The sequence below is a fragment of the Cnuella takakiae genome (genome assembly GCF_001953305.1).
Classification (GTDB): Bacteria; Bacteroidota; Bacteroidia; order Chitinophagales; family Chitinophagaceae; genus Flavisolibacter; species Flavisolibacter takakiae.
On sequence record NZ_MTFE01000010.1, the window covers coordinates 115,344 to 173,014 of the forward strand.

The following is a 57,671-nucleotide window of genomic DNA, read 5'->3' on the forward strand; positions in this document are numbered from 1 at the left end:
ACCTCGAAGGCGACAAGCTAAGCAAGTTTGCAGCAGGCATCATTTACCACAAACTGGGTAACCCGAAAAGGGATGCGGTCATTTGGTTCCGGGAAGAAATGGAACAGACCATCAACTGGGCCGGCGATCCGAACGATGCCGTGAAAAAAGTAAAAGAGCACCAGCTGACGCCGCGTTCTTCGTTTGCCATCTTTAAAGAACAGGTTCGTTATTACTGCCGCGACTGGAAAATATCGGAGCTAAATGCCGCTACGCGTTTTGCCAGTGCCCTGCAAAACCAGTTTCACCTGGAGTACCTGCTGCTTGAAGAGGCACAACAGCGCCTGTTGAACGAAAAGCTTACTAAAGCAAATAAAGAACTTGCCAACATCAACTGGATCACCTCGCATGACCTCAAAGAGCCACTGCGCAAAATCCTGATCTTTACTTCTAAAGTGATGATGGAGGAAGGCAAGCAACTATCCGATACCATCATCAATTCTTTGAACCGGATTGAAAAGTCGGCCTTGCGGATGCAGATGCTGGTAAACGATATAACCACTTACACATTTGCCGACGACAAACAACACACGCTTGTTACAACAGACCTCAACACCATACTCGCTGAAGTGATTGCCGTATTTGAAGAAGAGATGGATCACTTAGGCATCAGGGTAGTTGCCGATCCGCTACCGCATGTACGGGCAATGCCCTTCCAAATGCGGCAACTGTTTAACAACCTTATAGGCAATGCCATCAAGTTTGCGCAAAAAGGCAAGCCCCTTGTCATTACCATACAAACTGAGGAAATCACGGCATCATCAGTTACACCGGCGATGCTTACGCAGGGAAAAGTTTACCACCTGATTGAAATTTCAGACAATGGCATCGGCTTCGACAGCAAGTACAGCGACAAGTTGTTTGACATCTTCTATCGTTTGCATGATCAGCAATCTTATTCCGGCACCGGTATGGGACTGGCCATTTGCAAGCGCATTGTTGAAAACCATGATGGCGCCATCATTGCCGATGGCCAAACCGGGGTAGGCGCAAGCTTTCAGATCTTCCTGCCTAAATACTGATTCGTGAATCGCTTTTCTTTACAGCTGCCAGACCTGCGCTTTGACCTGGCAGCTGTAAAGAAAATGCCTTCAAATAGCAGCTTCGCTTCCATCAAATATTCGTATAAATACGACGTTTTAACAACACCAGGCAAGGGTCATCATCTTTGGCATGACATTGTATCGAGATGTAAACGCATGGAATACAAAGCACTACCTAAACGGCAATTACATATCATTCGTCGACTGATGTGCGGCAACAACCGTTTAATATCACAGAAACTTATACTGTAACACATTTTTGTCCTGAAACTAACCTACGGTGCAGCAACCAATACCTACAAACGAAAAAGACCGATTAGCAGAGCTATATAGCCTCAACTTGCTTAACTCTCCCCAAGAGGAAGAATACGATAATATTGCCGCGCTGGTGGCATTTATTTCGGGCTGCTCTACGGGCCATGTCAGTATTATAGGCGACAACGTACAATGGCTCAAAGCCAAAGTGGGGTTTGGTGAAAAAGAAACGCCCCGCAATCATGCCTTTTGCGCACATGCAATTGTACACGACGACATTATGGTGGTAGAAGATGCCACCTTAGATGAACGCTTTGTAAACAACCCACTGGTTACGGGTCCGCAGCACCTGCGCTTTTATGCCGGCGTACCCATTTATGGTCCCAGCGGGCACCCCATCGGTACCATCTGTGCCCTCGACATCAAACCCAAAGTACTCAGTGAAGCGCAAAAGACAGCCCTGAAAACTGTTGCGCACCAGGCGTCGAAACTGCTGGAATTGCGCAAAAGAAATATTGAGCTTGCAGCAGCAGCAGCCGAACAATTGCACCTGGAACGCAAGACCCTCAACCGCCAACTGGCACAACAGGAAGCAGAAAGAGAAAAGATCGGGTACGAACTGCACGAAAATTTCTGCCAGGTACTTGCAGCTTCCCTGCATCATCTTGCAGCTATTTCCGGGTTAACAAAAGAACAGGTAGCAGCAATGCAGGGTGTAAAGGCAATGATCACCACTTTACTGCAAAACATGCGGGCTTTCTCAACCAATATCCACCCTGTTGGGCAATTGGCAGTTGGCATGAAAGATAAACTCATGCAACTATTGGGTGAGTACGAGGAGCTGTCCGGATTGACCATTGACTTTCATTGTACCGGCGAATTGGATACGGTGCAGCTCAATAATATCAACCACCTGTTCCGCATTATTCTGGAATGGCTAACTGTATACGAGCAAAACGGTCCGAAACAGCAAGCCATACAGGTTTGTCTGGAAATCGACAAAGAAGCAATCCTTGGCATCGGGCAGCCGGGTGCAGCCCTGCCGGAAACCATACAGTCTTCGGTTATCTTCAATTCCATCCGCAAACGTTGTGAAATGATCCAGGGTGCCGCTGTTTTACTTAAAACAGCAGGCAACAGTCAAATGGTGGTTTCCATACCACTGACCTGATGCTGCCTTCACCCATTGTGCGTACCCTTTACATTCTACTGCTCCCGCTTTTGATTGTTCCGTCAATAGCGGGAGCAGTACCTGTATGTTGTAAAGAAACAAAGAGCAGTAAACTTGCTTCAATACCATTCATAGGTGCTTTTAAGCATATCCTTCATTAGCCTGGAAGTTCTCCCCGCCTCCGGACGCTATCAGGCAAACCACCCGGCATACGATGGTCTAATCATTCCTTTCCCTGGCACGTCCCTTAACAGTACCTGTGCTGATCTACGCGCATATATCCTGCCCTTTCAAGTTGTTGCTCTCGGCTTAAATGATTACATTACGAAGTAAGCCCGGCGGCCTCCTTTCCTGGCCGCAAGCTACACCTGGCCACAAAAACTACACTGCATAAATAAGGCATTGCAGTACACCACCTTGCCGGCAACCAGCACTTGCTGGTGCACTGCTACCTATAATCCACGTACCTCTTTCGCCCGCTACAATGCTGCTTAGCAATTATTAAAACCATTAAACCTGGCGAAGACAAGTATGATAAACAACAAAGGAACCATACCCGGACAATCCAATGACCTGACCGTAAGTTTTGTGCCGGGAGTGCTGCGAAGAAAATATGCAGGGGGTGTGCCGCAAGAGGATAGAACCAACCAGCAGGCACAAACTGCGGTGCTGCTCTGGATCGATATCTGCAGTTTTTCGCCACTTTGCAACCGCCTGATGAAGGACAAGGTTGAAGGGGTTGAGCGAATCACCAGAATACTGAACAAACATTACGATCATGTGCTGGGAACAGTGGCTGCATACGGCGGCGAGCCCCTGTTCTTTGCCGGCGATGGCGTGATGATAGCCTGGCCCGACGACCAGGTAAAGCCTGAAGACGCAGTACCCCTTGCAGCAGCCTGCGCCCAAAACATATTAGCGCTCCGCTCCACCATCAACGACCGCAACGAACTGCTTTCGATGCATGCCGTAATTGCTGCCGGCCAATGGCAGATGCTGGAAATGGAAGGCTTGCATGGCAATCTCCTTTTTAGCTTTTTCGGAAGTGTTTTTGAAGAGATAGTTGCCGCTTCGCGTAATGAGGCCCCCAACCAGGTACTTATTTCCAACCATGCGCTGTCCCTTATGGGTCCAGGGTACCGGGCCATGCCCATGCAGCACCATACCTCCATTCTTTACGAAACACCAGCCCATTTTTTACTACCGCCAAAAAAGACGCCCAAAGTAACGAGGAAGGCCATCGGCAAACTGCGGCAGTTCCTGCCCCAGACCCTTGTATATCCTTTGAGCCTTGAGCGCCTGAAATGGATTGCAGAAATAAGGCCGGTGACGGTATTGTTTGTTCGGCTGGTCAACTATAGCAACAGCTCCGAAGCCAATATCATCCGCCTCCAAAACTCTGTAGCCCTCACCACGCCTTTGGTGCTGCACTACGGCGGGCTCATCAACCAGATCTGGATGGATGAAAAAGACTCCAACATCCTGATCTATTTCGGGCCACCGCCCTCTGCACATATGGACGATCCTGAACGGGGCGTTTACCTAGCCCTCGAACTGCACCGGGCTTTACTGCAGGCAGACTTCCACAACAGCATCGGGGTAAGCAGTGGCCAGGCATACTGCGGCATCCTGGGTAATAATATCCTGCGGCAATACACCGTCATTGGCGATGTGGTGAACCTAAGTGCCCGCATTGCAGGGCTCGGCACCAATCATATCTACTGCGACAAAGCCACCTTCCAGGCAAGCAATAAATCTGTTTTTTATAAAACACCTAGGGAAGTGGCAGTGAAAGGCTTTTCTGAGCCCGTAGCATTGTACCAGCCGGTAGCTGTTATAGAAGCCGAGCAGCCGGCGCTGGGCATCGACAATCTCGTTGGCCGGGAAAAAGAACGGGCCATCCTGATGGAAGCCTACCACAATGCCTTGTCGGGCAGTGCCGGGTGTGTGCTGGTGGCTGGCGAAAGCGGTATTGGTAAAACAAGGTTCCTGGAAGATTTCAAATCGAGGGTTTGCGAAGACCCCATAATGCTGTTGCCAACAGCAGGCGACTTCATCGGCAGGCATATCCTGTACAATGTATGGGAGCCTGTTTTCGCAGCCATTTTAGGCATCAGCCAAGCCACAACAGCAGCCGGCAGGCAGGAGGCATTGAAAGAGGTCCAGGAAAAGTTTGGAGCAGAAGCCTGTGTGCTGAATGCCGTACTGCAATGCAACTTGCCCGACAGCGAAGCCATCAAATCGCTGACCGAAAGCCAGAAAGTAGCAGCCACGCACCGCCTGATGCTGCGGATACTAAAAGAGGAAAGTGAAAAGCAGCCGCTGGTAATCGTAGTAGACGATGCGCACTGGATGGCCGACGATGTGTCGTGGAAACTGGTGGAAGCCCTCACCGCCACGCCTGGCAAGGTACTGGTAGTGCTGGCGGTACAGGAGTTGGACCACAACCTGAAAACAAGCATCAGCACCATAAAACCCACCACCATTTCACTGCAGGAATTGCCGGAGCAGGATGTGGCGCAACTAATCTGTGCACGGCTGAATGTGAACAGCGTTTCCACCGACCTGATCGGGCTGATCCGGAAAATTGCAAAGGGCAATCCTTTTCATTGCATCGAACTGCTTGGCTCACTGGTGAACCAAAACCTGCTGTCGATTGATGCAGGCCATTGTTCTTTTGTAGGCGATGTAAAGATCAGTGACCTTTCGATGCCCGATACGGTGCGGGGGGCCATCAGGGAGCGGATCGACCACCTGGCACATGGCTCGCAGCTGTCGCTGAAGGTGGCCAGTGTGGCCGGCAACCGGTTTGGAAAAAAGCTGGTGCACAATGTGTACCCCATCAAAACCGAGCGCCGCTCGGTACCCTATTTTTTGAAAGACGCCGAGATAGCAGGCTTCATCAGGGCCAGGGTAATTGACAATATGGATGGGTACTCGTTCAACAACGTAACCACTTCGGAAGTAGCCTACGAGATGACGCTGGCCGAGCAAAGAAGGTACCTGCACCAGGAGATCGCCCAGTGGTACGAAAATGAATTTCCTGACAACCTTTTTCCCTACCACCTGCGGCTTGCCCACCACTGGTATCATGCCGGTGAAAAAAACAAAGCCGTCAGCTACCACGAACGGGAAGCTATCAGGCTGTTTCGCCTGGGCTATGTAAAACAGGCCCTGGAAGTAGGGCTTGAGGGCGTGAAACTCCTCCACCAGCCCATCGAGAAAGATCCTGCCGCCATCGGCCAGAAGATAGGCGAGCACCTGGCGTTCATCAACGATTTTATGCAGCACCGGTCGGTGGAGCAACTGGCCGACCATAAAAAGCTGGAAGACGAATCAGTAGAAGTGGTCATCCGCATGCTGCTTGAATTGTGCCCTTTTGCGCACCAGTGCCAGCAGGTGGAACTCTTTGCACTGATGACCATCACCAGCCTGCGCCTCACGCTTGAAGCAGGAAACGGCCGCGCTGCTGCACAGGTGTATGGCACCTATGCGGTTGTGTACAAGGCAATCACCCAGGACAGTGTTGGGGCCCTTGCCTGGAGCAACCTGGCCCTTGTTGTTGATGGCAGGAATCATAACACTTTGCAGGCAAGGGTAAACTTCACCCATGGCTGGTTTATCGCGCACTGGCTGGTGCCCTACAAAACACTTATTCCGATTGCTGCCGCTGGTGCAGATGCCGGGCTTGACTCAAACGATATGCTCTTTGGCTGCTTCAACCTTTCGCTAACCCTGATCCTGCAGGTTGCTGCCGGCGCACCTTTGTCCACCATCGTTGCCACTTCTTTGATTTACCAGCAGCGCAACAACCGGAATGTACTGAACGCAGCATTTCACTTGGTACACGAGGCACAGATGGCCAGGGTCCTCCAGGGGCTTACCAACAGCTATACCTCGCTGAGCGATACAGCCTGCGATGAAGCAAAAGACATTGCCAATATCTGCACCACCGACCTGTACAACCAGATCGGCTATTACCTGATCTCCAAGGTCAAGCTGCATGTGCATTTTGGCAATTGGCAGGAAGCTATCGCTTTTGCAGACCAGGCCATGCCGCTTTTGCCTGCATTTGCCAACCAGCCGGGCCATACTGAATATGAATTTTATACCGCTATTGCCTCCCTTTATGCCGCTGCCGAAACAGCAGGTGCAACCGCTGTACCCCTGCATGAAAGGGCAGATACCGGCATTAAAACATGTGAAGCATGGGCACAACTGTTCCCCGGAAATTTTGCAAATAAACTGTTGCTGTTACAAGCTATCAGGGCAGGACTGGAAGCAAGGGTTGAAGTGGCCGAACAGCTGTTTATGAGGTCGGCACAGGAAGCATCAGCACAGGGCTTTATTCATGAATGCGGTCTTGCCTACGAACACCTGGCCCGCATGCAGCAAAGCGTAGGCATGGATTATACCAGCAGCCTGGATGCCGCCCTTATTGCCTACAAAGCATGGGGCGCAGCCGGTAAGGTTGATTATCTGAAAAAAACTTTTTCCCTGCCATTGTAGATATGACCTGCTGTGCAGGATAGAAAAAAGAAAACGCAGCCTTTGCATCAAAGAAAGCTGCGTTTTGCTTTTTACCAGTTGAATCTGGTAGCCACTGATGCTACTTCATCCGCTGCCTCTTTTCAGCAGCATTGCATTGGCATGCATGTCGGGGCCAAGTGCCAGCATCACCAGGTTGTCTTTTTCTATAACCACATTTTCTTCGCACCAGGCCATGCTTAGCGCATGCGTTGCCACTGTAGTATTTGCAAACTGCTCAATAGTGGAAAGCACCTGGCCAAGCTTACCTGGCATATTGTCGCACCAATATTTTATCAGGTACTCAGATGTTTCGTGCGGCATAAAGGAAATATCGCTGCCACTAAGGTTATGCTCCTGGAGCAAGGCGGTTACCGCGCTGAGCGCTGTGGCGGTACCAAAAGTTTTGAACCCCTGCATGCCCTGTGGTGTGATCTGGAAAAAATGCGGGCCGAAAACAGTACTGTAGCCGTTGATGGGTGGGTTGGCGGCCAACTGCTCGCCGCTGGTGTACATGCTGCCGTAGAAAGTGGAATCGGTAACGGTATGCTGCCCCGCAACAAACCATTTGCTTTCATCAGCGCACAGCGCCATCACCGCTGCTCCGGCACCATCGGCGGCACTGATGGATTGCTGCGTGTGATAATCTACGTTGCGGGTCCAGCTGCCGCCAATGCAGACCAGTACGTTCTTAGCGTGCCCGGCACGCAGCAAACCGTCGGCAAGCAAAAGACTGGAGGCATAGTTGGAATAATCGTTGCCAATGGGAATAACCCATGCATCTGGGGGCAATCCCAGCTCGCGGTGCAACAGGGACAACATATTGGGCTGGATATAGGTACTGACAGAACCAAGCCCCAACAGGATATCGATATCAGCCGCCTGCTTTCCGGCTTTTTGCAAAGCCATCTGTGCAGCGGGCAGCATTATGTCTATCAGGTCTTCGCCATCGCCCAGCACATGCCTTTCCTTGTATCCATCAAATAGTTTTGGATCTGGATTATGTTGTTTCAGCCAGTCGAAGATGGGGTCATCATTGTAGCGGATGCCTGCTGGCACGGCCCATCCTGTGCCAATGATTCTTGGGATAAGGTTACTCATGCTTTTGTCAGCCATTCGGGTTCAGGAATATCAAATTTTCGCAACACCAGTTCCGCCGTTTGCAGTGCGCCTTCCACCCAGGTTTGGTTGGTGGAAAAAGCCTCGCCGCAGATAAAGCAGGGAAATCCCGGCACCGGCTGGATCATCTTTTCCAGCACCTCGGTGGAACGGTAACCGGAGTTCCAGAAGTGTACCGCGCCGCCATAAGGATCATCGCCCCAATCCATATATGCGGCTTCCAGCGGCTCGGGTGCGTCATTTATTTCGTGCATTATTTGCAGTTCGCGGTGCATTTCTTTGACCATGGCTTTCGGGGCTTCGCAATGCTTCCAGTTTTCCTCCAGTCTTTTGTGCCAGCCGCTCTTACCTGTCTTTCCGGCACTGGGCATCCGCTTGCGTTTGAACTTGGGTGCCGCATCATTTTCCACCACATCATAGGGGCCCAGGGGGCGACTGCGCAGGCCACCCCAGAACGACGAGCTCTGGGCATCGTTGTACACCATGATGATGGCATTGGTGTTGGACCCGGCACCGTTGGACTGCTTGCCTTCCTCACCCCAGTAGTAACACTGGCGGATGGGTATATCGGTTAGCGAACGACCCTGGCTCACGCCCTCTTTTTTCCACCAGGGCTGGTCGTATGCAATAAACATCTTGTACAGCGGGATGGGTGTTACCGACTCCAATAGGGTTTGTACATGCGGCGCGGCCACGGGGTCGAGTACCGGACCTTTTTGCGCCAGCAATTCGATGCTGCGCCTGGGCATGGCCAGCACAACAGCCCTCGCAGTATGGGTCTTCCTGTCATTGCGAAACTGGAGCGAAACGCCTTTGCTCCTATCAGCAAGGGTTACCCTGTCGAAGGATTCCAGCCACTTTTCCGTAACGACGGTACCTCCGGCGGCTTCAAAGGCCTGCTGCATGGTCCAGATCACCGCATCGTAGCCTTCATCAAGGAGGTAGTATTTCACACCCGGCGTAAAATCAAAATATTCGCAGATCGCATCCACCGCGTTGGTGTTAAAGCCAAGGCAATCGTATCCTACCGTAGTAACGGCAAGGCGATACGCTTCATGGCTCAACTGGGTGGCAATAAGGTTCCAGAACCCATGCTTGTACAGCGCCACACCATCTACCTTTTGTTTGTTCAAAAATGCCCGCAGCGCAGGCCCTGAATATTTGGTGATATCCGGAAACAGTTTTTCAACGGCAAAGCCGATAAAATTATCCGCCGCGTTCTGGTTACTTGCTTTGAGCCATGCGATCTCGTCCGGCGCCAGGTTGTAGGGAAGTTTGTCCGGGTCGGAAAGGTCTTTTACCCGCATTTTCTTCCCCCTCAGGTACAACAGGTTTTCCGGATCGGCAACCACCTGTTCATGCCTTTTCAGCTGGAGTTTATTTTCTACCAGCGATCGTACAATTTGTTGGGAAGAAACATAGCGCATACCGCCGATCTCGCAAACAATGCCGGGAAGCCCGGGCGCCTTTGCGGAAAGAATACGTCCCCCGATCCGGTTGCTGCCTTCAAACAGGGCGATCTTCAAACTGCCTCGTTGTTTCTGCCATTTTTTTAGCTGGGGCGAATGGCCCGGTCCATCTAACAACAGGCGCCAGGCAGTGTATACCCCCGAGGCGCCGCCACCTATGATGGCGATATCATAATCAGGCAAGCGATCTTTTGACATGTATTGGTTTTTTGGTGGTTAATGTTTGGGCGGCCTGGGGCCGTAAATAGGATTGTAGTAGGGCGGTATCGATTTCCGGTTGATGCGGGCAATGACCACCTGTGGCCTTTGCTGCTGGTTGGCCCGGTCAATGATCCCCGGCATTTGCAGCTCCAGCTCAAGAGGCGAATCGATGGTATAGGCATCAGCACCGAGGCTTTTAGCAAAAAGGGCCAGGTCGGGGTTGCCCAACTCGTAAAGGTTATTCCATACATCGGGGTGCTGCGGGTCGGGCGCAAAATGGTTCATGCCCTGGGTTACCATCGACAGGTTATTGTCGTACAGCACGATCCAGATTGCGCCAACCTTGTACTGGCTTGCGGTGGCTACCTCGGTGCCCTGCATCAGGAAGGCGCCATCGCCCACAATGGCAATGCAGGTATCGCTTGGGCAGCCGATCTTGGCACCAATTACGGCACCCACGCCAAACCCCATCGGACCCATGGAAAGGGCGCTGAAGATTGCTGTTGGTGGTGCAATGGCTAGGTAGTGCACCGACCAGCCCACGCAGTTACCAGCATCGATGAAAATATTACTGTTGGCAGGCAGCGTTTGTTGCAATACCCGCATCAGCGCAGCGGGCTCTATCGGGTCATTGTTGCATGCATACTCATCCGGATTTACAAATGGCGATTGGGTCTTGATGGATGCAATCAAACTTTTTCTTTCCGCCACCAGCTGCTCGTCGGGAGGGAACTCGGGTATCAGCGAAGCCAGGTCGCTGATAAAGGCACCCGCTTCGCCTACGATGCCCTGTGTTACCTCGAAAGAACGCGCAATAATCTTTTGGTTGATGTCTACCTGTATGAAAGGGGCATCTTCCCCGGAAGGCACCAGTATGGGCAGCCAGGAGTTGGTGGACAGTTCGCCCATGGAAGAGCCGATGATCAGGATGCCATCGTAGGGTGTTGCAGCTGCAGTAAGGTATTGATAGGGCCACATGCAATCGGCCATGCCATAAACCCGCAGTGAGAGGTCGTGCGTTTCGGCAAAGATCCCCTTGGCATCGGGGGTGGTGATCACCGGTATGCCATAGGTTTCTACAAAGTTCTGGAGCGATGCGTAAATGGCAGGATCTCGCAGGGCCTGCCTGCAGCCGTTGCCTAAAAACAACAGGGGCCTTTTGCACCCTGCCAGGGCCGAAAATGCGGTGCGCACTTCTGCCAAAGGCGCACCGGTAGCGCTGGTGCGGTAGGCAGTTGTTTTAACCGACAACTGCGTGTTCGGCAGCAGCTCCAGCGTCACATTTACCGGCAGACTTATATGCACCGCCTGCCGCGGTAAAGACAGCGCATCGCGGAATGCCTGTTTCAAAATGGTTTCGGCATCTGTTGCACTTACAATGGTGCTGCTGTACCCGGTGGCTGCTGCAAAAACAGCGTTGATGTCAATGCCGGCATCAATGCCTTCCTGCAGGTATCCCATACCAAAGAACTTCTGGTCCACCTCACCACTCAACAGCAGCATGGCAGAACCATCGGCCTGTGCATTCATAACGCCTGTAAGTGCATTGGTGGCACCGGGGCCCGTAGTTACCACCACTACGCCAATCTTCCCTGTTGCACGGTAATAGCCATCGGCAATATAGGCGGCGCCCGTTTCCTGTTTGCAGATGATGTAGCTGATATCGCCGGTATTGTTTTTCAGATCAACAAGCAAGTTCATCAGGCCGCCGCCAGGAATACCAAATACATAGGTAATGCCTTCCAGTTTGAAGTAATGCAGCATCAGGTCGCCAACTGTGGGTGCAGCAGCAGGGATACTGCCAGGTAGGTTTTGCGCCATTGGATAACGGTGAGGTGGTTTGGTGGAAGAATGTAAAAGGGGTGGGACAGGATCGGGGGAAGGATACGTGATGAGTAAAGTATAGATTATTTAGCCAAATCAAAACCTTTTGCATGTTTTAAAATGACCTGCCTGCTTTGCCGGTGCAAATTCTTCTACTAACTATTACAGGTACCTGCCAAAGGGCAGCTGCAGCAACAGCAGGAGGCAGGCGTAACCTAGCAATTGTTGCAGTAAGCAAAACAGACTTTATGGAAGCAATGGTCCTAAAGCCCTTAGCAGGTGCAGTGACTGCAAAAAAAACTGCCGGACAATGGGTCCGGCAGTCTGTAAAACGAAAACTGTTTTCGTTATTGAAAGTGGCATTTCATAGTGATGAAATCGCGTATAAGCAATTAGTCAGGCTAAAACCATTCAATGCACCAGTTGCATGGTCCCACTGAATTTTTCTGGCCCCTTAGAAACTATACCGAACACCGATCTGTGCCTGGAAAGGCGTACCACTGATGGGCGACACTCCCGAAGTGGTGTTTACGCGATAGCCAAAAGTTTCTGTTTCAGGGCTAAAGGAAGTGATGTTGTAAATGTTTTGCTTGCCCAGGCTCTTGTTAACACCCCACTTCTTGCTGAAGGTGTTCGATACGTTGAACAGGTCTACGGAGAGCTCAACGCCATGCTTTCTGTTGATCATAAGCTTCTTGGCCAGGCGCAGGTCGAAGGTGCCGAAGAAGCCATTGATACCCCCATTGCGTTCGGCAATTTTGCCAATGCTGCGGGTGATATAATCCTTGAGGCCCTGCTCCACATCGGGGTTGTTGAGAATGGCATTGATACCATCGGCAATATACTTGGGTGTGGACAGGCTGGTAGGATCGTATACATACGCGAGGTCGTTGGAGTTTACAAAATCACCGTTCATATTACCGGCAACGGCCAGTGAGTAGCGGGTGCCACCCATACCCGAGAAACGCAGGCCAACCGTAATGCCCTTGATGCTGGGCGCATTGGCATATACCACCACCTTGCTCCGGAAATGGTTATCGGCGTAAGCCATGCGGCTCAGGTCGCGGGGATCGTCTTTTACCATCAGGCTGAGGGTAGCCGTGTTGGCTACGTTACCATTGTAGGATGTGTTGTCGCGGCTATCACTCCAGGTGTAGGAAGCCGTGATCTGTCCATCCCTGAAGTAACGGTAGGTACCATCTACAACTATAGCATACTGGTTCTTTTTACCGTCGCTGATCAGGTCCAGCACGCGACCCAGTGCATTTGTTTTGCGGCTGTTTACCCAGGTGGCCACACCGTTGCGGGCATTGATGGTAGCAGCAGGCACATACACACCCCGGTTGGCTTCCTGCTCGATGGTGAAATAAGGCTGGTCCACCATGTTGCGGTCCACATACATGTAGTTGTTGCGGGCCAGGGTAGCATAAGCACTTACACCCATGCGCAGTTTGGAACCAAAAATGTGGTTGTAGGTAAGGCTTGCTTTATACACCGTAGGGATCTTCACATCCTTGCTATTGGTATTGAGGGTAACCAACTTTTCCACACCGGGGATATTGAACAATTCCTGGCCGGGTGCAGTGGCGGGGTTCTGGCGGTAACCAATAAAATCGGCTGCAGGCAGGTTGGTGGTCATATCTACCGAGGCCACCTTGGTACCATCAAACAGGATATTGTTGATCATGGAATATGGATTGAGGTTGGAACCGAAAATACCGGCACCAAAGCGGATGAAATCCGTCTTCCTTTCGTTCACATCCCACATCAGCTCAAAGCGGGGCTGCACCTGCGTGGTGTTGATCTTGTTGCTGGTGTTAATACCCAGCTCCTTATCGGCAACAGCGTTGTAGTTGGCGCCGTTCAGGTATTGGGTATTGTCCAAACGGATACCGGCCAACAGGTTTACGCCTCTTCCCAGCTTTGTTTCCATCTGTGCATAAGCACCCGATGCCATCTGGTGCAGCACGGTGGAAGGATCGGCCACGGTGGCAATCTCCCGCACATAACGGTAAGGCGTGTTGTTGGCAAAATTTTCTATACCGGTATAGAAAAAGCGGCCGTTCATTTCACTGCCATACACGTTGTGCATGCGGGTGTACATCAGGTCTACACCAAAAGTATACTTCACTTTGTCGGTGTTGTAATACAGGTTGTTCACCGCCTGGTACACCGTTCCTTTAAACCACTCGGGCGAGAAACGCTGGCCACCAATCTGGATGGAGTTGGTATAGTTTGTACCATTGGCACCGGTAGAAGTAACGTTCTCCACGATGGCGCGGGGAATGCCGGCTGCGGGCAGCTCGGGGCTGGGAATTACAAATTCATTTTGCAGGAACTGCTGCGCCTTGAACTCGTTGGTGAGCCTGGGGTTGATAGAGGTGCGCAAAGACAGGATCAGGCTATTGTTCATCTTCTTACGGTCGATATACGACTCGATGGCATTGATGCCCGAGTTGTCGCCTTCCGAAAGGTTGTCGATCTCGTACACGTAGTTGTTGCGGATAGACAGCAGGTTCTTGCTATTCAGCTGCCAGTCGATGCGGCCAAACAAGGCATCGGTGCTCCTGCTTTTATCGAAAGAACCAAACTGGTTGCCGGCACCAACGCCATACTTTTCACGGGCAATGGCGGTGAAGCGATCCAGCGTGCTTTGCGTTACGCGGAAGGCTGCTTCATCGGCAGGGGTGCGGATGTCGGCATTGTTCAAAGGCCTGGAGTCTTCCTGGTGATCCCACACAAAGAAGAAGTGGGCTTTGTCTTTTACAATGGGGCCGCCGATGGAAGCGCCATACTGCGCGGTAGAGAAAGGCTGGTTGCGCTTGTTGCCGCGGATATCATAAGAGCTCGACAACTTGTTGTGGCGCAGGAAACCAAAAGCGCTACCCGAGAAGGTATTGGTACCCGACTTGGTAACGGTGCTGATGGTACCGCCACCTGCGCGGCCTTCGGTAACATCGTATTCATTGTTCACCACCTTGAACTCGCGGATGGCTTCAATGGAAATGGAATAAGCACTGGATGTGCTGCCACCGGCAATGGTGCCGCGTGCCGACATACCATCGATGGTGAAGTTGGTAGAAGACTGCAGCTGGCCGCCAATGCTGGTGCCGTTTGCCACAGGCGACAGATCGATCAGCGATGTGAAGTTGCGGCCGTTCACAGGTAAGGTATTCAGGTCTTTTGGCGAAATGGTGGTTGCGGCCCCTACGTTGGCCACATTGCGGCGCAGGGTATTGGTGGTTACCACTACTTCAGTCAGCGCACCTTCGTTTTTTACCAGGTCGAAACCTATCTCCAAACGGTCACCCTGGTTTAAGGTAATGCCGGTTTTTTTCTCTGTTTTGTAGCCCACATAAGAAACAGTGATGGAATAAGGCGTACCCAGGGGCAACTGGTTGAAGATATAACCGCCTTCCTTGTTGGTAACCGTTGTTGCCGTAAAGCCGGTTGATTCATTCTTTACAAATAATGTAGCGCCCTGTACAGCGCCTTCAAGGTTGGCAACCTTGCCCAGCACAACGGCCTGCGTGGCATTTTGCCCCCAACAAAAAAGGCTGTTCAAAAGCAGTAGCAATAGTAGCGTACCTGTAAACTTCAGTTTCATTTTAATGATCATTGGTTAAGTATAGCAGATGGTGTGCAACAGATGAAAGCGCCGGTAACTTGTTATTGCTTGCCGTATAAATGGCTTGCAATACAGCTCGCATAATGACCGGAGTGGCCTTCACCCTTCACGGCGTAAAATGAATGCTTGGATGTAACCTTAAAATGAAGAGAAGATGACGCTTGTGTTAAGTTTGAACAAATAGCCCGAAGACCAGGTGCGGCAAAGACTTGAGTACTGCATACTGGTGCACAGAGGCAAGCCTGGGCGTTTATAAACAGGCCTAAAAAAAATGTCCCCGCTAGAGGCGGGGACATTGTCTACTCCAAAAGAAACAGCTATTGTTTGATACACTTCACTACTACAGATTTGCCACCTTGAACAGCTTCCACCAGGTACATGCCCGGCAGGTAGCGGTGACCAACTGTAAGCGTGGTATTTGCAGCCAGGTTGCCTTTCACTTCCACGATCCTGCCGGTCATATCCATTACCCTGAGTTGTACCGGCTTATCTGTTTTACCCGTTATGCGGATGGTAAAGTAAGCCGATGCAGGGTTGGGGGATATGGCTACCTGCAGTTCGCCAGCTTGGTTTTCATCCAGCACAGCCACTTCCAGGTCTTCAGCACCCAATAGCCCGGAACGCGATCCGCTGCAATCGTCATCGATACCATTGCCATCAGTAACCGGTGCACCGGGGTACACTTTGTTGTTGCCATCGTTGCAATCACCTTTTTTGGATACATATCCCGGAGGTGCAGCACATGCTTTAATGGTGCGGCTTGTGTTGCCCCAGCCATCGCCATCGGCATCACGGTAGTAGGTGCGTTTTGTAAGACCTTCATCAATGGTACCATCACAGTCATTGTCCAGTCCGTCGCACAGTTCGGGAGCACCGGCATATACCGTTCTGTTCTTGTCGTTGCAATCGCTGCTATTGCTTACATAGCCGGCAGGAGCAGCACATGCTTTTGTGGTTAGGTTGCGATCGCCGCGGCCATCGCCATCAAAGTCGCGGTAGAAAGTACGCTGGGTAAGCCCTTCATCAATAGTCCCATCGCAATCATTATCCTTACCATCACAAAGCTCGGGAGCGCCTGGATAGATCTTGTTGTTGCCATCATTGCAGTCGCCGAGTTTGGTAACATATCCCGATGGACGGCTGCATGCCTTGCGCATTTGTGTACTATTGCCCCAGCCGTCGCCATCGGCATCGCGGTAATAAGTAGTACCTACGCCTTCGTCAATACTGCCGTCACAATCGTTGTCCTTTCCATCACAGATTTCGGTTGCACCCGGATAGGTTTTGTTGTTGGCATCATCACAATCACCTTTCTTGATCACATAACCTGTAGGTGCGGTGCAAGCCTTTACACTCAGTGCAGTATTGCCCCAACCATCACCGTCGTTGTCGCGGTAGTAGGTCTTCTGCACGCCCTCGTCTACCAGGCCATCGCAGTCATTGTCCTCACCGTCGCAAATTTCTGGTGCACCCGGGTAGTTGTCGTTATCGTTATCATCGCAGTCGGTGTTGGTAGTTACTTTGCCACAGGCAATAGGAGCACCAGCGCCAAAACCATCACCATCGCCATCTTTAAAGTATACCATGGTGTCGTCACAATCCTGGTTGTTGGCCACATAGCCCTCAGGCGACGTGGTAGCGCATACAGCCGTTTTGTTGTTGGGATCGCCAAAGCCATCACCGTCACTGTCCTTATAGTATGTAACAGGCGAAGTAGAAACAGCCGCATCAAGCGGATCACAATCTACCTCATTGGCCACACCATCACCATCATTGTCGGCAAGGGTTCCATTACAGGTATTGGCTACCGGCTGAAAACCGGCGGTACTGGCACTATTATCTGTACCTTTTGTAAGCCAGGGTTCGTAATCTGCCGGTGCATCTGCTTTTTGCTGCAACACCGTAGCATCTACGGTACCATACCAGTTGCAGGTTGCATCTATAGCATGGGTCCATGGCGCCATGGTGGTTACGGCATTGGGACCTGTTCCTATTGTTGTATTGTAAAGCGGGAACGTAGCACCAGTACTGGATCCCTGTTGACCATCGGCATATATGGCTTTGTTCAACTGAGGATCAAACCAGTTTTCGTTAACCTTGAATAATCCGAAAGAGGCATTATCGGCATCGTGGTTGAAAAAACCAACGCCAACACCGCCGCTTACGCCTGAGCCATAGAAGAAGTTGTTGCGGATGATAGCATCATTCTGGGTTTGCACAATCTGGGCCGAGTTTGTTGAAATGGATTTGGTATTTACGGCGATGTCATAAAAGCTGGTGCTGCCGCTTTGTGGCGTGAAGCTGTTTTGCGCAACCCTTACTTCCCGCATATTTTCCAAACTTACCGCCCACCGGTACTTGGTAAAGGTGTTGCGCAGCACATCAAATACTTTACCCTGCTGGTTGTTGCGCAGCCGCAAGATGGCGGCGGTGGGCGCAGACACCTGTGCGAAGCTTCCATCAAAGGTATTACCCGAAATGATGGTGGCGCCTGCACCTGCATTGTGTTCTGCCACTTCAACACCACCACCGTTCAACTGGTTGTCCTGTATCAGGATGTCGCCATTGGTACCAAAACGAACCAGCACATCGTGGTTGATGCTTTGCAAGGTATTGCCGGTAAAAGAGCCGCCGGCTTCATCGGCAGCAACGGCTGCCCTGAAGGCAGATGTACCTGCCGCGGTAACGATGTTGTTGTGAAACCGGATGCTGTCCAATCCATTTGTTGCCACGCGGTAGGAAGTTGCTCCACCGTAATTCAGGCTCACGGCATTCCGGTCGCCATAGGCTCCTGTTGCGGGTGTACCATAACAGTCGATCCTGTTGTTGGTAATGGTAATTAAGTCAATGTCATTGCCGCTGGCAATGATGGCACTTTTAAGTTTTGCCAGGTCTACGTTGAAATGAAACCTGTTGATGGTCACGGCATCAACGCTGATATCGAATAAGGTGGGTTTACCCGAAACAGTGCCTGTAAAATTGATGATCGGCAGGGTGCTGCCCGTTCCTTCAAAGCTTGCCGACTTGTTGATCACCACCTGCTCATTGTAGGTACCCGAAGCCACCAGTACCCTGCCGCCGGGTGCTACCCTGGGCACGGCCTGTGCAATGGTTCGGTAGGGCGCCCTTTGCGACCCGTCACCATCAACCGGAGCTGCAGCATCCACATATACAATCGACAATTGCCGATTGGGTAAGGAAGCATGCTGGTTTTCCACCAAAGCATTGTTGTTGGCCCGGCTGATGGCAGCAATGTCGGGATAGTTGTTTACCGATCCACTCTGGTTGATAAATACAATATCATACACATTGGCATTTGGGCCCGTGCCCCAGCTGTTGCCAGTAAAAGTAATATGCGCATCGGAAACAACCACCCAGCCACGCGTACCCTGGGTAAGGTTATCTGTTACTACGCCTGAAACATTATTGTTGATATAAGCGGGTTGCCGCAGGCTTTTGAATGTATTACCTATAATTTCAAGCCCGGTAACACTACCCGTCACTTCCAAAGCGCGGCTTACATCCCCTTCGCCAAATACATATTGCCCGCTGATGGTGCTGTTGCGTAACTCGAAATTGTTGGCTAGCACCTGGATAATGTTTTGTGTACCCGCTTTATCCGTTTTTTCAATGGTTAAATTCCGGATGATAACGTTGGCAACAGTAATCTGGAACAGGAACGTTGTACCGGAAGTTTCTATTTTGGCGCCACTTGCCCCCTCAATGATGATTGCTTTATTAACAGGAATGGCAGAACCCGCCGGGTGTGTATAGGTGCCATTGATGCGTACAACATCGCCGGTTGCAGCATTGTCGATGGCTTCTTGGATCGTGCTGTAATTACCGGGCACATTGATATCGGCAGCACATATGCGGTTGGCAAATGCAATAGAAAACAGGAGCAATAGCAACCAGGGCAATATTGCTGTTCGACGTAAAAATTTTGTCATTGTTGGTAGTTTAGGTTTACCGGTCAAGATGAATGGAATGAATACAAAATGGGGTAGTAAACAACAGGTACCGGAAGGAGTTATAAGGCAGTAAAAAGGCAGGTGCAGGGCAAAGCAATGCTGGTACACCGGCATCAGCCGGGGTGTCAACAACAAGACACAGGAAGGACTACAATGCCCGTCGCGGTACAGCCATCATGCTGTCGCACAATACAGGTATTGGGTCCTTCCTAAAAAATTAAATGTGGATACTTAAAAGGGAGATAAAGCAATAGTATAAACGGGTTTCATACAGCAAGTTTTGGGTAAATAAATTTGGATAGATCTAATGAAGACGCAAGGCAAGCAATGATGAATTGATAAAGCAGTTTAAAATGTAAGCAGAATAGAAGAGTGCAGTTTACTTGTGTTATCCCTGATATTTAAGTATAGAGCCAGTCTTATAATGAGCAATCCTTATTGTGTTAAGTTGAAGTTAACGGAATTCTTTTCTATTACGAACACATCACAAATAATTTTTCCTGTAAAAGTTTACAAATGATCAATGTAAATATTCTGTTTTTCTTTCAAGCGCCGTTTGCACCGGCTGTTCAAGTTGGGGAAACCTGCCCTGTATAAGACAAATAAAGTCCATGTAATTGGTATGCCCGGCATGCAAAAGCCTTCATTAAAGGGCTGTGCAGCTTACGATATTTGATGGAACAGTATATCCAGCCCAGCATGCGCCAGGCTGGTGATGGATGCAACGATTTCACTACTGTTTGTGCTGAAAAGCTCCGGTTTCAACCACACAAAAAAACCCCGCTATTTGCGGGGCTTTTGTTCAGCATAAAATTTAGATCAATCATCCTCTTCTTCCTCTTCCACCAACAGAACAAATGCCGAGCGGCGAGGACCGGGGAAAGGAGTATTGCCTTTGATACCATGCCACAACACCCAGTTGAATTCGAGGTCGTTGTTGGCATCTTCCTTTGCAAAGTTGAAGCTTTCGCTGCGGCGTTGCCATTCGTTTTGTGCGAGGTTTTGTTCATCCAGGCTGACGCTCGGTATTTCGGCACGGAAAGCAGAGGCCTTTGCCACGGTATCGAAGCAGCGCCACAGCGGTACTGCCGCAGCATCGTACTGCGTCATGGGTGGCAAACCAAGGATCAGTTCCATGGTGCGCAACACCGAAGTGGTGGTATAGGGTGTGTGATCGATAAATCCACGTTTTACAAAACCACCCGCCAGGTATGCGGGACTGCGGTGTGCATCCACATGGTCGGCACCGTTTTGCGCATCATCCTCCAGGATGAATACAGCGGTCTCATTCCAGATAGGACTCTTTGCCAGGTGCTCGATAAACATACCCACCGCCAGGTCGTTGTCGGCTACGTGAGCGTAAGGGGTTGGCCGGTTCAGTCGCAGTCCTTCGGTATGGTCGTTGCCAAAACGCACGGTATTGAACTGCGGCACTTTGCCTTTTGCCAGCAGGGAATCAAACTCACGCTCCCACTGCCGGTAGCGGAAAGTGTCCTTGATGTTCATGTTGTACCCTGGATAATAAGGGCAGAAATTGTTTTGCAACACCGGGATATTGGCTTTGCCTTCATCAGCAAACTCACCGTAGGTACGGAAGCTCACACCATAGCGGCGGCACTGGTCCCAGATAAAGCCACCCTTGTTGTTGGCAACGGTACGCTCGCCCTCGCCACCATAAGTTCCGCCACGGCCGCCATAGCTGGTAGGCCATGTTTTCTCCAGGTAGTCGGTGGCATAACCACCCATGCTCCAGTTGTGGCCATCAGCGCTCACTTCGGCATCTACGTAAAAATTATCCAGGAGTACGAACTCGCTGGCAAGCCGGTGTTGGTTGGGCGTAATGTTCTTACCAAACAACAAGAGCGAAGTATCGCCATTGCCACCCGGCATATCGGCCAGCACCTGGTCGTAAGTGCGGTTTTCTTTTACTACATAAAACACGTACTTGATAGGGCTCTTCGTGCCTGCCTGTACCGGAATGGGATTATTGCCGGCAGGACCTTCAGCCTTTGCCTCTTTTTCTTTCGTATAAGCGGCATTGCGGTAGGCAGCCTTGGTATAAGCCTGCAACTCCGCTTCTGTTGGCGGCTTTATGATGCTCATGGTGCCCTGAAACAAGGCAGCAATGTATTGCAGGTCCTTAGCGGGTTTGGTGGTGCCTGCATGGTGGATCACCTCTTCGCGTTTGCGCAGCGGGTTGGGACCAAAAGGATTGGCCTTGCTTTGGAGGCCTTTGCCATTGGTTACCCAGATGCGGTTGTTCACCACCTTTACATTGGTAGGATACCAACCCGTAGGGATAAAGCCCCTTGGCCGACTGGTGCCCGGTTTTGACACATCAAATACCGCAAGACAGTTATTGTCGGCATTGGCCGCATACAGGGTTTTACCCGCTGCATCCAGTGCCAGTCCATTGGTGGTAGAGCCGCTGGGCGACTGGGCATACAAAGCCGCATCGAGGGTTTCCACAACCAGGCCTTGCCGCACATCAATTACCGAAACGGTATTGTCGTTGGCATTACACACATAAAGGTGTTTGCCATTGGGTGCCAGCAACAGTTCGTTGGGGTTGTCGCCAACGGCAATGGCCGGCTCAAACACCTGCTTTTGGGTGTCGAAGGTGAGCACCTTGTCGCAGCCCCAGCAGGAGATGTACAGCTTTTTGCCACCCTGGCCCAACAGGCAGGTATAGGCTTCGGCTTCCAGTCCCAGTTTGCGCAGCACCTGGCCTGTTTTCAGGTCCACTATATAGAGGCTGTTGTCTTCCTTGGTTACCACGTATAGCAGCCCGCGGCTTTCATCCAGCTGCAGGCCTGCAGGGCCAATTTTGTTGGGCCAGGGCTTGCCCAGGCTGATACTATCGGACAGTACCAACTGCCCGCCGGCAATACGGTATTTCAGGATGCGGTTGTCGTTCCCGCCGGATGCATACAGGTTTTGTTCGTTCCCGGTAAACTGCAGCCCGTACCAGCTCTTGGGAATGGTGATGGTATCGAGCAGCCTTCCTGCCCGTGCATCCAGCAGCTGGATGCTTTGCACGCCCTGCCCGTTGTTGGATACGGCAATGTATTTACCGCTGCGGCTCACGGCCATGTTCAGGGGCAGGTCGCCCAGCGGCAGCGAGGCGCCGGCGGGAGAAAGCTTCCACCCGTTGGGAAGCTGTACCGGTTGGGGCAGGCTTTGTGCGCCGGCGCTGAGCACCAGTGCAGATAAGCACCCCAGCATAAACTTTTTCATGATTGCGTATGGGTTTGAGATAAAGAACAAATTGCTAAGTAAAAGCAGGAGTCAAAAGGATTGCTACGGGCAGCAGGTTCCCTTTTTGCCTTTTGACTTGCTTGAAATTTATACGGCTTTTTTTACATACCTACCGACAGCGAGCACCACACACTGCGGCCCATGCCGTTGATACCAGAGCCGTGCGTGCGGTAGTCCACGTTGGCCAGGTTGTTCAGGCCCGCATTAAAAGCTACCGATTTATAGCGGTAGCCGCCGTATAAATTCATCACCTGCCAGCCGGGTGTACCACCAATGGGTATGCGGTTGTCATCCCTGTCGCCCTTGGCAAGGCGATCCTGCCGGTCGGCAGCGGCCAGCTCGAAAGCTGCATGGAAGCCGCTTTTCCGGTACTGCAGCAGCATCCTTCCGTTGAAAGGCGGTGTGCGCCGCAGCGGCTCGTTACGGGTTTCATTTTGTCCATAGGCATAGGCAGCACCTGCCTGCAGGGAGAGGGTGGGCAACAAACGAAGCCGTACCGATGCCTCGGCACCTTTCACATAGGCCTGCTCCACGTTTTCCTTCTGGTATACATTGTAGCCATTCACCACTTTGCCGGGCACCTGCACCCTTGCGATCAGGTTTTCCAGTTGCAGGTAATAGGCAGATGCTTCGAAGGAAAGGGCGGCTGCATTGTACCGGTAGCCCAGTTCCACATTGCGGGAGCGTTCGGGCTTAAGGTTGGCGGCAGGCACTTCGTACCGAAAATCAACAATGCCCAGTGTACCCATATCATCCACATTGGGTGCACGGTAGCCCGTACTGAAATTGGCGAACACGCTGTGCCGGTTACCCAACTGGTATAGCACACCTGCATTGTATACAAAGGAAGAGGGATGCAATTTTACCTTGCCGAGCGTAGTATCGGTAATGCCGATGGCGAAGCTGTTGTAGCGCACACCCAGTTCGGCAGTCCACCGGTTGTAATTGAAATGATGGAGGGAAAAAAGGGAATAGTTGCCATAGCCGGCGCCATCAGGGTACAGGCCACGCTTGCCCGCTGCTGCACCATTGGCCAGGTTAATGTCCTGTGTGCGGCTGCCCACGCGGTCATGGTAAAATTCCACACCCGAATTGATGCGCCACCAGAGTTTTACAACGGAAGCCAGGTCGATGGTCAAACCAGCAGTCCGGACATCATCCCGCTCATGCCGCTCGGTGGTAGCACCGTTCTTGCGGCTTTCTCTTTCTTCTATGCCCTGCTGGAAAGATGCTATTACCGACAGTTCACTTGCCCAGGCTTTGCTGGAAGGCACTACCAGCTTTGCATAGCTCAGGCTCCGTTGCTGTAACGCGGTATTGTTCAGGGCAAAATTTTCCAGTTTTACTTTGTGGTAAACGGGCACATCCTCCTGCCGCACCCATTGGTGGGCAAGGGTCAGTTCGGCACGGCTGCCCAGCAGGATCTTTCCTTTTACATCAAATGCTTTTTCACCATAACCCGAAGGGCTTTGCCTGCCGGTAGTGTCGCCGCCATAGAGGTCGCCAAAACGGCGCACCGATACACCGGCCTGTATGGCCACACGCTGGCTGCTATATTGTAGCTGCCCACGTCCGGTTTGCTCCATATCGCGGTTCACCAGCCTGCCCAGCACACCACCCTGTATGCGTTTACCATTTGCCGCATACCCGGGTTCGGTAGTAATCACCTGTATCACCCCACCCAGGGCATCGGAGCCGTACTGCACCGAGCCGGTGCCTTTGGCCACTTCTATCTGCTGGATGGTAAATGGGTCGATGGTGTTGAGGTACTGGTTGGGACCATACCGGAAAATGGCATTGTTCATCCGCACGCCATCTACCAGTATCAGGGTCTGGTTGCCGGTGAGCCCACGTATAAATGGCGAGCCGCCGCCATGGTTGGTTTTTTGTACAAACACACCGTTTACGGCAGCCAGCGCCTCTGGCGTGGTGCGGGCACCCGCCTCACGCAGGGCCTGCAGTTGCAGCACTTCCATGCTAAAAGGCACCTTTTGTTTTTGCTGCTTTGTACGTTGGGCACGCACCACCAGTTCGTCCAGGTTCTTTACAGTTGTATCGTTTTGTGCATGTAGGCTGCAATGGGCCAGTAATAAAATGGCAAGGAAAAAAGGAGCGCAACGATTCAGCATCATATCGGGCAGTTGGTTAGGGGTAATCGGGCCCAAATATGGCACGTGTTGGCCTGCATGCAAGATTAAGTCTGTGTTAAGTGATATGCGGGCCAGCCATCCGGCTTCCCCGGAAACACGAAGCAAGCTGCAGCAAAGAAAAACCCCTGCATCAGCAAGGGTTGATAAAATTTGAATGGCATACAGCGCTTAGGGCTTTGTGTTGATCCCACTATCTGCAAGCACCCGCGCAAAAAACAGCATCTGGTAAGGCAGGGCATTTTGCCAGTAAGGCCAGTCGTGTTTTCCGGGCCGCTCGTAATAGTCGTGTGGCGTGCCATTGGCCAGCAGTTGCTGGTGCAAAGCCCTGTTGGGTTCAATCAAAAAATCATCTACACCCACATCAAAAATGAGCCGAACTGCATTTGCCTTCAGCTGATCGGTCATACCAATAATGGTATAATCCAGGTAAGGGTTCAGCGTATCTTTTGCCGGCCCAAGCAGGCGTACAAAATTGTCGGACCTTGACTTTGCAAAAGCCTCAGGCACCTTCCATGTTTTGGTATGGATGTTCATCACACCGCTCATGCTCCCGGCGGCGGCATACAGTTCGGGGTGCCGGGCGGCAATGTACATAGCGCCATGCCCGCCCATGGAAAGACCCGCAATGATCCTTCCCTTCTTTTCTTTGATCACCCGGTAGCTGCTTTCAACTTGCGCCAGCACTTCTTTGGCAATAAAGGTTTCAAACTGGCTATCCTGTTGCAAAGGGCTGTCGAAATAATAACTGGTGGCGCCACCTTCGGGTGTTACAATGATGATCTTGTACTGATCGGCCATCCGGTGCACCAGGGTTTTGTCCGGTGTCTGCATCAGCCAGTCGCGAAAGCTGCCCTGCCCGCCATGCAACAGGTACAAAACAGGATAAACCTGTTTGCTCTTTTTGTAACCATTAGGCAACACCACGGCAGCCTTCAGGGTTTTGTTCATGGCATTGCTGTGCACATCAATCGTATCTACGGTGGCGGCTTTGGTGAAGATGCATTGCAACAACAGTGCTGCGGCAAGTGCAAAACGAGATCGGTACATGTGTTCAGGTTTGGGCATCGGTTTAAAGTGCGGTGAATGGGGTAAACGGGTGCAACAGCAATAACCTGCTGTTATACAACCTACCATGCAGGCAGATCGCAGCGCATTTGCGGCACTGAATATATTTCATTTTGAAGTGCACCGAACAATTTAGCCCATCCACTGCATGCCTTTTTACCCAGGCAACCAACACTGCGATGGTGGCCAATTATTAAAAGCAAACTTTGCTTTGTATTTTCTGTGGTCAAACCTGTTTGCAGGTGAAGCGGTGCACCACCATACTATGCCTTTTGGTTCTTTCCTTTCCATTGGCGGCACAGATTGCCCCTGCCAAGATCCGCTCGCTTACCACCGAGGATGGGCTGCCACAGGGTTTTATTACCGGCATTGTGCAGGACCGCAAGGGATTCATGTGGCTGGGTACCCGCGACGGGCTGGCCCGGTATGATGGCCGCAGCATCAAAGTATTGCGCAGCGAGGAAGGCGACAGTACCACCCTGTCTGGCAATATCATCCGCTTTCTTTCGCTCGACCCGCACAATAACATATGGGTGCAGTACGACAATGGCAGCACCGACCTCCTGAATCCTGAAACGGAGCAGGTACGGCGGCTGACCGCAGCGCCCGCATTCAAACAACTGGTTACCAGCAAACCCGAATTTGCATTTTCCCAACTGGTACCCGATGCCGATGGCAATGCCTATCGTTTGTACACCAACGACCATCCGCAACACAACCGGGTAGTGCACCTTTCGCTGCGAAGCGGGCAAACGAAAACCCTTGCCCTGCCGCCCGGCGAAATACCGCAGGGGCTGGCAAACAACGAGGGAGGCAACTGCTGGCTGCTGACCAGCAAAAACCTGTACGCCATCGGCCGCAACGGGTGGCTCGGTAAAAAGATCTCGCTGCCCCGGCAGGCAGCCAAAGACCTGGCTGCTATGTACCGGGGAACTGGCCCAGTGAATTTTATCATCGGGAAAAACAACACACTGGCCCTGCCCACCCTTACTGCGCTGTGGAACTACAACCCGGCAACAAGGCAGTGGACAAAGGGCCCGGTACCTGTACCTCAAAAAAATACGGGCATGCCCTGGATGGTGCATGGGCAGGATGGCAACAACTACCTGGTGGCAGCTTACCAGGTACACCGCGTGGCGCCAGATGGAACACTGAGCCTGCTGTGGACCAATACGCTCCGTTATCCTGAAATCATCACGGCAATGGTGGACCGCACGAATGTGTTGTGGGTTTCCACCAATACATTCGGATTGCGGCTGATAGACCTCAACGCCACCGGTTTTCGCTCCTACCCCATTGCGCATGATTTCTTTTACGATGTACTCAAGCACCTGTACCCTATCCGCACCAGTACCTTCCAGCCCAACCTGTATGGCAACTATAACCTTAGCGGCCGCAGCGGAATGGATAAGGCGGGTAATCTTTGGTTCATCAACTTCCTGTACAGCCAGCTTGATGGCAAAGCAGTAAAACCCAACCACCTGGCGCGGCTAGTTCCGTCAGGTGCGGGTATTGTAAACCTGGACACACTGAGCCAGCTCAGGGGAGACAACCGCATCAACAATTTTGTATTTGACCGCAACAACACCTGTTGGGCCACATCGGTAAAAGAAAACAAACTGCTGCGGATCAATACTGCCACGGGCAAAATTCTGGACCATGTGCTGCTGCACAAAGAGCTCTGGCACCCCAACCACCTGCTGGCTGTGGACAGCCTGCTCCTGCTGGTACACAACGACGCGGTACAGGTGTACAACCAGCCCAGCGGCAAACTAACCCTGTATCGCCACCAGCCCGGCGTGCAGCAATTTCGCAATGCCTACCTGATCATGGCAACCCCCGACCCGTTGCATAAAGAGATCATCTGGCTGGCCACACGCGGCATAGGGCTGTTGCGGCTCAACCTGAAAACGGCAACCCTGCAGCTTTTTGGCACCAGGCAGGGTCTGCCCAACAATACGGTTTATGCCATCCTGCCCGACGGGAAAGGTTATTTCTGGTGCAGCAGCAATAAGGGCATCTTCCGCTTCAATCCCCGCAACTACGCGGTGCTCTCCTTTACCGAAAAGGACGGGCTGCAGGGCAATGAATTCAACCGCTTCCAGTACTTGCAACTACCCGATGGGCGCATGGTGTTTGGCGGCACCCAGGGCTATACTATTTTTCATCCCGACTCCATCCGTATCGACAGCTTCCGGCCCCATGTGGCCATTACCGATATTGCTGTTCAAAACGAATCCATCAACCGGTACCCCGAAGGCAGCCGGGCGCCGGGACTGGCGGATACCCTGCGGCTCCGCTACAACCAGAACTTTATCACCTTCCGCTTTGCGGCCCTGCAGTTTACCAACCCCGGTAAGATTCAATACCGCTACCGGCTTAGCGGGCTGAACAAGGAATGGATCGGTATCGGCAACCAAAACACCGCCAACTTCACCAACCTGCCTCCGGGGCAGTACCTGTTACAACTCAACGCTTCCAATACGGCAGGCATCTGGAGCCCGCATATTACAACGCTGGCCCTGTTCATCAGTCCGCCCTGGTGGAAAACCTGGTGGGCCTACCTACTTTATGGTGTCAGCGCCGGCGCCCTCACCATCTTTATCTTCCGCTTGCAGTTGCGGCAGGCAAAGGCCCGGCAGGAGGCCGAATTAAAACAAAAGGAAGCTGAACAACTGAAAGCCATTGACGAAATCAAAAGCCGGTTCTTTTCCAATATCACCCACGAGTTGCGCACGCCGCTGTCGCTGATCATTTCACCGGTGGACCAGCTGCTGCGCGATGGCGCCACGCCAGCCGCCGTGCGCACCAGCCTCAACATGGTACAACGCAATGCGGCACAGCTGCTGCGGCTCATCAACCAGCTGCTGGACATGAGTAAACTGGAAAGCGGTAACATGCAGCTTTCCTTATCGCAGGGCAACCTCTGCCTCTTTTTTGAAGAATGCATAGCGGCATTTAAAAATGCGGCGCACGCCAAAAACATACGGCTCTACTTCCAGGGAGCCGATGCAGGGCAGGATGTGCTGTTTGACGCGGGCAAAATGGAAATGGTGTTGTACAACCTTTTGTCCAATGCCGTAAAATTTACGGCGGAAGGCGGCGAGGTACAGGTGTTGCTGGAGCAGCACGAAACCGGCGCCAACCTGCAAGTCCGGTTTAGCGTACACGACACGGGCATCGGCATTGCCCCCGAAAACCTGACCCATATTTTCGAACGGTTTTACCAGGCCGACAACTCGGCTACCCGACGCTACGAGGGCTCCGGCATCGGGCTGGCCCTGGTGAAAGAACTGGTGCAGCTGATGGGTGGCAGCATTACGGTGGACAGCAAGCCCCGCCAGGGCACCCGCTTCGCGGTGGCACTGCCGCTGCAAAAAGCGGCCAGCCAAACGGTACCGCAATGGATGCAGCAAAAGGCGGATCAAGTAGTAGCCCTGCCTACAAATGCTGTGGTGCCCATGGAGAACGACAAAGAAGCGCCGCTGCTGCTGGTGGCCGAGGACAATGAGGAGCTAAGGGCTTTTATTGCCCAAACCCTCCAAAACCGCTACCGGGTACTGACGGCTGCCAATGGGCAGGAGGCCCTGGAACTGGCGCAGGCCGAGCTGCCCGATGTAATCATCAGCGACCTGATGATGCCCCTGATGGATGGATACAGCCTCTGCAGGGCCATCAAATCGGCCGCAGCCACCGAGCATATTGCCGTGGTATTGCTCACCGCCAAAGCTGCCCACGACAGCGTGGTGGCAGGCCTGCGCAGCGGGGCCGACGACTATATCACCAAACCCTTTCATTTTGATGAACTGCAGCTAAGGCTGGCTAATATCCTGGAGCGGCGCGACAAACTGCGGAGGTTTTACCAGGGCCAGTTGCGCGATCCGGACGAACCGCTGGTGCAAAAAGATACCACGCCGCCCTTTTTGTCCGGCCTTTATACCATCATCGACCACCACCTGAACGACAGCACCTTTACGGTGGAAAAGCTGGCTACCCATGCGGCCATGAGCAGCCGTACCCTCAACCGCAAGCTGGCGTCGCTGGCAGGTCTTTCGGCAAACGAATTCATCCGGCAATACCGGCTCAAAAAGTCGCTGTCGTTTTTGCAAACAGGCAGCAATGTATCGCAGGCAGCCTACAGCGTGGGCTTCGAAACCCATGCGCACTTTACCACTTCCTTCAAAGCATTTTTTGGGCTTACGCCATCGGAGTTTTTAAACACCAAACAAAGTAATTGATTATCAGGCCTGCAAATCTGCCTGTCCGGAATACGTAAGGATTTGTCCGGTTTTAAAAAGGCCTACCACAGCTGCCACGAATACATTTAAGGCAAGTTTTGGCCCACCTCCCTCCCAGTCATAGCACCGCTGCCCCTGCCACCCCCTGTTTACAAATCACCCCTTACCCCTGAACCAACTGCCCGCAACAATTTCCCAGTACTGAACAGGCTATTGATCCAGCCTCGGGCAACTGTCCCCGCAGGTTGGGTATATGCACCCTTACAACTGATTCTTTCACCCAAAAACAACCGTTATGGAACTTGTTGGCACCAACCTCGATGTGATCAAAACCACTTACAAGAAATTTATCAGGGGCGACATTGCAGGGCTGATGGAACACTACCTGGACGATGTGGTATTTCATTATATCGGCACGCCGCTGATGCCCCTGACCGGTAATTACGAAGGCAAGGCCGGCGTACTGCGCTTTTTCCAGATGATTCCCGAACACCTGGAGCTGTTCCTATTTGAACCGCGGGAGTTTTACGATGCGGGCGACACCATCATCATCCTTGGCCGTGAGGGCGCCCGCTCCCAAAAAACCGGCAAGTCTTATGAAGGGCACTTTATCCATATTGCCCAGCTGGAAAACGGCAAACTGAAGCGACTGAGGTTGTTTCCGGATACCGCAGGCGGCACTTCCATTTTTAGCGAATAAAGACAAGGCACCAAACCCTGCTGCACCCTTTCCCTTTTCCAAACCACCCGATTGGCACCCGTGCATTACTCTTCCACCAGTTTACACCCAAGCCCCCGTTCCTGCTGCGGCAATGCGGCAGGGATGGGACTTGCAAACCAAAGCATTATGAAACCTGCTGGAAAACTCCAATGGAAGCCTTCTACAAACCCTTTTTATACCCTTTTCTTTTTCTGCCTGTTGTTATGCATCCTGCACCCAAACCCTGCCCGTACACAGGCCAGGGTACAGGGCGTGGTGAAGGGCCAGAACAACCAACCCCTCCCGGCTGCAACCATCTTACTGCTCCGCACCAAGGATTCCGCACTCGTAAAAGGCTCCATAACCCAACAGGGCGGCCAGTTCCAGTTTGATAATGTGGCACCAGGCTCTTACCTGGTGGCAGCCAGTTTCAGTGGGTTGAAAGAAACCTATTCGCAGCCCATTGAGGTGGCACAAAAAGATGCAACGGTACGCACCGACCTGAACCTGACTGAAAAAGAAGCTACCCTTGAAGCCGTGGTAGTAACTGCTAAAAAGCCGCTGTTTGAACAAAAGATCGACCGCATGGTGATCAACGTGGCGAGCAGCATTGTAAACACCGGCACCACGGCGCTGGATGTGCTGATACGCTCGCCGGGAATTATTGTTGACCAGCAAAACAATAACCTGTCGATGAATGGCAAGGATGGCGTGGTGGTAATGCTCAACGGCAAGATCAGCCGCATGCCGATATCAGCCGTAATACAATTGCTGGCGAGTATCAATTCCGCCAATATTGAAAGAATAGAACTGATTACCACACCGCCCGCCAACTACGATGCGGAAGGCAATGCAGGCTTTATCAACATCGTGCTGAAGGAAAACCAGCAGTTTGGCACCAATGGCAACTATGCATTAACAGCAGGCATGGGTAAAAAACCACAGGCCGGCGCCAGTATGAACTTCAACCACCGGCAAGGGAAATTCAACTTGTTTGGCGACTACTCTTTCAATACAGAAAACCTGATCACCTATTTCATCTTCAACCGCACGGTAGTCCAGGACAACCGGAAAGTAGAAACGAATGCAATCAACGACAGGTGGTCCAACAGGCTCAATCATAATGCCCGACTGGGGCTGGATGTAGAACTCTCCAAAAAAACGACCATCGGCGTACTGGGCACCTATTTGCACAACACCTTTTCGATGGATGCATTAAACCGGAGCCATATACTGGCAGACGGCATTTTGGATACCCTTGTTACTATTGATAATAAAGAAAACCATCCATTGAGCAGCCACAGTGCCAATTTTAATCTCACCCAACAGTTCAATGAAAAGCACAAACTGGTTTTCAATACCGATTATATCAATTATCACGATGCCAATACCGTTGATTATCTCAACCGGTACGAAAAAGGCAATGGCGATCTGTTGTGGGAGCAGCCCTTGCGCAGCAACAAAACCACACCTATACGCTTTTGGGTAAACAGCGCTGATCATACGTGGACCATCAGCAAAAAGGCCACCCTGGAATCGGGTATCAAGTCAACCTTTTCAAGGTTTACAAACGATGTGCGGGTAGAATGGGGCGAGCCATCCGGATGGAAGCCAGACCCCGATCTAACCAATATTTCTTACCTGCGCGAACGCATCAAGGCAGCCTATTCTTCACTGAGCCTCCAACTGAGCGAAAAAACCAGTATCAAGGCTGGGTTGCGTTACGAGCATACCGTTTCCAACCTGAGCTCAGATAAAGTGAAGAATATCATCGACCGGAAGTATGGCAACCTCTTTCCGACTCTTTTCTTATCGCAGGTGCTGGCCGAAAAGCAATCCATCAACCTGGCCTATAGCCGCCGCATCACCAGACCCACCTTCAACGATATGGCTCCCTTTGTTTACTTCGTTGATCCCAACACGTTATTCTCCGGCAACCCCGCACTGCAGCCTGCATTTTCGGATGCCATCAAACTGGATTACCTGTTCAGGCAACTTATATTTTCCTTTTCCTACACCTACGAAAAAAATGCGATCACCAATTTTGCGCCCCGTGTGGACGCTGCCACCAATAAGCTGACCTTTTTTGCCGAAAACCAACCCGACAGGAAGGCATTTTCTTTCAATATCTCCATGCCCTGGCAGCCCAAGCCCTGGTGGAATATTCAAACCAACTTTTCTGCAAACCGCAATGTGCTGAACGCAATTTACCTGGGTGATGCACTTAAGGTGCAACAACAAAACCTGCAATTGGTGATGGCCCACACCTTTACGCTGCCCAAGGACTTTAGTGCGGAGTTGAGGGGTTATTATCTCACGGGCTTTTTGTTCTCGGTGTATCGTGTGCCTGCTTTCGGCTCCCTGGATATTGGCGTTCAAAAAAAGTTTGCTGCCAAGCGCAGCAGCCTACGCTTTGCCGTTTCCGATGTATTTGGGCCTCCGGTATTTAAACCCAGCGTAAACCAGCCCGACAAAAACCTGGTTGCCAGTGGCAGGCTCCTTTTTGGTAACACCATCGCCCGGCTCACCTTCACCCGCAACTTCGGCAACGACAAAGTAAAAGCGCAACGCAGCCGCAACTCGGGCTCAGAAGATGAACGGAGCAGGGTTACGACCAATTGATACAAGACAACAGCCGATTACGGCTGCAACACATCATTCACCATAAAACAAATACAATGAAAGCCAAACCAACCATCTCTATCCTATTACTGCTTGCCTTGATGACAGCAACCCTACAGACAATGGGGCAAACGCCTACACAGGCCAGCTTCAACTACAAAGAACTGATTACCGATAACCCAAATCCTGAACGCGATGTACAAATAGTGAGTGCTTATGTCAACGCCATTGTAGCTGGCGAACTGGACAAAGCAAGGGAACTGATGGCCAGTAATTTCAAAACATCGGGCCCCGGGCCAATGGACTCAGCGGACCGTGAAAAGGAGTTGAACAACTGGCAGGAGCGTTACAAAATCCAAACGAACCGCAAAACCAACTTTATCTGGCAAACTTTTCGGGTAGTTTCCGGCGACCTGAAAGGAAACTGGGTATCGGTATGGGGCGATTACAACTGCACCATGAATGGAAAAAATATCCGGGTTCCTTTCCACAATGTTTGTCATTTGACCGACGATGGCAAGATTGACCGGGAGATAAGCTATTGGGATAACCTGGCAGTTTATCAGGCGCTTGGGTACACGCTGGTGCCACCCAAACAGCCAAAGAAGATGAATAAAGTTGCCGCAAGGTGATTTACAAGTAATCAAGGCACATGTTGCTGCCGCTGTATAGGTAATAGGCCGCTTTATGGAATTCATCACCAGAATTTTCCTGGAACCAGGCTTTGCCCCCGGCGGCCTGGTTTCCATTTTCAGGTAAGCCTCAGCGTTAGAGCCATCCTGTCTCTTTTTCCCATTCAGCTACAAACAATTGCCTCCTTTGACTTAAAAATCAGGACTACAGCTTTTATATTAGTAAGATAATTACTACATAAGGCTTCAACTCTAACAATGAAACCAATTAGTGGTCAGCCGCTACACACCCACCAAGGTTCATCGATAGCATTTGGCGAACAGGTGCTGTATACCATTATGGACGAGGCCCTGCAGCCACAGCTACTGCTTTCTCCTGCAAACAGCATCCTTTACCCCAACCAGGCTTTTTGCAGCCTTGCTGGCTGCACCACACAGGAAGCCATTGGTCAGGAGCTGGCCACCTTTCAGCAGGGAATGTGGCAGGAACTGACGCCAGCCGGCGGCACTCCGCGGCAAATAACCATACAGCACCAGACCTATCTTATTTCCCTGCGTGCCATTCCCGGCACAGGCGATGGCAAAGACCTGGTGCTGGTTTCGCTTGTTGCACAGCAAAGCCAGCCTGCACCGATCAACGATGCAGCCAGGGCGCAAAAAATGGCCAGTTCATTATTTGAGGCAAGCCCCGACTGCCTGAAAATTCTGGACCTCGATGGCTGCCTGCTGGACATGAACACCTGCGGCAGGGCCCTGATGGAAGTAGACGACTTTAACCAGCTATATGGCAGCTACTGGCCCGGCTTATGGGGATCGCACCAGCAGCAGGCACAGGAAGCCGTTAACAAGGCCCGCAAAGGAGGTATCAGCAGGTTTTCGGCACCTTGTGCAACGGTGAAGGGTACCCTTAAGTATTGGGATGTGCTGGTGACTCCCGTGTTCGGTGCCGATGGCACGGTACTGCAGTTGATTGCTTCCTCGCGTGATATCACCAAAGAACAGGCTACCCGTACGGCACTGCACCGCACCGAAGAACTGGCCAAAAGCCTTTTTGAACAAAGCCCCGATTGCCTGAAGCTGTTGGACCTCGAAGGGAAGCTCATAGCCCTGAACGCCAGCGGCAGAAACCTGCTGGAATCCAATGGCGTTGGCCAGGAGCTGCAATGGGTAGACATGTGGCAGGGCGGAGATAAACCCACGGTCCTTGCCGCCATGCAAACCGCCGCCCGGGGCGGCATCAGTCATTTTACGGCACCCTGTACCCTTCCTTCGGGTCAGGAGTTTTGGTGGGAGGTAATGCTTACCCCTGTGCGCAACGAAAAGGGCACCGTGTACCAGATGATTGCCGCCTGCCGCGACATCACCTCGCGCAAGGCCCTGGAGCAGCAGCTGGCCAACAGTGCCCTGCAAAAAGAACTGGCCCTACAGGCCGCCAGCCTGGGCACCTGGTCTTTTGATTTTGGCTCCGACGAAATGGGGCTGGACGAACGGGCAAGAGAGCTGTTTGGCGTTCAACCCGGCCAAAAGCTTTCCCATTCCGAGCTTTTTGCCCTGGTACATCCCGATGACCGTCCCCACCTGCAGCAGGTTATTGCAACAGATATCCAAACCAAGAATGCCGTCAGCCATGTTGAATACCGGCTGCATCCGGACACCGGTACCAACAAGTGGGTACATGTATGCCGCAGGTTGTTTTTTGATGAACATGGCAACCCGGTGCATTGTGTAGGCCTGTTCCAGGATATCACGCAGCAAAAAGAAACCGAGCTCAGGCTGCGCAAAATCAACCAGACCCTTCAACTGGGTATACAGGTAGGCAAGCTGGCCATTGCCGAAGTGGATTATATCACCGGGCAGGTAAGCCTCTCGCCCGAAGCAGCCAGCCTCTATGGCTTTGCTGCTGGCACCCGGCAGGTAAGCAGGGAGCAGGTGCATGCCAGTTTCCACACTGCCGACAAAGACCGCATTTTCCGCATGATGCGCGCATGCCTCGACCCCGCAGGCCCTGGCTTTATGGACCTCGAACACCGGGTGGTGGCACCTGATGGCGCGGTACGCTGGCTGAGCGTGCGCAAACAGGTGTTTTTTGATACCGGGAGCGCACAGGCAAGGCCGCAGTACGCCATCATTGCCGCACAGGACATTACCGCCCAGAAAGAAGCCGCCAACCGCATCCAGGAAAGCGAAGCCCGGTTTAAAGCCATCTTCAACGGTGCACCGGTAGCCATCTGGGAAGAAGACTTTTCAAAGGGCATGCAACTCCTGGAAGAACTGAAGGAAAAGGGCGTGCTCAATTTTGGCCACTACTGCAGCCAGCACCCGGAAGTCATCCCTGCTTTTTTAAGCAAACTGGAAGTGCACGATGTAAACGAAGCCGCAGTACAGCTTTTTGGCGCCACCAGCAAAGCCGACCTGATTGGCCGGCTGGACCAAACCTTTCTGCCCGATAGCCTGGAAGTGTTTACCCAGGAGCTGATAGCACTGGCATCGAAGCAAGCTTACTATAAAGGGGAAGCGCGGATGCAAACCCTCCAGGGCCAGCCCATCTGGGTATTGCTATCGGTGCGCTTTCCGCAAGGCACCGACTTTTCTTCGGTACTGGTAACTATGACCGATATCACGGTGCAGAAAAAGCTGGAAGCTGAAGTAGGCGCACATGCCGGCAGGATACAGCAGATATTGGACGCCCTGCCCCAAAAAGCATGGATCAGCAACCCCGATGGCGCTATGGAATATTTTAGTGAGCAATGGTATACCTATACCGGTTTGGACAAAACAGGCTCACTGGGCCTGGCCTGGCAGGGAGCCATCCATCCACAGGATCTGCCAAAGCTTACCGGCACATTTGCCCAGGCCAGGGCTACGCAGGAAAGCTGGGAAATGCAGTTAAGGCTGCGCAACTATGCAGGCAGCTACCGCTGGCACCTGGCACGCGCCATGGTGCTTAAAAGCGGGGGCGGCGCCATCAGCAGTTGGGTGGGCACCAGCACCGACATTCACGACCAGCGCACTGCCGCCGACCTGCTGGAACAGGCTGTTGCCGAACGCACACAAGCCCTGCAAACCGCCAACAAAGCGTTACAGCAAACCAATAAGGAATTGGAGGAGTTTCTGTATGTAGCCTCACACGATCTGCAGGAGCCGGTGCGCAAAATCCTAACCTTTTCCAACCTCCTTCAGGAGCGGGGACAGGGTTTCCTTACGCCGCAACTGGTCAACTACCTGCAACGCATCGACGCTTCGGCACAAAGGATGACCAGCCTTATCAAAAGCATTCTTGATTTTTCTTCCCTGCGGTCCAGCCTACCAGCAACAGCCTGCAACCTCGATTTGGTATTGCAAAATGTATTGCAGGAACTGAGCTGGTACCTGGAGCAGGAAGGCGCAATGGTTACCGTGCACAACCTGCCGGAGGTATTGGCCATACAGCATGAAGTAAAGCAGTTGTTTTACAACCTGATTGCCAATTCCCTGAAATTTCGCAAGCAGGCAGCCAGTCCACATATAACCATCACCGCATCGGAATTATCCGAGGCGCAGGCCGCAGCTTTATCGCTGCCCTTGACCTATCAGCAATATGCACACATACAGGTAACTGACAATGGCATTGGGTTTCATCCGCAGTATGCCGAAAAAATATTTGAAATATTCCAGCGGCTTCACAACCGCAGCACTTATGATGGTGCGGGCATCGGCCTGGCCCTTTGCCGCAAAATAGCCATCAGATCGGGCGGTCATATTTGGGCAGAAGGAACTGATTTGGAAGGAGCCGTGTTTCATGTGGTGCTGCCCCTTGCATTGCAAGTGGAAAGAGGATAAACATCGCAACGGCACTGCACCGGAATTGCTGGCGTAAGCTTGCAAAGCCTACCACCAACGTATCCCAGCTGACAGCTCTATCAAACTATTGTAGTGTGCCGTTTGAAATGGCAGTTGGAATTACGCCGGTTATGCTACCGGCATTATTTAATAAAAACCTAAAGACAGCTATTCTCCAAGCGAAAAAATGCGCTCCATCAAGCGCCATTTTTCGCCTTCTTTTCCACCCGGAATAGCTTGCTGGTAACGCCACATCAGCTGCTCCCACTCCTGTACTTTGGCATTGGCTGTATCGGCTGCTGCTTTGGCTTCAAAACTAAAACCATCGGATACTTCCATGATCATGAACAGGCGGTTGGCAAGGCGATAAATCTCCATATTCCGGATACCGGCACTACGGATACTTTTGAGTATCTCTGGCCACACCGCCCGGTGGTAGGCTTCATATTCCGCAATCAATGCAGGATCGTCGTAGAGGTCGAGTGCAAGCGCATATCTTTTCATCAGGCAAAATATAAGCAATGATTAAACGGGCTTTTTGCACTCATGCAAAAAGCAAAAACCGATACACCTCAGGGCATGTGGATCATCGCCTTGATGACTCCCATCTCAGGTTGCAGCAGCTGGTGAAAGCTTTCTTTTACTTCACCAAACTGTAATTGGTGCGTGATATAATTGGCCGGATTAATCAAGCCTTTGCGCATGCAATCAATAACGTGTTCAAAATCGGAGCGCAGGGCATTGCGGCTGCTCATGAGGGTGCCTTCTCGTTTGTGAAACTCAGGATGACTGAACGACACTTCGCCTTTTTGCAAACCCACCAGTACATAGCGAGCGCCATGCGCCATGTAGGCAAAGGAGCCGTTGATGGCCCGTTGGCTGCCGGTAGCATCAATCACTACGGTGGGCATATCACCACCGGTAAGACTATGCAGTTCTGTCGTAGCATCGGCTGTAGCAGGGTTGATGGTATGCGCCACCTGCAGCTGTTCGCGGCAGAAGCGGAGGCGGTCTTCGTTGATATCCATGGCAATGACTTTGGCACCTGCAATACGAGCCAGCTCCATCGTACCCAAACCGATGGGTCCGGCACCTACCACCAGTACCGTTTCGCCGGGCTGCAGTACAGCTCTTTGCAGGCTATGGGCGCCGATGGCCAGCGGCTCTACCAGGGCCAGTTCTTCAAAGGATAGTCCTTCGCCTTTTACCAGTGCGCTATTGGGTACCGAAAGATAGCCGCGCATGCCGCCATCTACATGCACGCCGCAAACGGCCATCTGCACACAACAGTTGGGTTTGCCACTGGTGCAGGCAATACATTTCCCGCAGTTGAAATATGGAATGATGGTAACAGCCTCGCCAGTTGCAAAGCCACTGCCCGCTTCGGTTTCGGCAATAACAGCAGCCAGTTCATGGCCAAGGATGCGCGGGTAATTAAAATAAGGTTGCGTGCCTTCAAAAGCATGCAGGTCGGTACCGCAAATGCCAATGCGTTTGAGTTGCAGAATGCTATGTCCCGGCTTCAATTCGGGCATATCGGCATCGGCATAAGCAAAGCTGCCAGGAGTAGTACAGACAAGGGTTGTATCGGGCATGGAGGTTTTGTTTAAGTGAGCGTGTTGAGGAGGACGTTGGATGATGGACAATGGACGATGGGGGGAAGACGACGGACCACGGACGACAGACGACTAGTGTACTGTGACACAGCAAAGAGCAACCATCAACAACCTGGGAAAATGTCGTCCGTCGTCCGTGGTCTGTCGTCACCCAATGGTCCATCGCCCCTCGTCCATGGTCCGCTATGCATTCGCCAGCGCCCGGTCCAGGTGCACATAACCGCCATCTACATGGAGCATTTGGCCGGTGGTGTGGCTCGATACGCTGGAAAGCAGGAAGGCCACCGCATTGGCCAGTTCGGCGCCGGTAGTCATGCGGTTTTCAAGCGGAATTTTGGCCGTGATCTCCTGTAGTTTCTCTTCGGGATTACTAAGGGTTTTGAGCCAGGTATCGTAAGCAGGTGTCATGCATTCGGCAACAACTACTGCATTGACACGAATACCATATTTCAACAACTCCACCGCCCACTCGCGGGTAAGCGCATTGCGGCCACCGTTGGCAGCGGCATAGGCCGATGTATTGCCCTGGCCGGTTTCAGCGGTTTTGGAAGTGATGTTGACGATCGAACCTTTTGATTGCTTCAGGTAAGGCAAGGCATGGTGCGCCACCAGGTAGTAATGTACCAGGTTGCGGTGCAGGCTTTGCATAAAGCGTTCGTAGCTGCCATTTTCCAGGCCTACGCCATCATTTACACCGGCATTGTTTACGATGCCATCGATGCGGCCCCATTGGGCAGCCACCGCCGCCACTGCCTGCGCACAGGCTTCGGGCTCGGAGAGTTCGGCGGCAAAGCCTGCAGCTTTACCACCTGCACCAACGATAGCGTCTACCACCTTTTGGTTGTCGGCTTCGTTACGGCCAACAACAGCAACAACTGCACCTTCGGCAGCGAGCCGGTGGGCAATGGCTTCGCCGATGCCTTTGGCTGCGCCGGTTACGATCACTACTTTATCGGTTAATTGCAGATCCATGTTTAAGGGATTATAAGTTGTAAAAACGGGCGGCATTACCACCCCAGAATGCTTCCTGCTCCGTTGCAGCAAAGCTTTCAAGATATCGTTGCAAAATGCCCAGCATGGCATCGTATCCTCCGGCCACGTTACATACGGGCCAGTCGGAGCCATACATCAGGCGCTGCATACCAAAAGCAGCAACAACCGTGTCGAGATAAGGCACAAAATCTTCGTAGCGCCAGGCTTTCCAATCTGCTTCGGTCACCATGCCCGATACTTTGCAGTATACATTGGGATGCTGTGCCAAAGCTTCCATATCCTGCTTCCATCCATCAAGCTTTCCGTCTTTGATCAAAGGCTTTGCGATATGATCTACAACAAAGGGCTGATCGGGGAATGCAGCTACCAGTTCGGCACTGTAGCCAAGTTGGTCGGTGAAGATCAGGATATCGTAGGTATAGCCTGCTGCACCTAATGCCGCAATACCTCTTTTGAAGGCTGGCCGCAACATCAATGCACGGTCTGCTTCGCCCTGCAACACGTGGCGAAAGCCTTTGATGAGCGGAAAGCTGCGGTAGTGCTGCAAACGCTCTTCAATGTTTTCGGCCTGCAGATCAACCCAGCCAATAATGCCTTTGATGAAAGCATTGCCTTCAGCCAGCTGCAACAAATAATCGTTTTGTGCTTCCGACTGGTCGGCCTGCACGGCCACGCAGCCATCAAAGCCGTGTTGCGCCAAAATGGGTTGCAGGTCGGCAGGCAGGAAATCGTGTTGGATGACCTGCATCTCGTCGTTGATCCAGCTATCGCGTACCGGGTCGAAATGCCAAAAATGTTGGTGGGCGTCGATGCGCATCAGGAAGGTGATTAGGGATTGGGGTATTAGGTATTGGGTATTGGGTATTTGTGATTAGTGATTGGTGATTGCGCAGTTGAGCAGGAGAAAGCGATATAACCTGAATTCCGAACTATAATTAATCACCACTCACTAATCACCATTCACCATTCACTATTCACTATTGACCATACGCCACCACCTGCTGCCTGCTGGTGCCGAGGCCATCGATGCCCAGTTCCACTACGTCGCCGGGCTTGAGGTAAACCTGCGGGTTCATACCAAGGCCCACGCCTGCAGGGGTGCCGGTAGAGATCACATCGCCGGGAAGCAGGGTCATAAACTGGCTTACATAAGAAATGATATGCGGAATATTGAAAACCAGGTTGGCCGTGTTGCCGTCCTGCATTTTTTCACCGTTAAGGGTTAGCCACAAACGCAGGTTGTGTACATCGGCTACTTCATCTTTGGTAGCCAACCAGGGACCTAAAGGCGCAAAAGTATCACAGCCCTTGCCCTTGTCCCAGGTGCCCTGGCGCTCAAGCTGGAAGGCACGTTCGCTCAGGTCGTTGTGGAGGCAGTAACCGGCTATATATTCCATGGCTTCGGCTTCTTCTACGTAAGATGCACGTTTGCCGATCACAACAGCCAGTTCTACTTCCCAATCCGTTTTTTCAGAGTTCCTTGGAATAACGGTATCATCGTTGGGACCGCAAAGCGCCGTTGTGGCTTTCATAAACACCACCGGCTCGGAGGGTAAGGTGGCGCCGGTTTCCTTGGCGTGATCGGTGTAGTTGAGACCAATACACACGATCTTGGAAGGGCGCGCAATGGGCGCACCCAAACGAACCTCCTTTCCTACGGGCTGCAAACTTTCTTTGTTAGCTGCTACTACATCAGCCAGCTGCTCGATTCCGCTACCGGCAAAGAAGGCTTCATCATAATCGGCAACAAAAGGGGAAACATCATAATACTGTTCGTCCAGAACAACTCCCGGTTTCTCGGCGCCGGGTGCACCAAAGCGAATCAATTTCATAAAGAGTGGGCTATTAGGTTTTAGCTATTGGCTGTTGGCTATAAGCAAACAGATACAAGCTTTGAGTTGTTGCTTATTTATTAGTTAATTAAGATGCTTGAATTAGATGAAGATGCCGATCTCGCCTGAGGCGAGACGGGATGACAACCTACAATACTGAATCATTTCTCTGTTACCGGGAGCCTGTCATGCCGAACTTGTTTCGGCATCCCCTACGCTAAATAATCATTATCCATTCATTATTGCTTGCACCATAATTCATCAACTATTCAACCGCAAAAAGCCACCATCAATTGGGTAATCGCTGCCTGTGATGAATGAAGCTTCATCGGAGCAGAGGTAAAGCGCCAGTGCCGCAATTTCATCCGGTTTTGCCATACGGCCAATGGGCTGCGACTTGCTTAATTTTTCCATCATCTCGGCTTCCTTGCCGGGATAGTTCTTTGCCAGAAATCCATCCACAAAAGGCGTATGCACCCTTGCCGGTGAAATACAGTTGCAACGAATGCCATCGCCGATATAATCTTTGGCAACAGAGAAGGTCATCGACATCACGGCGCCCTTGCTCATACTATAAGCAAAGCGGTCGTTGAGGCCTAAAGTGCTGGCAATGGATGCCAGGTTGAGGATGACGCCGCCGCCCTGCGCCTGCATGATGGGCAGCACAGCGTACAGGCTGTTGTACACGCCCTTTACATTTACCTGGAACACTTTGTCGAAATCGGCTTCAGTTGTAGTGTGCGCCTTGCCAATATGCGATATACCTGCGCTGTTTACCAGTATATCGATTTGGCCGATGGCTGCAAAAACATCAGCTACCGCCTGTTGGTTGGTCACATCACATTCATGGAAAACGGCTTTGCCACCTGCGGCCTCTATTTCCTGTACCGTTGCGGCACCCTGTTCTGCGTTGCGATCCACTACCAGCACATGGGCGCCTTGTTTGCCAAAGAGCAGCGCAGTGGCTTTGCCGATACCGCTTCCGGAGCCTGTTATTACTGCTGTTTTATTGTTTAGTTGAAACATGTATACACTACTGTTTTTATAACCTTTTTTGTATCGCAAAGAACACAAAGAAGGCGCGAAGACCGCAAAGAATACTTTGCGCTTCTTTGCGTATCCTTAGCGCTCTTTGCGATACTTCTTTTATAAACTTAACGTCCTCGTCAATGCGTTAACACCAGCTTTTCGCTTCCTTGTGGTGCTACTGCTTTTTGCCGCAACGCAAAGAAAAGGATCACCACAAAACAAAGCAGGGGAATAATATATGCCACCTGGATATTACCACCGGTAGCGTCCGATATCCATCCCATAATCAGGGGGAAAAACGCACCACCTACAATTGACATTACGATCAGCGAAGAGGCGATCTTTCCTTCTTCACCCAGTCCCTGGATACCCAGCGCAAAGATGGTCGGGAACATGATGGACATAAAAAACGGCACGGCCATTACTGCGTACACCGCCACCGCGCCTGGCACAAAAGAAGCCACTGCCAGCAGGGCCATGCAGATAACGGCATAGAGCGCCAGCAGCCTTTCGGGCTTCAGGTATTTCATAAAGAAGGTACCGGTAAAGCGGCCCAGCATAAAGCCTACCATGGCAATGGAACCCCAATAGAATGCCGCGTCCTTTTCGGGCATATTCATCACATGTTTTGCAAAGCGGATAAAAAAGCTGCCCACGCACACCTGTGCGCCCACATAGAAGAACTGGGCTACCACGCCCCAACGTACCTGTGCATGCCGCAAGACGCGGAAAGAAAAACCACCTGCGCCTTTTTCTTCTTTGCCTTCGCCTTCGGGCAGCCGGGTAAAGAAAAACAACGCAGCCAGCAACAATACCAATACGGCTATAACGAGGTAGGGCAACCGGATAGCAGAAGCTTCCGTTTGCAGGTAAGAATTGAGGGTACCCGCAGCATCCATACGGGACAGCTCCTCGGGACTGTGCTCGATACCCGAAAGGATAAAGCGGCCACCTATGATGGGTGCGATAAAGGCACCCACACCATTGAACGATTGCGCAAAGTTGAGGCGCTGGGTTGCCGTATCCGGATTACCGAGCTTGGTGATATAGGGGTTAGCCACCGTTTCCAAAAAAGTAGCGCCACTGGCAATGATAAAAAGCGCCACCAGGAAGAGCGTAAAGCTGCGGCTGTCGGCGGCCGGCAGGAAGAGCGCAGCGCCAATGCCATACAGGAGCAGTCCCGCCATCACGCCCTTTTTATACCCAAAGCGGTGCATGAACCAGCCGGCGGGCAGCGCCACCAGGAAATAACCCAGGTACACCGAAGAATCGATCAGCGCCGACTCCGTATCGGTAAGCTGGCAGGCCTTCTTGAGGTGCGGGATCAGGATGGGATTGATGTTGTGCAGGAAGGCCCACAGGAAAAACAGGCTGGTGACCAGGATAAAAGGGAACAGGTATTTGTTACGTTGTTGCATACGGGCAATGAATCGTTAGAAAAATGGAATATAAGGATATGCTGGCATATGAAACCCGTTTTAGGTTGCCGGTTGCCGGTATCCTGGCCACCGGAACAATCAAACCGAAAAGGCATAGCAGGCACACAGGCAGCCTTGCGGCCGCCGTGTTTTAATGGCAGAACGGGAAAAATAAGAAAGGAGGATGGGGTAACTGTACTGCACTTACCGGTTGCAGGTTGCAGGTATTTAAATACGGGCTTTCTGCCAGTACTGAAAATTGGTGCACCCATCTCTACGGAATCATTGCATGGTTATTAGTTTAAAAATACTTGAAGCTTGAAGCTCGCAGTCCGCTCCTTGCAACTTGTAACCTGAAACTAGCAACCGGCAAATGGCAACCTGCAACCGGCTACTTCAAAGCCTCTACCCGCCACCAGTCCACATCCACAAAACCCGCATCGTTGATCTGCGTGTTGCGGGTACAAAACAGGCCCATCTTGGCACCAATCCAGCGGCCCATTTCAGCGGTAAAGGGTTCGCCCGCATCTACGAAGCGGTTTCCATCCAGGCTATAGCTAAAGCGGCATTGCGCACCTTTACCTACTTTCATACGGAGGTATAAAATGGGCGTACTAACAGGTGCAATTAAAACTTCCTGCTCCCTGCTGCCCTTGATGGCATCTTTGCAACGGAGGCTTACCAACTGCATACCCTCCTTGGTGCTTTTGAGTGCGAGGCCTGCATAGCTCATCCCCATCATCACCAGCCCCGCTCTTTCGCCTTCCAGTTTAGGGTTGGGCGAAAACTGGAGCTTCGTAGTAACCATGAAGGTTTCGGCAGGTAGCTTTTGCAGCAGCACGTTGGATGCCTCCCATAAGTTGCGGGCACTGTCGGGGAGCTTGTCGGAAAACAGGCGGAGCAGCCCGTTGGCCGGGTTGGTGAAAGCCCAGGTAGCTTTGGGGTTGGCCATCCACTGCCATTGCAGGCCAAGGGTCGCACTATTGAATTCATCGCTGTCGGGAGGCGTTTGCACCGGCCACTGCTTACCCACATTGGGTTTGGGGTAACGCAGCACGGGCTCGCCTTTGCCATCGCCATCCTTATCTATGCCAATCACCGGCCAATCGGCCTTCCACTGCATGGGTTGCAGGTGCACCACGCGGCCATAGGCAGCCTTATCCTGGAAGTGCAGGAACCAGTCTTCACCCGTTTGGGTACTCACCCACGCACCCTGGTGCGGGCCATTCACTGGCGTGCCGCCCTGGTCCATTACCACCTTGCGCTCGTAAGGACCATAGATATTTTTGGAACGCAGCACCAGCTGCCAGCCGGTGCTCACGCCGCCTGCCGGTGCGAAGATGTAGTAGTAGCCATTACGCTTATACAACTTGGGGCCTTCGATGGTAGGATCCTGTTCGTGGCCATCGTACACCAGCACGCCTTCGTCGATGGCTGCTGTGCCTTCTGGGTTGAGGCGCTTTATAGACAGTACACTTTTGATACCTGAACGGCTGCCGGCGTAGGCATGCGCCAGGTACACCTTACCATCCTCATCCCAAAGGGGGCAGGGATCGATCAGCCCCTTACCGCCCACTACCAGCACCGGATCGCTCCAGGGACCGGCAGGGTTCTTTGTCTTGGTGAGATAAATACCAAAATCAGGATCGGGGTAATAGAGGTAGAACTCGCCTTTATGGTAGCGCAGCGCGGGCGCCCACACCCCTTCTCCATGACGGGGTACGGAGAAGTGCGCATAAGGATACTGACGCGGCAATGCATGACCAATGATGCGCCAGTTCACCAGATCTTTCGAGTGCAGGATGGGCAGGCCCGGCACATCTTCAAACGAAGAAGAAGTGAGGTAATAATCATCGCCTACACGGATGGCATCGGGGTCGGAATAGTCGGCGTGGAGAATGGGGTTTTTATAAGTGCCGTCGCCATTGTCGGCAACCCATACTTTGGAAACAAAAGGTTGTTGAGCGGCGGATGTATATGTGAGCCCGGCAAGCAAAAGAAGAATAGGAAAACGCATATCGGGAGAATTGGATATTGCTGCCTAATGAGCAACGATTAATGAGCGATATAGTATCGCAAAGAGCGCAAAGGAGGCGCAAAGAACGCTAAGGATTTTCTTTGCGCCCTCCGCGTTTGCTTAGCGCTCTTTGCGATACTTCAAAACAGCAAAGGCGAAGTTCAACACAAGTTGATACGCTTACCTGGCAACTTGTGCTGCAGGCCAGCTAAAAACTGCAGCTGGTGCAGGCTGGTACCAGGCCTTGTCTTCAACCGCCTGAGGCTGGCTGGCAAAGATCTTTTCCAAAGTATATTCCTGCGCTTCCTGATTGGTCAGCTGCTTTGCCCAAGGTACACGGCCCGCAGTATTGCTGCCCTTGCCAACATTTTTATACTCGGCATAAAAGGCGGTTTGCTCATTGGCGGTATTACCCCAGTTATCCCAGCCTGCGGGTGCAATAACAGCAGGCAGTTCGCAACGAATGAATGCCGTGCGGGAATAGGCTCGCCAGGGACGGCCCAGGAACAATTTGGTTACAGCGCTATCGGCAAGCACCTTGCAATCGAGGAATACAAAGCCGTACTGCCTGCCCCTGGGTGTGTTGGCTGCCGTAATATAAGAGTTGGATTTGGCCCGGATGGTGCAGGCCTGGAACACTGCAGTGGCAGGCCCAAAGATGAAGTCGGTAGTGCCTTCAATAAAACAGTTGACAAACAACTGTCTTGCTCCTTCACCCGCAGCATAGATGGTATCCTGGTTGCCCAGGAAGCGGCAATTGCGGAACACGGCCCGGTCGGCATCCACATAGAGTGCCAGCGCCTGTCCCACCGGGCCGGCACTGTTGGCAAAAGTGATGTTCTCCGCCACAAAGCGGTTGCCCGAAATTTTAGCGGTATAGGAAGTAAAAGTGGTATGCCTGCCCCTGCCCGAATAATCGCTGAAGGTGATGATGGTCTTTTCAACGCTTTCGCCAATGAAAGTGACATCGGTATTGTCGGAAGGCAACTGGATCTTTTCGTTGTACACCCCGTTCTTGATGTAGAGGGTGATGCGCTGCAAGGGGTATACGCGCATGGCATCGATAGCATCCTGGATGAATTTGAAATCACCGGTGCCATCCTTGGCTACCGTAAACACGTACTTGTATTGCTGCGGGTTGGCGGTTTGCGCCATTAGGTTGCCTACAAGAAGCTGCAACAACAGGAGCAGCAGGATGGGCCGGCGAGGAATCGTTATCTGCATACCTGTAAAAATAAGGGCTGGGCGCAGCGCACTGTCCTGTACCATGGCCGCTTCCTAGTGAGGGCAGGTTCGGCAGGTTCTCACAGATGCCACGGATGGCACGGATAAACAGCCAAACAAACCAATAAGGAAGAAAGGAAACGACGATGGACGATGGACCATGGTCAATTGTCCATCGTCCATCGTCTATTATCCGTGTCATCTGTGAGAACCCTTATTCTTCCCTCAGGTAGTCGCTCACATCAAGCCCGAGTTCCGCGGCAATCTCCCGAAACAGTACCTTTCTGTAACCCGGCAGCTGCGCATTGCCATTGAGGATCTCGCCTACCAGCCTGTTGCTCAGCATCAGCTGGGTGGCGTAAGTGCCATATCGCTTTACCAACGCTTGTTGTATGGGCGCAAAAAGGTGCTCTTTATCGTGCGAAGCCTTGCGGGCAGCCGCGTGTTGCTCGGGGCTGCGGGGCTCGCGGGTGGGCAGCTCCCGCGACAAGCCCTGTGCATTGGCCTCGGTACGGGCAGCTTTCAGAATGCCTGCTATGCGGTTGGCAAAACGGCTGTTCTTATAACGGGGATGCACGCCCGGATCGTCAATCACGCTGTCGGGAGGCAACTGCCCGCAGGCAAGGGCCCGCACCAGGTCTTCGTTCATCACCTGGTAAGGCGGCTTGTTGATATCGCGGGCCAGTTCATCGCGCAGGCGCAGCAGCTCATTGGTGATATACTGGTCGCGGCGGCTCAGCTGGTGCAGGTCGGCGGGTTTTAAAAAGCTGGTGCGCTGCTGCGGCTGGTGAATGGTAGTACTCAGCAGGGCCTGCTCTTCGCGCACAAAGGGCATGAGCCCGCGGGCTTCGGCCTCGGCTACCAACAGGTCCTTAAGCGGGTGCAGCCACACCACGTCTTCGGCGGCATACTGTATCTGCCCTTCCGACAAGGGGCGGCGCAGCCAGTTGCTTTTCTGGTGCTGCTTGCTGATGTGGTGATCGAGCGCTACCCGCAGCATATTGGCCAGCGAGGTTTGCTCGTAGTTGAGCAGGCGCGCTACCACCTCGGTATCGAATACGTTTTTGGGATAACAACCCAGGCTATGCAACAGGCGCAAATCCTCGCCGGGCGAGTGTACCAGTTTCTGAATATTGGGGTCTTCAAAAATGGTGTAGAGGCCGCCCAGGTCCAGCTCCTCCATGGGATCTATGATATAGCAAACATCGGGGGTGGCCACCTGTATCAAACAAAGGGTAACCCCGTAGGAATAGCGGTTATTGTCGAACTCGAGGTCGAAAGAGATCACCGGTGCTGCAGCAAGCTGCTGCAGGCAGGATGCCATCTGGGCCTGCTGCGCGATATATATAACGGGTTGATGTGTGCGGGTAGCGTGAAGCAAAGGGCAGGTATTAAGATAAAAAAGCGGGCGGAGCCATCGAAAGCCACGCACCGGGAAACAGGGGCAAAAATAAGCAGGAAGCGCCAAGGCGGGGGGTAATTGTTGCGACCGGGGGAGGGCTGTGGCTCCTTGCCCGTTAGTAGCACCGGAGTACAAGCGTGCGACGCAAGAGCAGCCCTATAGTAGCAATGCTGTTTGGTTCCATAAACCCTGTTACTGTGGTTTTATTGAAAATAGCATGGACTGTTTTGATGCTCCAGGCTATTGCGCTGCCGACCCTTTGGCTACCGGTTAGTTGCACCCCAGCCTGAAAGCAGGGTACAAAAAGTAAGAGCCGCCAACAGCAATCAGTAATGGCTAGAAAGCTTACTTTCAGTTGCAATAAACCCACCTCAAATGAAAAAAGTAACCGGCATCGGCGGCATCTTCTTCAAAAGCAAAGACCCCGAGGCCATGCGGGCATGGTACCAGCAACACCTGGGTTTGGACACCAACGCCTATGGTGCAAGTTTCGAGTGGCGCGATGCTGCCGATCCCGAAAAGAAAGGCACCACGCAGTGGAGTCCTTTTGCGGAATCGACGGGCTATTTCGCGCCTTCCGAAAAAGAGTTTATGATCAACTACCGCGTGGAAAACCTGGAAGCCCTGGTTGCGGAATTACAGCAAAGCGGAGTGACCATTTTGGATGGCATTGAAACCTACGACTACGGCAAGTTTGTACACATCCTTGATGCGGAAGGCAACAAGATAGAACTGTGGGAGCCTGTTGACTAACCAGGCATAACAAGGGTTATTTTATTTTAGCCTTTTGCCATCATCAAACAAGGCAGCAATACATGAACCGAAATCCAAAAGTTGAATGGTTCTTCCAGGAAGCAAGCCCCTGGCAGGAAGCCTACGAGCAACTAAGCGTAATATGCCTGGAAAGCGGGCTGCAGGAAGACCTTAAATGGGGCTGTCCCTGTTATACAATGGAGGGCCGGAACGTGGTACTCATTCATGGCTTCAAGGAATACTGCGCCCTGCTGTTCTTTAAAGGCGCCCTGCTCAACAATGCACACGGACTGCTGATCCAACAAACCGAAAACGTGCAGTCGGCAAGGCAAATTCGTTTTACCAATGTTGCTGCCATCAGGAGCAATGCTGCTGTGCTGGCAGCCTGTATCCGCGAAGCCATAGCAGTGGAAAGGGCGGGATTGAAAGTAACGCTGAAAAAAACAGCAGACTACACAGCGCCTGAAGAATGGCTGCAGGTTGTGGCTGGCGATGGAGCACTCAAAGCCGCTTTCGAAGCCCTCACGCCCGGCAGGCAAAGGGCTTACCTTTTTCATTTTGCACAACCCAAACAATCAAAAACAAGGGTGGCAAGGATTGAAAAACACAGGGCGCAAATACTGGAAGGGAAAGGGCTGAATGATTGATAGCGCCTTTGTTATCACCAGAACATTTCACTACAAAAAGAGCCCCATGCTTACCGCCATCAACCCCAAGCTGCCCATGCGCAACAAAGCTGCCACAAAGGCTTATTACGAGCAGTTGGGTTTTGCACAATGGGGGCATGCAGACTACCCAGATTACCTGATGCTGCAAAAAGACAATATTGAAATACACTTCTTTTTGTTTCCGGCACTCGACACCAAAGAAAATTACGGACAGGTGTATATCCGCACCAATAGTATCGAGGAGTCGTACCAATCGTACCTGGACCAGAACATAGCCATTCACCCCAACGCACCCCTGCAAGCAAAACCATGGGGCATCAAAGAGTTTTCCCTAATCGATCCGGATGGTAACCTGCTCACGTTTGGTGAAGCGTTGTGAGCGGAATGCAGGTGGCAAGTTGCAGTTTCAGGTTGCAGGTTCCAAGTAGCAGGTTACCGTTTAATGGGCAATACCAATGTACAAAGCGCCGCACCTATACTTTTTCCAGTTGAATGCTGTCTTACCTCCTGTTACTTGCAACCTGCAACGGGTAACGCCCTAATACTTCACTTCAACTGCATGATCGGCGGGTATATCTTCACCGTTCCAAACTTTTACCGCCGTCCACGGTGCTGCGGGTGCAGCCCAGAAAGGATCTGTATCGGGCAGGCCCAAAGGCAGGAAGATATGGGCAGCCAGGTACAAACTGCCGGTAGTAATATAAGGCTCGCCCAGGCCAGGTTGGGCGCCGTGCAGGCCGATATTGAGCCAGCCCCGCTCATTGAAGGTTTTAGGAGCACCTAATGTTTTTTGCAGCACTGCGGCAAGTGCACTGCGCACCGCAGCAGGCGATAAGGATTCAGGCAGCTTGTTGCGCAAAGCCATATCGGCCAGGTGATGAAACACACCGCTGCGGTAGGCAATGGAGCGGCCAAATACCGGGAAAGAACCATCGGTGTTGATGCTGCGTTCCTGTATCTCTGCATAGCGTTTATTGATCTTATCGAGGTGAGGCGCAAACCAGCCAAAGCGCCTGGTTTTACCATTGATGATGTCCACAATAGATGCGAGGTAAGGATGGATAACGATGCTGTTGTAATAGTCCATGGCAAAGTTCATCCCATCGGAAAACAATCCATCGCCCACATACCAGTGATGGGCAAATTCCCGCACGGCAAATTCAATCCGCACCACATCATACTCGTAGCCGTAACGGCAAAAGAAAGCTTCGATCATGCCACTGAACAATATCCAGTTGGTATAGGCCGGCACGGTGGCCCTTGTTTGTTTGAAAGCCGTAACCACTCCTGCCTTTACACTGCTGTCGGCATGGTCCCACAACCAGGGGCAACGCACCAGTCCAAAAGCAAGGAAGGAAGCATCTACCAGCGGCTGTCCACCGTTCCATTGCAGGTAATCTTTGGCAGCGGGGTTCACCGCGTTGGCAAGTGCCTGCAATGCCCACTGGCGGTACTGGTTGCGCAGGGCCACTTCTTCTTTGCCACCGCCTTCGTTATTGAGCCAGGGACCAATACCACTCAGGGTGCGGCCAAATGCTTCAAGGTAAGATACCGAAGTGCGGCTTTGGGCATTGTCAACTTTTGGCGCCAGTTGTACCGGCATATTAGCTTTTAAGTTATCGGCAGCCAGGTTGGAGAAAACAGGCCTTGCCACCTTATCGAGGTAACGCAGCCATAGCTGGCGGTCGGTAGCTTTTTGTGCCATTGTTACCTGCAGGAAAAAGCAGGTGCAGATAAGGGCCAGTACTTTTTTCATCTAAAGGAAAATTCTTTTTGGATACCAGTTGGACGATACTATTGGAAGAGCGCTAGGAATAGGCAACATGGATAGGAACACGGATGGAACGGATAAAACGGATAGGAACGGATTTTTATCCCATCCGGCACTAATCTTTTTGATACACCCGTACATAATCCACTTCCATTCGTGTAGGAAATTTAGTACCCGAAGGATCACCACCATTATCGCCACCGATTGCCAGGTTCAATAGCATATAATGCGGTTGCTTGAATGGATTGATCCCGGTACCATCGCGGTTTACCAGCGAATCCATGGGCACTTTGTTGAGCAGGATATCGTCTACATAAAGGGCAATGGCCTGTTGGTCCCAGTCCATGCGCCATACATGAAACTGATCTGCCCATTGCTGGCCCAACGAGTCCACCGAAAACGTATTGCTGAACCAATGTGCCTTGTACTGCTGGCGGGTACCCGTGGCAATATTGGCCAGCAGCCTGCCACGGTAATATTCCATCATGTCGATCTCGCCATTGCTTGGCCATTGGCCTTTTACACCCAGGGTCCACCAGGCCGGCCACAAGCCTGCACTAGCTTTGATACGGCCCCGCATCACGAAGCGGCCATATTGCCATTGCTTTTTGCCCCGGGTAAGCAGGGATGCCGCACTGTAATGAATGGAATCGCGTTTAAAACGCCAGTCGTTACTGCCCTGTGCATAACGCGGGTTTGCTCTTTGTTCTTTCCGTCCTTCAATGATCAGCATACCATTGGCGCACCATGCATTCTGCGGCTGGTACCATTGTAGTTCGTTGTTGCGTACAAAGCCTTGTTCATAGCCCCAGTTGGCTGTATCGGGACTGCCTTTTTTATTGAATTCATCGGCCCACCTCAGGCGGTAGCCATCAGTGGCGAAAGGGTCACGGGCAGATTGCTGGCCATTGCTGATCGTACCTGCCAGCATAGCGGCAAGTAACAACGCGAAATGTGGGAAGAAGAGCTTTGATTGCATATGGTAAAATGTTGAAGTGCGCTTTAAAGGGTGCTCACAGATGGCACGGATAACACGGATGACTTACTAGGTGCAAAAGCATTAAGGTCAGTTGCAGGTTGCCAGTTCCGAGTTGCCAGTGTGGGCAGATGTAAAGGGAAATATTGCTCACAGATGGCACGGATGACACAGATATTTTCTGGTTGCAAAAGCATTGTTTTTTGTTACAAATTCCAACTTGTAATAACCGGTGTTTGGATTATGGTAAGCATCAAATCAAAATCATCCGTGTCATCTGTGCCATCTGTGAGCAATACTACTTATCCAGCAACCGGTACAACTCCGTTGCCGCCAGCAGGTAGGCGCCCACGCCAAAGTTGGAGGTGCTTTGCTGGTTCACCACCTGCCCGGGAATGGCCCTTTCGCCAATGGGCTGCACATAGCCCACCCGGCCATCGGGCTGGAGGGCTGTTGTGGAAAGGTAGTTCCAGCTGCGCTGCACTACGGGCAGGTATGTTTTTTTATCGAGGTAGCCATTGTTGATACCCCACAAAAAGCCATAGGTAAAGAACGCCGTACCACTGGTTTCGGGGCCGGGTGCATGTTCGGAATCGAGCATGCTGCGGGTCCAGTAGCCTTCGGGGCGCTGCGCTTGCATGATGGCCAGCGCCATACGCCGGTAACGGCTTTCAAACAGCGGGCGCTGCGGCGCATCTTTGGGCAGGTCCTGCAGCACCTTGGCCAATCCGGCAAATACCCATCCATCGCCGCGTGCCCAGAAATCCTTCCCGCCATTAGCGCTCTTGTGTTTGGGATAAAGGTATTTGGCATCGCGGTAAAACAGGCCTGCGGCACTGTCGTACATAATGCTTTCCGCGTAGCGGTAATATGCTTCCAGCTTCTGGAGGTACTGCGCGTTGCCGGTGACGGTATACAGCTTCGTCATTACGGGCATCACCATGTAAAGGCCATCGGCCCACCACCAGTAGTCGTTGCGTTCCGTGCTCATCTGGTATTCCATCACCTCGAGGGCACGGGCAATTTTCCTGGGGTCTTTATCCAGTTGGTATAGGTCGGCATAGGTTTGAAAACAAATCTGCCAGTCGCCAAACAACACGTAGTCATCCTTTTCGCCATAGGTCAGCTTCCACTCTTCTTTCTTATCCGATTTGGCGCCTTTCCACTCGTTGTGCACCGCCCAGTCTTCTGAGTATTTGCGGTAAGCTTCATTGCGGGTGAGTGCGTAGGCCGCCATGTTACCGGTATGATAGGCGGCATGATCCCAGAAGGCACGCTGCTGTGGTGCATTGTTGGCCTGCCAGTACCCGTTCACCTTGTTGATGATGGCGAGCACGGAATCTTTACGGGAACCAAAATTCTTGCTACCCTTTGTAGCGGCACAGGAACTTAACACCAGTAACAACAGTCCTGTAAATAATCGAAGTCTATTCATGGCAAAACAATTTCCTTATTTGCGTACGCGGTATTCCAGCACCTGCACCATCTGCGGTTTCATCGTACCCACGCCTTCGCCGTCCACCTGTATGGCGGGTTGCATAAAGAGGTGGAGTAACCTTTTTTCTTTCCACAATTCGGTATCGTACGATGGTTCCCAGTTGCCTACAGCATCGGTAGCCAGGTCCCTGATCTTCCATTTTTTTTGCCTAAGATTTTTATTCACTGCAATGGATATACGGCTGCCGCGTTCGGCATCGCGAAACACGAGGCCCGCCGCCCATTTGCTACCCCTGCGCCAGGCAATGATCTGCGGACGGGCAATGGGAATGGCCTTGCTACCCGCACCACTGAGGCTAAAAGGCAGGGCACGGAAACCCAGGTTCTGCATTTGCCAAACGCCCTCCCTGCTGAACACCATGCGGTATTGCGGTACGGAGCTGGTGCTGTCCCGCCAGTAGGTGGCAATATAAGGCTGGCCCTTTTCATCGGCAAACATGGAAGTCTGGTTGATCAGTTCGCTTTGTTGCGGGATGCGCCATGCATACTCGGCACTTGCTGCGGTAATGGGTAACCGGTAAGCTTGGCCATCCGAACGCTCCCAACTGATGCCACCATCGGTGGAGCGGGCATAACAGAGGTCGTGGTTGGAAGCCACATCGGGGCTTTCGCGCCATACCCAGGAGAGGTGTATGGTACCGCGACTGTCTACGCATGCCTGCCAGTAGGGGTTGCGTTTGCCTTCACCGCTAATGAGGTTGTGCTGCACCTGTTGCCAGCGGCCCGTTTGCAGGTCGTAGCGGTTCATCACCAGGTTGCCATTGCCCGAGCCGCCATCGCGGTACAGGAAGAGGAGATCGCCCTGGGGCAGGCGGTAAAATTCGGGGTATGATACCTTGGCCTCGCTGGTGCCGGTCATGGGTTGGGGTTGCTCAAATTGGAGGGCGCCAGGGGCAATGCTCCGGGTATAGTGCAAGGGGTTGTTGTGGTGATCCCAGGCCATGTGCAGGTAGCCCGCACCATCGGTCATGATGGAAATGATGTTGTGGGCATCGCGGGTATTGCCTTTGAAAGGGGTTTGCACCACCTGCCACTGCTGGCCGCCGATGCGGCGCTTGCCTACCACCACATAACTATCGGGGTTGTAAAAAGCGATGTACTGGGTATCCTTATAGGAAGCGAGTGCGTTTTTGCGAAAGACGGTAACATTTACGGTATTGGCGCTCCAGCCTTCGGCAACGGGTACCAGCCGGACCTTTTGTGCGCCTGTGGAAATAACCATTGCCAGCAGCAGGACGCAAAAACATAGTTGTTTGCGGGCAGGGCTATGCTGCCGCTTTGATGTGGAAAGGCTGCCAAAGCAATCGGTAATCATCCAGGTAGGTTGCAATAAAAAACGGGTTGATCCCGGCAAACATAAGCCGCAATCCAGTTTTGCTGCCGCTTTATTACCGGCAAAAAATATTGGAACCCAAGGAAATGGAAAGCCTTCTTTTAGAAATGATCAAGAAAGGTGCTGGCGCAATAGCGGTGCAAGGCGGCATTGCTTGAAAAAGAACTTTCAACTTTTACAGTTTATTGGTAAAAAAGTAAGCATGTTTGCCGTTAATGGTATGGGCTTTGACTTATAATATATAATCTATGAATAACCAACCTAATCCAATTGTTGAACAAGAAATTGGGCCGTTGAAAAACCAATAATCCGAAACTTGAAAACATGCCCGGATAAAGTATGCTACTTTACCCAGATATAATCCCCTTCCATTCAGAAGGGGATTTTTCTATAGCAAAACCCTTAAGTAGTTCTACTAAGTTGTTGATTTTCAAACTTTTTGAGCTACTCACCACCCGCTAAAAACGGCCTTTTACCTAAAATTGTTGCGGTTTGACCGAATGCATTAATACGCCTTTTAATATTGGGGCAATTTTGTTCCCGGAAGGCAGGCGGATCAGCGCCGGAACTTCCATCCAGTTTCCAATGAAAAGGCCGCAACCCAACCCGTTTTTTCCCGTATCCTTTTGAAGACCAGCCCAGGCCGGTTCACATGAAAACACAAGCTCATTGGAGCTGAGAAATCCCTTCCTCACCGAAGGGATTATTTTTTCCAAGAACTGCTGTTCGCCGCCCTTATTTACTGGTATGCCTGAAAAAATACAAGGGGTATCCAAACCGGTCGGTATGGTGGTAATTGTGAAAGCCCATCTTTTGGTAAAAAGGCAGGTTGCGTGGGGTGGAAGTTTCCAGGTAGATGTTCCGCCCTTGCCGGGCGCACCAGGTAATCAGGGCCTCCACCAGGGCGCTTCCACAACCCTGGCCCTGTCGGGCAGGTTCCACCCCAATAAACCACAGGTAGGCAAATGCCTCGCCCGGATGCTGGCTTTTGATATAAGCTTCCCGCTGCAGCACTTTACGTATGTTCCGGACACCGATGGATTTTACTGCCAGCTGCAGGTCCAGCAAAACCGATTGCAGGCTGGTCTTTTTCCTATCGGGGAAAAGCAGCAGGGCACAGGCATCCCTTTGCTCCGACCACAGTACGGCACCATACCGGAAGCAAAGCTCGAAGGAATAGTCCATCAGGGCCTGTATCCGCAACAACCTGCGTTCATCCTGCTGAATGATGTAGTTAACGCTTTGGTTGTCGTGAAACGCTTTGGAAAGCAATGCCACAACGGCTGTTTTGTCCTGCAGTATGGCTCTGGTCATGGTTGAAGTATGCACCCTTGTGATGGCTAAAGATACAAGTGCATAGACCACAGACAACGGACGACAGACCACAACGGGTTTTACACACTTAAGCCAT

General features: G+C 52.0%; 35 protein-coding genes (1 of these 35 only partly in view). 12 read left to right on the forward strand and 23 right to left on the reverse strand.

Annotated features, from left to right (window positions below; genetic code table 11):
• The 3 genes from BUE76_RS01005 to BUE76_RS01015 form a co-directional block, all read left to right on the forward strand.
• Positions 1-1,061, forward strand: partial view of an ATP-binding protein gene (locus BUE76_RS01005; RefSeq protein WP_073039287.1) — the 3' end only. Its footprint begins 1,204 nt before the window's first position; only the last 1,061 of its 2,265 coding nucleotides appear in the window; the start codon falls outside the window, past its left edge; the stop codon is at positions 1,059-1,061.
• Positions 1,062-1,362: 301 nt separating this feature from the next.
• Positions 1,363-2,508: a GAF domain-containing sensor histidine kinase gene (locus BUE76_RS01010; protein ID WP_083596298.1), complete on the forward strand. Its 1,146-nt coding sequence runs from the start codon at positions 1,363-1,365 to the stop codon at positions 2,506-2,508.
• Between the two features lie 531 nt (positions 2,509-3,039).
• Positions 3,040-7,017 carry an AAA and adenylate/guanylate cyclase domain-containing protein gene (locus BUE76_RS01015; protein ID WP_073039291.1) on the forward strand — a complete coding sequence of 1,326 codons (3,978 nt, stop codon included), beginning with the start codon at positions 3,040-3,042 and terminating at the stop codon, positions 7,015-7,017.
• Between the two features lie 105 nt (positions 7,018-7,122).
• Here BUE76_RS01015 and BUE76_RS01020 read toward each other — a convergent pair whose 3' ends face one another.
• The 8 genes from BUE76_RS01020 to BUE76_RS01060 form a co-directional block, all read right to left on the reverse strand.
• A complete protein-coding gene (locus BUE76_RS01020) occupies positions 7,123-8,136 on the reverse strand; it encodes a 3-oxoacyl-ACP synthase III family protein (protein WP_073039473.1) in 1,014 nt (337 codons plus the stop codon).
• Complete coding sequence (locus BUE76_RS01025; protein WP_073039293.1) at positions 8,133-9,821, reverse strand: flavin monoamine oxidase family protein; 1,689 nt, start codon at positions 9,819-9,821, stop codon at positions 8,133-8,135. The genes BUE76_RS01020 and BUE76_RS01025 overlap by 4 nt, the downstream gene beginning before the upstream one ends.
• An 18-nt stretch (positions 9,822-9,839) precedes the next feature.
• Positions 9,840-11,645: a thiamine pyrophosphate-binding protein gene (locus tag BUE76_RS01030; RefSeq protein ID WP_073039295.1), complete on the reverse strand. Its 1,806-nt coding sequence runs from the start codon at positions 11,643-11,645 to the stop codon at positions 9,840-9,842.
• 457 nt (positions 11,646-12,102) lie between these two features.
• Complete coding sequence (locus BUE76_RS01040) at positions 12,103-15,255, reverse strand: TonB-dependent receptor (RefSeq protein WP_073039475.1); 3,153 nt, start codon at positions 15,253-15,255, stop codon at positions 12,103-12,105.
• Between the two features lie 338 nt (positions 15,256-15,593).
• On the reverse strand, positions 15,594-19,226 hold the full coding sequence (locus BUE76_RS01045) for a MopE-related protein (RefSeq protein ID WP_158069909.1): 3,633 nt from the start codon (positions 19,224-19,226) through the stop codon (positions 15,594-15,596).
• Positions 19,227-20,066: 840 nt separating this feature from the next.
• A complete protein-coding gene (locus BUE76_RS01050) occupies positions 20,067-22,484 on the reverse strand; it encodes a bifunctional YncE family protein/alkaline phosphatase family protein (RefSeq protein ID WP_073039301.1) in 2,418 nt (805 codons plus the stop codon).
• 122 nt (positions 22,485-22,606) lie between these two features.
• Positions 22,607-24,637, reverse strand: coding sequence for a TonB-dependent receptor plug domain-containing protein (locus BUE76_RS01055; protein WP_216820602.1), 2,031 nt, complete (start codon positions 24,635-24,637; stop codon positions 22,607-22,609).
• Positions 24,638-24,823: 186 nt separating this feature from the next.
• Complete coding sequence (locus BUE76_RS01060) at positions 24,824-25,702, reverse strand: alpha/beta hydrolase (RefSeq protein WP_073039303.1); 879 nt, start codon at positions 25,700-25,702, stop codon at positions 24,824-24,826.
• Positions 25,703-25,992: 290 nt separating this feature from the next.
• Here BUE76_RS01060 and BUE76_RS01065 point away from each other — a divergent pair, with 290 nt between their 5' ends.
• From BUE76_RS01065 to BUE76_RS01085, 5 genes are all read left to right on the forward strand, one after another.
• Positions 25,993-29,958 (forward strand): hybrid sensor histidine kinase/response regulator transcription factor, encoded by a 3,966-nt coding sequence (locus BUE76_RS01065; protein ID WP_158069910.1) that lies wholly within the window; start codon positions 25,993-25,995, stop codon positions 29,956-29,958.
• A 295-nt stretch (positions 29,959-30,253) separates the two neighbouring features.
• Positions 30,254-30,658 carry a nuclear transport factor 2 family protein gene (locus tag BUE76_RS01070; RefSeq protein WP_073039306.1) on the forward strand — a complete coding sequence of 135 codons (405 nt, stop codon included), beginning with the start codon at positions 30,254-30,256 and terminating at the stop codon, positions 30,656-30,658.
• A gap of 147 nt (positions 30,659-30,805) precedes the next feature.
• A complete protein-coding gene (locus BUE76_RS01075; RefSeq protein ID WP_073039308.1) occupies positions 30,806-33,280 on the forward strand; it encodes a TonB-dependent receptor in 2,475 nt (824 codons plus the stop codon).
• A 56-nt stretch (positions 33,281-33,336) separates the two neighbouring features.
• Positions 33,337-33,912, forward strand: coding sequence for a nuclear transport factor 2 family protein (locus BUE76_RS01080; RefSeq protein ID WP_143157161.1), 576 nt, complete (start codon positions 33,337-33,339; stop codon positions 33,910-33,912).
• Between the two features lie 258 nt (positions 33,913-34,170).
• On the forward strand, positions 34,171-37,731 hold the full coding sequence (locus BUE76_RS01085; RefSeq protein ID WP_073039312.1) for a PAS domain S-box protein: 3,561 nt from the start codon (positions 34,171-34,173) through the stop codon (positions 37,729-37,731).
• 168 nt (positions 37,732-37,899) lie between these two features.
• On the opposite strand, the gene BUE76_RS01090 is transcribed toward BUE76_RS01085, so the two are convergent.
• The 10 genes from BUE76_RS01090 to BUE76_RS01135 all read right to left on the reverse strand — a co-directional run bounded on the left by BUE76_RS01090 (position 37,900) and on the right by BUE76_RS01135 (position 49,241).
• The gene (locus tag BUE76_RS01090) at positions 37,900-38,235 is read right to left on the reverse strand and encodes an L-rhamnose mutarotase (RefSeq protein ID WP_073039314.1); all 336 of its coding nucleotides are present in this window, start codon (positions 38,233-38,235) and stop codon (positions 37,900-37,902) included.
• 68 nt (positions 38,236-38,303) lie between these two features.
• Entirely contained in the window at positions 38,304-39,326 is a 1,023-nt protein-coding gene (locus BUE76_RS01095; RefSeq protein WP_073039315.1) for a zinc-binding alcohol dehydrogenase family protein, read from the reverse strand.
• Positions 39,327-39,530: 204 nt separating this feature from the next.
• Complete coding sequence (locus BUE76_RS01100) at positions 39,531-40,319, reverse strand: SDR family oxidoreductase (protein WP_073039479.1); 789 nt, start codon at positions 40,317-40,319, stop codon at positions 39,531-39,533.
• 10 nt (positions 40,320-40,329) lie between these two features.
• Entirely contained in the window at positions 40,330-41,157 is an 828-nt protein-coding gene (locus tag BUE76_RS01105) for an amidohydrolase family protein (RefSeq protein ID WP_073039316.1), read from the reverse strand.
• 160 nt (positions 41,158-41,317) lie between these two features.
• The gene (locus BUE76_RS01110; RefSeq protein ID WP_073039317.1) at positions 41,318-42,172 is read right to left on the reverse strand and encodes a fumarylacetoacetate hydrolase family protein; all 855 of its coding nucleotides are present in this window, start codon (positions 42,170-42,172) and stop codon (positions 41,318-41,320) included.
• A gap of 261 nt (positions 42,173-42,433) precedes the next feature.
• Entirely contained in the window at positions 42,434-43,198 is a 765-nt protein-coding gene (locus tag BUE76_RS01115; RefSeq protein ID WP_073039318.1) for an SDR family NAD(P)-dependent oxidoreductase, read from the reverse strand.
• A 140-nt stretch (positions 43,199-43,338) separates the two neighbouring features.
• Positions 43,339-44,619 (reverse strand): L-fucose:H+ symporter permease, encoded by a 1,281-nt coding sequence (gene fucP / locus BUE76_RS01120; RefSeq protein WP_073039319.1) that lies wholly within the window; start codon positions 44,617-44,619, stop codon positions 43,339-43,341.
• A 391-nt stretch (positions 44,620-45,010) separates the two neighbouring features.
• Positions 45,011-46,636, reverse strand: a complete 1,626-nt coding sequence (locus BUE76_RS01125) for a glycoside hydrolase family 43 protein (protein ID WP_073039320.1) — start codon at positions 46,634-46,636, stop codon at positions 45,011-45,013.
• Positions 46,637-46,816: 180 nt separating this feature from the next.
• Positions 46,817-47,860 carry a pectinesterase family protein gene (locus BUE76_RS01130; RefSeq protein ID WP_073039481.1) on the reverse strand — a complete coding sequence of 348 codons (1,044 nt, stop codon included), beginning with the start codon at positions 47,858-47,860 and terminating at the stop codon, positions 46,817-46,819.
• Between the two features lie 214 nt (positions 47,861-48,074).
• Entirely contained in the window at positions 48,075-49,241 is a 1,167-nt protein-coding gene (locus tag BUE76_RS01135) for a ribonuclease D (RefSeq protein ID WP_143157163.1), read from the reverse strand.
• Between the two features lie 396 nt (positions 49,242-49,637).
• Between BUE76_RS01135 and BUE76_RS01140 the strand changes: the two genes are divergently transcribed.
• The 3 genes from BUE76_RS01140 (at position 49,638) to BUE76_RS01150 (ending at position 51,062) form a co-directional block, all read left to right on the forward strand.
• A complete protein-coding gene (locus BUE76_RS01140; RefSeq protein ID WP_073039322.1) occupies positions 49,638-50,015 on the forward strand; it encodes a VOC family protein in 378 nt (125 codons plus the stop codon).
• Between the two features lie 62 nt (positions 50,016-50,077).
• Positions 50,078-50,662 carry a YdeI/OmpD-associated family protein gene (locus BUE76_RS01145; RefSeq protein WP_073039323.1) on the forward strand — a complete coding sequence of 195 codons (585 nt, stop codon included), beginning with the start codon at positions 50,078-50,080 and terminating at the stop codon, positions 50,660-50,662.
• Between the two features lie 46 nt (positions 50,663-50,708).
• The gene (locus BUE76_RS01150; protein WP_073039483.1) at positions 50,709-51,062 is read left to right on the forward strand and encodes a bleomycin resistance protein; all 354 of its coding nucleotides are present in this window, start codon (positions 50,709-50,711) and stop codon (positions 51,060-51,062) included.
• Positions 51,063-51,221: 159 nt separating this feature from the next.
• Here the strand turns inward: BUE76_RS01150 and BUE76_RS01155 are convergent, their stop codons facing one another.
• From BUE76_RS01155 to BUE76_RS01170, 4 genes are all read right to left on the reverse strand, one after another.
• Positions 51,222-52,439 (reverse strand): DUF2264 domain-containing protein, encoded by a 1,218-nt coding sequence (locus BUE76_RS01155; RefSeq protein WP_073039324.1) that lies wholly within the window; start codon positions 52,437-52,439, stop codon positions 51,222-51,224.
• A gap of 130 nt (positions 52,440-52,569) precedes the next feature.
• Complete coding sequence (locus BUE76_RS01160) at positions 52,570-53,433, reverse strand: glycoside hydrolase family 16 protein (protein ID WP_073039325.1); 864 nt, start codon at positions 53,431-53,433, stop codon at positions 52,570-52,572.
• Positions 53,434-53,728: 295 nt separating this feature from the next.
• A complete protein-coding gene (locus BUE76_RS01165) occupies positions 53,729-54,865 on the reverse strand; it encodes a glycoside hydrolase family 88/105 protein (protein WP_073039326.1) in 1,137 nt (378 codons plus the stop codon).
• A gap of 15 nt (positions 54,866-54,880) precedes the next feature.
• Positions 54,881-56,149: a BNR repeat-containing protein gene (locus tag BUE76_RS01170; RefSeq protein WP_073039327.1), complete on the reverse strand. Its 1,269-nt coding sequence runs from the start codon at positions 56,147-56,149 to the stop codon at positions 54,881-54,883.
• On the opposite strand from BUE76_RS01170, the gene BUE76_RS24640 reads away from it, so the two are divergent.
• Entirely contained in the window at positions 56,136-56,498 is a 363-nt protein-coding gene (locus BUE76_RS24640; protein ID WP_173702652.1) for a hypothetical protein, read from the forward strand. The two genes, BUE76_RS01170 and BUE76_RS24640, sit on opposite strands and share 14 nt — an antisense overlap.
• A 497-nt stretch (positions 56,499-56,995) precedes the next feature.
• Here the strand turns inward: BUE76_RS24640 and BUE76_RS01180 are convergent, their stop codons facing one another.
• Positions 56,996-57,574 carry a GNAT family N-acetyltransferase gene (locus BUE76_RS01180; RefSeq protein ID WP_073039329.1) on the reverse strand — a complete coding sequence of 193 codons (579 nt, stop codon included), beginning with the start codon at positions 57,572-57,574 and terminating at the stop codon, positions 56,996-56,998.
• Positions 57,575-57,671: the final 97 nt, after the last annotated feature.

Coding starts and splice junctions, on each gene's coding strand:
- BUE76_RS01015 (WP_073039291.1), top strand. CDS start 3,040: ATGATAAACAACAAAGGAACCATACCCGGACAATCCAATGACCTGACC.
- BUE76_RS01020 (WP_073039473.1), bottom strand. CDS start 8,136: ATGAGTAACCTTATCCCAAGAATCATTGGCACAGGATGGGCCGTGCCA.
- BUE76_RS01025 (WP_073039293.1), bottom strand. CDS start 9,821: ATGTCAAAAGATCGCTTGCCTGATTATGATATCGCCATCATAGGTGGC.
- BUE76_RS01030 (WP_073039295.1), bottom strand. CDS start 11,645: ATGGCGCAAAACCTACCTGGCAGTATCCCTGCTGCTGCACCCACAGTT.
- BUE76_RS01040 (WP_073039475.1), bottom strand. CDS start 15,255: ATGAAACTGAAGTTTACAGGTACGCTACTATTGCTACTGCTTTTGAAC.
- BUE76_RS01045 (WP_158069909.1), bottom strand. CDS start 19,226: ATGACAAAATTTTTACGTCGAACAGCAATATTGCCCTGGTTGCTATTG.
- BUE76_RS01050 (WP_073039301.1), bottom strand. CDS start 22,484: ATGAAAAAGTTTATGCTGGGGTGCTTATCTGCACTGGTGCTCAGCGCC.
- BUE76_RS01055 (WP_216820602.1), bottom strand. CDS start 24,637: ATGATGCTGAATCGTTGCGCTCCTTTTTTCCTTGCCATTTTATTACTG.
- BUE76_RS01060 (WP_073039303.1), bottom strand. CDS start 25,702: ATGTACCGATCTCGTTTTGCACTTGCCGCAGCACTGTTGTTGCAATGC.
- BUE76_RS01070 (WP_073039306.1), top strand. CDS start 30,254: ATGGAACTTGTTGGCACCAACCTCGATGTGATCAAAACCACTTACAAG.
- BUE76_RS01075 (WP_073039308.1), top strand. CDS start 30,806: ATGAAACCTGCTGGAAAACTCCAATGGAAGCCTTCTACAAACCCTTTT.
- BUE76_RS01080 (WP_143157161.1), top strand. CDS start 33,337: ATGAAAGCCAAACCAACCATCTCTATCCTATTACTGCTTGCCTTGATG.
- BUE76_RS01085 (WP_073039312.1), top strand. CDS start 34,171: ATGAAACCAATTAGTGGTCAGCCGCTACACACCCACCAAGGTTCATCG.
- BUE76_RS01090 (WP_073039314.1), bottom strand. CDS start 38,235: ATGAAAAGATATGCGCTTGCACTCGACCTCTACGACGATCCTGCATTG.
- BUE76_RS01095 (WP_073039315.1), bottom strand. CDS start 39,326: ATGCCCGATACAACCCTTGTCTGTACTACTCCTGGCAGCTTTGCTTAT.
- BUE76_RS01100 (WP_073039479.1), bottom strand. CDS start 40,319: ATGGATCTGCAATTAACCGATAAAGTAGTGATCGTAACCGGCGCAGCC.
- BUE76_RS01105 (WP_073039316.1), bottom strand. CDS start 41,157: ATGCGCATCGACGCCCACCAACATTTTTGGCATTTCGACCCGGTACGC.
- BUE76_RS01110 (WP_073039317.1), bottom strand. CDS start 42,172: ATGAAATTGATTCGCTTTGGTGCACCCGGCGCCGAGAAACCGGGAGTT.
- BUE76_RS01115 (WP_073039318.1), bottom strand. CDS start 43,198: ATGTTTCAACTAAACAATAAAACAGCAGTAATAACAGGCTCCGGAAGC.
- fucP (WP_073039319.1), bottom strand. CDS start 44,619: ATGCAACAACGTAACAAATACCTGTTCCCTTTTATCCTGGTCACCAGC.
- BUE76_RS01125 (WP_073039320.1), bottom strand. CDS start 46,636: ATGCGTTTTCCTATTCTTCTTTTGCTTGCCGGGCTCACATATACATCC.
- BUE76_RS01130 (WP_073039481.1), bottom strand. CDS start 47,860: ATGCAGATAACGATTCCTCGCCGGCCCATCCTGCTGCTCCTGTTGTTG.
- BUE76_RS01140 (WP_073039322.1), top strand. CDS start 49,638: ATGAAAAAAGTAACCGGCATCGGCGGCATCTTCTTCAAAAGCAAAGAC.
- BUE76_RS01145 (WP_073039323.1), top strand. CDS start 50,078: ATGAACCGAAATCCAAAAGTTGAATGGTTCTTCCAGGAAGCAAGCCCC.
- BUE76_RS01150 (WP_073039483.1), top strand. CDS start 50,709: ATGCTTACCGCCATCAACCCCAAGCTGCCCATGCGCAACAAAGCTGCC.
- BUE76_RS01155 (WP_073039324.1), bottom strand. CDS start 52,439: ATGAAAAAAGTACTGGCCCTTATCTGCACCTGCTTTTTCCTGCAGGTA.
- BUE76_RS01160 (WP_073039325.1), bottom strand. CDS start 53,433: ATGCAATCAAAGCTCTTCTTCCCACATTTCGCGTTGTTACTTGCCGCT.
- BUE76_RS01165 (WP_073039326.1), bottom strand. CDS start 54,865: ATGAATAGACTTCGATTATTTACAGGACTGTTGTTACTGGTGTTAAGT.
- BUE76_RS01170 (WP_073039327.1), bottom strand. CDS start 56,149: ATGGTTATTTCCACAGGCGCACAAAAGGTCCGGCTGGTACCCGTTGCC.
- BUE76_RS01180 (WP_073039329.1), bottom strand. CDS start 57,574: ATGACCAGAGCCATACTGCAGGACAAAACAGCCGTTGTGGCATTGCTT.